The following is a 48,642-nucleotide window of genomic DNA, read 5'->3' as shown; positions in this document are numbered from 1 at the left end:
ATGCCGGATTACTGGCAGTTCCCGACCGTATCCATGGGTCTGGGGCCTATCCAGTCTATCTACCAGGCCCACGTAATGAAGTACCTGCACAGCCGTGAGCTGATCGACATGGACGGCCGCAAGGTGTGGGCATTTGTGGGCGATGGTGAGTGCGATGAGCCGGAAACCCTGGGTTCTATCTCCAAGGCCGGCCGCGAGAAGCTGGACAACCTGATCTGGGTGGTGAACTGCAACCTGCAGCGCCTGGACGGTCCGGTACGGGGCAACGGCAAGATTGTCCAGGAATTGGAAGGCGTGTTCCGTGGTGCCGGCTGGAATGTGATCAAGGTGGTCTGGGGCCGTATGTGGGATCCGCTGTTCGAGAAAGACGAAGACGGCGTGATGCAACGGGCCATGGACGAGATCTGTGATGGCGAGCTGCAGAACCTGACCTTCAAGGGCCCGGCTTACACCCGCAAGGAATTCTTCGGCAAACACCCGGAGCTGGCCAAGCTGGCGGAGGATATGTCGGATGAAGATATCCAGAAGCTGAACCGCGGCGGCCACGACCCGTACAAGGTATATGCGGCCTACCACAAGGCGGTGAACCACGCGAACGGCAAGCCCACCGTGATTCTGGCCCACACCATCAAGGGTTATGGTTTCGGTGCAGCGGGCGAAGCCCAGAACACCGCGCACTCCCTGAAGAAGCTGGATATCGATACCCTGAAATCCTTCCGGGATCGCTTCGGTGTGCCGCTGAAAGACGAAGAGCTTGAAGACGTACCTTACTACCGCCCGGCGCCGGACAGCCCGGAGCTGGTGTACATGAAGAAGCGCCGGCAGGAGCTGGGTGGCTTCTATCCCAAGCGCAACAAGGATTGCCAGCCACTGCAGATTCCGGAACTGGATATCTTCAAGCAGGTGCTGGAAGGCTCCGGTGGCCGTGAAATCTCCACCACCATGGCGTTCGTGCGCATCCTGACCGCGCTGGTAAAAGACAAGCGCATCGGCAAGCGTGTAGTACCCATCGTGCCGGACGAAGCCCGTACCTTCGGTATGGAAGGCATGTTCCGCCAGCTGGGTATCTACACCGCGGAAGGGCAGAAGTATGTGCCCCAGGACCGCGACCAGATCATGTACTACCGGGAAGACAAGAAGGGCCAGATCCTTCAGGAAGGCATCAACGAAGACGGTGCCATGTCTACCTGGATGGCAGCGGCTACGTCCTATAGCACCAACAGCTTCCCGCTGATTCCGTTCTACGTGTTCTATTCCATGTTCGGTTTCCAGCGCGTGGGTGACCTGGCCTGGGCTTCCGGCGACATGCAGGCCCGTGGCTTCCTGATCGGCGGTACCGCCGGCCGTACCACCCTGAACGGCGAAGGCCTGCAGCACCAGGACGGCCACAGCCACGTACTGGCGAACACCATTCCGAACTGTAAGGCCTACGACCCGGCCTACGGTTATGAAATGGCCGTGGTGATCCGTCACGGTATGAAGGAGATGTTCGAAGACAACCAGAACGTCTTCTACTACCTGACCATCGAGAACGAGAACTACGAACAGCCCGCCATGCCGAAAGACTGTGAAGACGGCATCATCAAAGGCATGTACAAGTTCGAGTCTGTAGAAACCAAGGGCCGTAAGAAGAGCCCGCGGGTTCAGCTGCTGGGCGCCGGCTCGATCATGAATGAAGTGCGCGCCGCCGCACAGATGCTGAAAGACGACTGGGGTGTGGCTTCCGATGTGTGGAGCGTGACCAGCTACAACGAACTGGCCCGTGATGGCCAGCACGTGGAGCGCTGGAACCACCTGCACCCGGACGACAAGCCCCGCAAGGCCTACGTGACCCAGTGCATGGAAGATGCGCAGGGCCCGGTGGTGTCGTCTACCGACTACATCAAGCTGCACTCCGAGCAGCTGCGGGCATTCATCCCGAAAACCTACATGACCCTGGGCACCGACGGTTTCGGCCGCAGTGACACCCGCGAGAAGCTGCGCAGCTTCTTCGAAGTGGATCGTTACTACGTGGCGGTAACCGCGCTGGCAGCCCTGGCCAAAGACGGTGAAATCAAGCAGGAGCAGGTTCTCGAAGCTATGCGCAAGTACGGAATCGATCGCAACAAACCGAACCCGGTGCTGAGCTAAGGAGACCGCTATGAGTGAACAGGAAATCAAGGTTCCCGATCTCGGCGGTGCAGATGAAGTCGAGATCATCGAAATCATCGTCAGCGAAGGGGACTCGGTTGCAGAAGAAGATCCGATTCTGACAGTTGAATCTGATAAAGCCTCGGTAGAACTGCCAGCCCCGGCGGCTGGCAAGATCACCAAGATCACCGTGAAGGTGGGTGACAAGGTGAAGGAAGGCGATGTTATCGGCATGTTGTCTGCCAGCGGAGACGCTGGTGGCTCTGACGATGCGGAAGCGGACAAGCCTGAAGAAAAGGCCGAGGAGAAATCCGAGGCCAGGTCTGAAGACAGCAAGCCTGCACCGAAGAAGAAAAAGTCTGGCGGCTCCCGCACCGAAGTGGTGAAGGTGCCTTCGCTGGATGGCTTCGACGACGTGCCGGTGATCGAAATCAACGTGGCCGAAGGCGACACCATTGGCGAGGATGATCCGCTGGTGACCGTGGAGTCCGACAAGGCCACCATGGAAATCCCGTCTCCTTATGCCGGCAAGGTTGGCAAGATCCTGGTAAAGGAAGGCGACAAGCTTTCTGAAGGTGTCGACCTGCTGGAAATGACCATCGAAGATGATGGTGATAATGAGGACGAAGCGGCAGATTCCGGTGACAGTGCCAAGGCCGAAAGCCAGGCCAGCAAGCCGGAGAAGAAAGAGAGCAAGCCTGAAGCGGCCCCTCAACCGCAAGGCTCTACCTACGAGCCGCCGGCACCGGGCACCAAGGTGCATGCCGGCCCCGCCGTGCGCAAACTGGCACGGGAACTGGGTGCAGACCTGACCCGAGTGAAAGGCTCTGGCCCGAAAGGCCGCATCATCAAGGATGATGTGCACGCCTACGTCAAGAGCCAGTTGCAGCAGGCCCAGCAGGGTGGCGGCGTGGCGGTCGGCTCGGGCATTCCGGGCGTGAAACTGCCGGACTTCAGTCAGTTTGGTGAGGTCGAGCGTGAAGGCATGTCCCGCATGATGGCGGCCACGGCCACCAACATGCAGCGCAGTTGGCTGAACGTGCCCCACGTAACCCAGTTCGACGATGCCGACATCACCGAAATGGAAGCCTTCCGCAAAGGCCAGAAAGCGGCCGGCGAAAAGCGTGGCGTGAAAATGACCCCGCTGCCGTTCCTGCTCAAGGCCTGCGCGGCGGCACTGGCGGAACTGCCTCAGTTCAACGTGTCCCTGGACATGGAGCGCAAAGAGGTGGTGCGCAAGAAGTACATCCACATCGGCATAGCGGTGGATACGCCTCATGGCCTGATGGTTCCGGTGATCCGGAATGTCGACCAGAAAGGCCTGTGGGAGCTGGCGGCAGAAAGCGCCGAGCTGGCCCAGAAGGCGAGGGACAAGCAGCTGAAGCCGGCAGAAATGCAGGGCGCCTGCTTTACCATCACCAGCCTGGGCGGTATTGGCGGCACCGCGTTCACCCCGATTGTGAACACGCCGGAAGTGGCGATCCTGGGTGTCTCCAAGGCTTCTATGAAGCCGGTGTGGGACGGCAAAGAGTTCCAGCCGCGGCTGATGCTGCCGCTGTCGCTGTCCTATGATCACCGTGCAGTGAACGGGGCAGATGCCGCCCGGTTTACCAACCTGCTGACGCAGCTGCTGGGGGATATTCGGACCTTGTTGCTGTAGTCCTGAGTCGAGGGCCGCTCCGTAGCTTTTTAGTTGCGGGGCGGCTTTCTCGTTCTGGCCTTGAATCTGGCCAAATCCCCACCAATTTGCTGCATCAGGCTCTTACTTTGGAGAGCGAGAAGGGTTTCCTGCTCTCGCTCCCAGTCCTCAGCACTCATCACCACGAAAGCTTCTCCGGCTCGGCGTGTAACCTTGACCGGTTCATGCTGGCTAATTACCTGCTCAACAACATTTTCCAGGTTATCTCTAAACTTGTTTACACTGATTGTGTCCATGAAGCACCTCTATGTGTGGATATTTCGTGCAACTATGCATCATCAGCCCTAACGCAGTCATCAGGCTCGTTCTGGCTTTCGGCCTCCGACGGATGCCCCTGTCGGGTCGCCGTTTATGGCTGGCCAGCGACATGCTCGGCGGCAATGGCATCAGTGACGAATTCGGTGTTGCCCGGCATTCAGGCTTTCTTTTGATAAAATCAGTCTCTTCGGCCAATGCCCGGTTCGCCGGGCAGATCCACTATCAGCCTCATGGAACCCGCAAACCACCTTGAGGCCCTTATGACTCCCGCAGAACTGCTTTCTCAGCCACTCAAGCTTCCTAACGGCTCTGTTATTCCCAATCGCTTTGCCAAGTCCGCCATGAGCGAGACCCTGGGAACCATTGATAACCACCCCACCAAAGCACTGGCGACCCTATATCAGGCCTGGGCCGAAGGTGGTTCAGGGCTGTCGATCACGGGTAATGTAATGATCGACCGCCGGCACATCGGGGAGCCACAGAACGTGGTTATTGAGGATGAAAGCGATCTCGAGCTTCTGACCGCCTGGGCCAAGGCCGGGCAAAAGGGAGGCAAACAGATCTGGATGCAATTGAACCATCCCGGCAAGCAAAGCCCCAAAATGCTGAACAAGGACCCGGTCTCGCCCAGCGCGATACCATTCAAAAAAGAGCTCCGCAGCATGTTTGCCACACCCCGCGCCCTGACCGGCCCGGAAATTAAAGACATCATCCAGCGCTTTGCCCGCAGTGCTGCCATTGCCCAGAAAGCCGGATTCGACGGCGTGCAAATCCACGGCGCCCACGGCTACCTGGTGAGCCAGTTCCTGTCGCCCCATCACAACCAGCGCACAGACGAGTGGGGTGGCTCTGCCGAGAAACGCCGCAGCTTTGTGCTGGCGGTGTACCTGGCTATCCGGAAAGTTTGCGGTGAAGCGTTCAATATCGGCATCAAACTGAACTCCGCAGACTTCCAGCGCGGCGGTTTTACCGAGGACGAATCGCTGGCGGTGATCAAGGCACTCGTCGCAGAGGGGATTGACCTGGTAGAAATCTCCGGCGGTAACTACGAGAACCCAGCCATGGCCAGGGGTGCGGAAGACGGCGAGGTAAAAGCCAGCACCCTGGCGCGGGAGGCTTACTTCCTGGAATTCGCAGAGAAAGTGCGCAAGCTCACTGACGTACCCTTGATGGTGACGGGCGGCTTCCGCACCGAGACCGGAATGGCCGACGCGTTGGCTTCCGGCGCCACGGACCTGGTGGGCCTGGCGAGGCCGTTGGTGGTGGAGCCGGATTTGCCGAACCGGATTATGAAAGGCGATCAGGTGACCAGCGCGGTTAGGCCCATCAAAACAGGGATTCGACTGATTGATGACATGGCCCTGATGGAAGTGAGCTGGTACACCCGGCAGATCGGCCGGATTGCCAGGGGCAAAGCACCGAAACAGCATGACCGGGGGATTCTGTCGTTGATGGAGGTTCTCGGCGTGATGACAACCCGAAGCGTCCGTAGCAGGCTCCGGGCGGGTGAGTAAGCAGTTTGCAGGGCGGGGCCTTTGGCCCCGCCCTGCATCGTCCCCTGGTTAGTTCGCGAAGTACATCCAGTCAAAGTAATCGTGTAGATCCTGCATGGCATAGGCTTCTGCGGCTTGGGTAAGTTCAAACAACAGGCTTTGGTCTTTGGCAAGTTTCATGGCATTACCTCACAGAGTTGCAGCGGTTGATGCGGTGAGTGGTTTTCACCGGCTTGCAATTTGGTATTTGCATGAGCTGTGCCAGATTGTTTGCTGGCTTGTAAGGTCTTGAATATTTGAGGGAAGAGCCCGAATCGAGCAGGTGTGGGACTTGGAGGTTGAGCCAGAATGGTGCGTGTGCACCAGCCAGAAACGAAAAACCCCGGCCGGGGCCGGGGTAATTCTGAGTTAACTTCTGATAGGAAGGATCAGAAGTTGTACTGTGCTGCGAACATGATGCGGTTGGCGTCTTTGCTGTCGCCATCCACATTTTCTGTGTCCCAGTAGCCGTATTCAACGCCCATCATGGTGTTCTTCACCGGAGTCCACTGGTAGTTCAGGAACACGTTCTGGTTGGTCTCTTGGGCATTGGCCACGCCAGCGATAAGTCCGAATTTCGTCGTTTGGGCCGGCCGTTCAGTGCGAAGGTTTTGTGCACGGTGCGCCTGTCCCGGGCGCTGTATCCTGAGCACAGCCGGCACAATATGGACGCCCTTATTACCCGTCACAATTTACCTGAGGTGGAGCGGCATCGGGCCATGGGTGATGTAGCCGCGATGCTCGCGTTCTTCGAGCATGCCCGGGCAGAGCACGGTTCGGATGCCATCAACAACGCTATTCGGAAGCTCTGGCAGCGCCAGAGCACGCCCTCAAACGTCCCTGCCGAATTATTCGCCGGCCTGCCCCATGGCCCGGGGGTTTACCGGTTTTACGGTGACAACGATGTGCTGTTGTACGTTGGCAAAAGCACCAACATAGCGCAGCGGGTGGCATCCCATTTCTCGGGAGACCATCAGTCCAGCCGCGGGCTACGGCTGTCTGAAAGCCTGCGCAGTGAAGAGGAACTGGAAGACTTTCAGCCTGGAAACGAACCGGTCACCTTCGACCTGGATTCCTACAAACTGCTGGCCAAGGCAGTTCTGGGGAAAGACAAAAACCATCACCGCATCATCGAGTTGCCCGCTGTGGCACAACCGGCTGTTCTTATGCCCTGAGTGGCGTATTATGGGCAGATTCACCCTGTCACTTAGCAATGAGTCACTGAGAGAAACCGATGAACAGAGAACCCGTGTCCCGCGAACTTTTCGATGAAGTTATGGTGCCCAACTACGCCCCCGGAAACATCATTCCGGTGCGAGGCGAGGGCTCCCGCGTTTGGGATCAGGACGGGCGAGAATACGTCGATCTCCAGGGCGGCATTGCGGTCACCAGCCTTGGCCATGCCCACCCGGGACTGGTTGGTGCATTGCAGGAACAGGCCGAGAAAATCTGGCACCTGTCCAACGTAATGACCAACGAACCGGCCCTGCGCCTGGCCAAAACCCTGTGCGACCACACCTTCGCCGAGCGGGTATTCTTCGCCAACTCCGGTGCCGAAGCCAACGAAGCCGCCTTCAAGCTGGCCCGTCGTTATTCGTGGGAACACTATGGCCCGGAGAAGCATGAAATCATCTCCTTCAAAAACGCCTTCCACGGCCGCACCCTGTTCACCGTCAGTGTGGGCGGGCAGCATAAATACGTGGAAGGCTTCGAACCGGCCCCGGGCGGCATCCATCACGCAGATTTCAACGACCTGGACTCGGTAAAAGCCCTGATCTCCAAGGAGCAAACCTGTGCCGTGGTGGTTGAGCCCATCCAGGGCGAAAGCGGCGTACTGCCGGCCGATCCCGAATTCCTCAAGGGCCTGCGCCAGCTGTGCGACGAAAACAACGCTCTGCTGGTGTTCGACGAAGTGCAAACCGGTGTCGGCCGCACCGGCCACCTGTACGCCTATGAAATGTACGGCGTAACCCCCGACATCCTGTCCAGCGCCAAAGGCCTGGGCGGCGGTTTCCCGGTCGCCGCCATGCTGACCACAGCCAAAGTCGCCGCAAGCCTCGGCGTCGGCACCCACGGCAGCACCTACGGCGGCAACGCCCTGGCCTGTGCCGTGGCCCAGAAGGTGATCGACACCGTCAGCCAGCCGGAAATTCTCAAAGGCGTCAACGCCCGCTCCGACAAGCTCCGCAAAGGTATGATGAACATCGGCGAGCGTTACGGTGTGTTCTCCGAAGTGCGCGGCGCTGGTTTACTGCTAGGCTGTGTATTGACCGAACAGTGGCAGGGCAAGGCCAAGGACTTCCTGAATGCCGGGCTGGAAGAAGGCGTGATGGTGCTGATGGCCGGCGCCAACGTGATTCGTCTTGCGCCGTCACTGATCATCCCGGAAGTCGACATTGAAGAAGCGCTGGAGCGTTTCGAGGCAGCGGTTAAAAAGCTGACGGCATAGCACACGGTAGCCCGTGGAGCAGGAATCCCTGTCCGGGAATTTCGAAGGCCATGGATGGCCTGAGAGAAGCGCACATGGATGTGCTCGTAGCGGTTCCCGGACAGGGATTCCTGCTCCATGGGCGGGCGTCATGCTCCGTCGTTTTACAGCAAGGGAGCGAGGATTATGTGGCGAGTCCGTCCAGCAAAACTGGATGACCTGCAACAAATACTGGACATAGCCGGAACCCAGGGCGCCAGGCTATCTTCTACGCTACCCAAAACCGAACAACGCCTGGCCGAACGCATCAGCCACGCCCAGGCGTCTCTCGCCGCCCAGGCTCCCAAAACCCCACGGCGCATCCTGCTGGTGCTGGAAAACACCGAAACCGGCCAGATAGCAGGTACCGCCGGCATAGACAGCCGGGCCGGCAACGGCGAACCCTTCTACAACTACCGCCGCGACCACCTGATCCACGCCTCCCACGAACTGGGCACCTCCCGGCGAGTCGAGGTGCTTTACCCCAGCCACGGACTAACCGACCACACCTTGCTGTGCGCCTTCAGCCTGCGCCCCGAACTGCGCGAGACGACCGCTTTCGAGCTGCTCTCCCGGGCCCGGATGCTGTTCATTGCCAGCCACCGGGACTGGTTCAGCTCGCGCATGGTGGTGGAAATTCAGGGCGTTCAGAACGAAGACGGCAGCGTACCCTTCTGGGACAGCCTGGGCCGGCACTTCTTCAACATGGATTTTGAAACCGCAGACCAGTACTCCGGCCAGCTCAGCAAAACCTTCATCGCCGAGCTGATGCCGCCTAACCCCATCTACGTCACCCTGCTGAGCGACTCCGCCCAGGCCGCCATCGGTCAGCCCCACCGCCAGACCCAGGCAAATTATGAGTTGCTTCAGCAGGAAGGCTTCCTGCCGGGTAATTACCTGGATATCTTTGATGGCGGGCCGGTTCTGGAGGCCCGCACGGATGGCCTGCGAACCCTGATCACCAGCCACCCGAAAACCCTGCATGGCAGCCACGACGAGCATGGTGAAAACTGCCTGGTTGCGGCCGGTGAAGGTGAGCATTTCCGGTGCCTGCTTACCCCGATGGCAGAAACCCTCACCGACGATGTGAAAGTGCCGGTCAGTGCCTGGATGGGGCTGGAAAAGAGTGCCGGCGACCGGGCAAGGATCTCTCCGCTATGACCACGAAAAAGGGGAGGGCACCAACATGCTTTTGATCCGGCCACTGCAGGAAAACGACCTGGATGCCCTGTATGCCATGGCGCAGAATGCCGGCAAAGGCCTGACCACACTGCCGGCAGACACGGGGCTGCTGCAACGCAAGATCGACCGTGCCCGGGACTCCTTCAGTCAGCGTTGTGCCCCGGAGGCGGGCCTTTACCTGTTTGCGCTGGAAGACACCGAAACCGGGCAGGCGGTGGGCATCAGCGGCATCGAAGCCCGTGTGGGGCTCGAGGAAGTATTCTACAACTATCGCCTAAGCCTGACAGTAAACGCCTCCCGCGAGCTGGGTGTGCACGTGCGGACGCCCACCCTGCACCTGTCCAACGACATGACCGACACCACCGAAATCTGCTCGTTGCTGCTGGCAGACAATTACAAGGGCGACGGCAACGGGTTGTTACTGTCCCGGTGCCGGTTCATGTTCCTGGACGAATTTCGCAAGCATTTCTCCGACAAGGTGTTCGCAGAAATGCGTGGCGTGTCGGACGCCAATGGCCAGAGCCCCCTGTGGGATGCCCTTGGCAGCAAGTTCTTCGACATGGAGTTCAGCCGGGCGGACCGGCTTTCCGGCCTGGGCAATAAGTCCTTCATTGCTGAACTGATGCCGAAATACCCCATTTACTTGCCCATGCTGCCCGACAGCGCCCGGGCGGTGATTGGCCGGGTGCACGACAACACCCTGCCGGCCCTGAAGATGCTGGAAGCCGAGGGCTTCAACTTTAACGGCATGGTCGATATCTTCGACGGCGGCCCGGTGGTGGAAGCCTTCATTCACAACATCCGCAGTATCCGCGAATCCGTCAACCGGCACGCCATGGTGGTGAGTAAACCGGTCGATCTCGATGTGCCGCCGGAGCAGCGGGTGATGATCTCCAACCGCTCGTTCCGGGATTTCCGGGTAACCACCATCCCCGTGGACTGCATCGAGCCGGATACCATCCGGTTGCCCCGGGATGTGGCAGATGCGCTTCGGGTAGAGTCCGGAGACCCGGTTCGGCTGGCGCCCCTGAAAGATCAATTACGAATTCCGCACCGAAGGTGAGAGAGATGGCAACACACGTAGTTGAAGTGAACTTCGACGGCCTGGTCGGCCCGACCCATAATTACGCCGGGTTATCCTGGGGTAACGTGGCGTCGAAGTCTAACGTGAACGCCGTGTCCAACCCCAAAGAGGCAGCCTTGCAGGGCCTTGCCAAAATGAAAAAGCTGGCAGACAGGGGCTATGTGCAGGCGGTTCTGCCGCCCCACGAGCGGCCCCATATGGCCACCTTACGGGCGCTGGGGTTTACTGGCAGCGACCGGCAGGTTCTGGACAAGGTGGCGCAAACCGATCCGGCGATTCTGGCGGCAGTCTCGTCTGCCTCCGCCATGTGGACAGCCAATGCCGCCACGGTATCGCCAAGCGCTGATACTTCAGACCACCGGGTGCACTTCACGCCGGCCAACCTGAGTGCCAAGTTCCATCGCTCCATCGAGCACAGGGTGACCGGGCGGGCACTGAAGGCGATCTTTACCGACGAAAGCTATTTTGCCCACCATCCGGCCCTGCCTTCGGTCAGCCATTTTGGCGATGAAGGTGCCGCCAACCACACCCGTCTGTGTGCCGGCTATGGTGAGCCGGGTGTTGAGCTGTTCGTGTATGGCCAGGTGGCGTTTAACGAGAACGCCCCGGCGCCGGTGAAATACCCGGCCCGGCAAACCCTGGAAGCATCGCAGGCCATTGCCCGCCTGCACGGGCTGGGTGACGGCCATGCCGTGTTTGCCCAGCAGAATCCTGCTGCGATTGACGCTGGTGTCTTCCACAATGACGTGATTGCCGTGGGTAATGGCAATTGCCTGTTCTACCACGAGCTGGCGTTTCTGGATGAGCAGAAGGTGCTTTCCGATATCCGGGCGCGGCTGGCCAGAACAGAGCTGCAGCCGGTCCGGGTGTCGGCATCGGAAGTGCCCATCGAGGACGCGGTCGCTTCTTACCTGTTCAACAGCCAGTTGCTGAATACCCCGGATGGCATGTTGCTGGCGGTGCCGGGCGAGTGCCGCGAGGTAACGTCGGTCAGCCGTTACCTGGACAGCCTGCTGCAACAGAATGGCCCCATTACCGCAGTGGAAGTGTTCGATGTAAAGCAGTCCATGCGCAACGGCGGCGGCCCGGCCTGCTTGCGGCTGCGAGTGGTGCTGAGCGATGAAGAGCGGCGTGCCATCAATCAGGGTGTGGTTCTGACCGATGCCCTGTACGAACGCCTGACCGCGTGGGTAAATGCCCACTACCGGGATGAGCTGAGCCAGCAGGACCTGGCAGACCCCATGCTGCTGGACGAAGTGCGCAAGGCCCTGGATGAACTGACCGGTATACTGGGGCTGGGCTCGATCTACGATTTCCAGCTGTGACAGGCTTCAGCTGGCAATCGAGCGAGTGAGCATGTCCATGGTGTGATGAATCAGGTTGTCGGCGGGAAAGTCCGGGTTTTCACCCGCTTCTGCCTGGCACAGCATGATCACCCCGTGCAGGGCACCGCGCAGATACAGCGCGGTCTGGGCCGGCGAGGCAATGCGCTCCCGGCTCATGGTGCCGTCTTCCAGGCCCTTGTGGATGGCCGCTTCCATCAGCTGCATCAGTTCGTTCTTCGAACACAGCATATCCAGGGCCTGGTCTTCCTCCGCCTCTGCCATGGCGGTTGAGGCCTTGGTCAGGGCTGAAAAGTAATCCGGCGCTTCCCGGTAAAAACGGTAATAGGCATCCCCCATGGCCCGGATCTGGGCCAGCCCGGTATCTGCCGTACTCAGGGCGTTCTCGAATCTTTCCACCAGGCTTTGCCCGGCCCTCAGCATGATGCCCCGCTGAATGGCGGCTTTGTCCTTGAAGTACACATACAGCAACGCGCGGCTCAGGCTGGCGGTGCGGGCGATGTCGTCCATGGAGGTGCGATCGTAGCCTTTCTCGGAAAACACCAGCTCGGCGGCGTCCAGAATGGCATCGTACCTTGCCTGTTTTTCCCGTTCCCTGCGTGTTTTCAACGGCTCGTTCATGGTGCTTCCGGTGTTGTGGTCATGGCCTGAATGATAACTGATAGAGGATAAAAGCCGATTATTGACAATTTGTCAAAGAGTGACATGATGTCGGGAAAACAACGGCGGCTTCTGACGGAAACAGGCGCCAACAAATCATCTATTCAGGGAACGGGGCTGACCAGTCATGTCTCTCTTCGCGCGTTCATTGCCAATAACTCTGGCCAGCATGCTGCTGGCTGTCGTGTCTTTATCCGGCTGCAACAGCAGTGCCTCCGAACAGGCTGCAGACCAGCCGGTATCGGTTCGGGTGGCCGAGGTAACCGGTGGCCAGGTGGTGGAAATTCCGCTGCGCTTCTCCGGTATTGTGCGGGCGGCCCAACGGGCCACCCTGACTTTTCAGGTGAGCGGTACGCTGAAAGAGCGACCGGTGGAACTGGGGCAGACAGTGAAAGCCGGAGATGTGCTGGCCAGTGTGTATAACCCGGCCCTGGAACCGGCAAGGGATTCTGCTGCGGCCCGGCTGGATGAACTGAAAACCCAGTACGACCAGGCCCAGCGGGAATGGGAGCGTTCCAGCCGCTTGCACCAGCGCGGTGTGGTCTCGGAACAGAGCCTGGAACAGATCGCCGCCCGGCGGGATTCCCTGCGGGCCAGCATGGCCACGGCCCGGGCCTCCCTGGCGGAAGCCACCCGGTTACTGGAAGAAAGCGTATTGAAAGCCCCGTTTGCCGGCCAGGTAGAAGCCTTGCTGGTAGAGCGGGACGAATTTGTCGCCGCCGGGCAGCCAGTGGTACGCCTGTCTTCGCCGCTGGGCCGGGAAGTGGAGGTGCGGGTGCCTGCGCATCTGTTGGGCCATGTGCGGCTCGGGCAGGAGCTGCCGGTCTGGCTGGTGCAGGACCGCAACCGGGAGCCGGCTACCGGCACGGTGGTGGAAATTGCCCAGGGCAGTTCCATCCGTGGCGAGCTGCATCCGGTATTGGTGAGCCTGCCACCGAATTCCCTTTCTGCCGGTGAACCGGTGGAGGTCGGCATTACCCCGGTTCAGGAATCTGCGGTCACCGTGCCCCTGCTGGCGGTGATGCGGGACAGCACGGGCACCAGCGTGTTTCGGGTTGAAAATTCCGTGGCCTACAAGGTGCCGGTGGAAGTGGACCGGGTGATCGGTGAACGGGTAATGATCCATGCCGGTGCCCTGAATCCGGGTGACCAGGTGGTCTATGCCGGTATGACCCGGCTGGTGGATGGCGACACCGTGGAGGTGCGCTGATGACCCGCCGCCTGCTGAATTACCAGCGCTTGCTGGGCATGGTGGTAACCATGCTCTGTGTGCTGGGCATTGCCGCCTACAGCACCATGCCACGCCAGGAAGACCCTACCTTTCCGTACCGGGCCGGCATGGTGACCGTGAGCTATCCGGGCGCCAGCGCCGAGGCGGTTGAGCGCCTGGTGCTGCGCCCGTTGACCGATGAACTGCGCCAGGTGGAAGAGCTGGACTGGAGCCAGGGCACAGCACGCACCGGCGTGGCGCTGGCCCGCCTGAAACTGCGTGATCACATCTACGACACCGACAGCGCCTGGGACCGGGTGCGCCAGGCCATGGAGCGGGCACGGCAGGATTTCCCGGACGATGTTGGCCTGATGACCCTGGATGACCGGTTGATCGATATTCCTGCGGTGGTGCTGGCGGTGGGTGGTTCGTCGTCCGTCACCGAACTCTCCGGTGTGGCGGAGAAACTGAAGCAGAACCTGCTGGATATTCCCGGCATCTCCCGTATCGACCTGGAAGGCGACGCCGACGAACAGATTACCCTGGCGCTGGACGACGCCGCGCTTTACCGCCTTGGCGTAGCGCCCAAACGCATCCTGGATACCCTGGCCCGGCGAAACCAGACCATCCCCGGGGGCTTTGTGGTGGTGGAAGGCAAGCGGTTGTCGGTTCTTCCCAATACCGAGTTTGCTGATATCGACGCCATTCGCGCTACGCCCATCGAGTTGCCGGATGGCTCCCAGGTGCCCCTGGCGGCAGCCGCGGAAGTCTGGCGCGGCCCGGCGGAGCCCCGGCAGCCGGAAACCTGGTTTGATGGTGAGCGGGTCGTGCTGCTTTCGGTGATCATGGAAGAAGGTTCCACCGACGCCATCCGTTTCGGTGAGCGCATTCGCGAGCGGCTGGAACGGGTGCGTGCTGATTTCGAGCCCTACGAAATCCGCGAAATGTTCTTCCAGCCCGGCAAGGTATCCGACCGGCTGGACGACCTGGCATGGAGCCTGGTGCTGTCGGTGCTGATTATCGTAGCGGTGGTGTTTACCGGCATGGGTATTCGCATGGGGTTGCTGGTGGCATCCATCCTGCCCATGGTGGCCCTGATCAGTGTGGGGCTGTACGACCTGGGCGGTGGTGTGCTGCACCAGATTGCCGTGATCGGCATGGTGATCTCGCTCGGTATCCTGATTGATAACGCCATCGTGATTGTGGAGAACATCCAGGGTCACCTGGACGAAGGCATGCGCCGGCTGGATGCCCTGCGCAAGGCCGTTGGCGAGCTGGCCGGGCCACTGGGTGCGTCTACCGGCACCACGCTGGCGGCCTTCGCGCCCCTGCTGATGGCCAAGGGTGGTGCGGCTGATTTCACCCGTGGCGTGCCGGTGATGATCATGCTCACGCTGTCGGTCAGTTACCTGCTGGCCATTTCCGCCGTGCCGCTGCTGGCAGCCCGGTTCCTCAAGCCGCGAAAGAATATCCACAAAGACCGGTTGATGGGCCTGGCCCGTTCGCTGGGTGGCCTGGTGTATCGCTATCCGGGCCGCTTGATTGTCGCGGGCACTTTGTTGGTGGCCATCAGCGTGGGCATGACGCCGTTCATGGCCCAGCAGTTTTTCCCCAACGCAGACCGGCCTCGGGTGATTGTGGAAGTGTATCTGCCCGAAGGCACCGACCAGGCACAAACCTCCGAGGCCGCTGCGGAGCTGGAGCGGGCCATTCGCGCCCGCCCGGAAACCCTGGAAGTGCACCGGTTTGTCGGTTTCACCGGCCCGGCGTTTTACTACAACCTGCAGCGAGCGCCCCAGGCACCTAACCGGGCCAGGCTGGTGGTGCGCACGCCGGCGCTCGAAGACACCACAGACCTCGTAGACTGGATTCGCCATGAGCTGGCGCCCACCGTGCCGGAGCTAGATATTTCTGCCGGTATCCTGGGGCAGGGGCCGCCGCGTACCGCGCCGGTTGAAGTGCGAATTTATCACCCCGATGACGCTACCCGTGCCCGTGCCACCGAGCAGGTGTTCAGTGTGCTGCGTGGCGTAACCGGCACCGTCGACGTACGGCACGACCTGGACATCGGTGTGCCCAGTATTGCCATCAACGTAGACGACGCCACCGCCGCCCGTTACGGCCTGACCCGTGCAGACGTAGCACAGAGCCTGTACGGCCAGAGCTATGGCGTGGTGGCCGAGCGTTACCGGCAGGAAGATGATCCTATCCCCATCATTCTGCGCTCCCGGGAAGGCACCGCGCTGTCGCTGTCACGTCTGTTGTCGGTGAACACCTACAACGACCAGGGGGATGCCATTCCGCTGTCGGCCGTGGCCACGGTTGAAACCACCTGGGAGCCGGCGGCCCGATACCTGAGAAATGGCGTGCGGGTGAATGCAGTAACGGCGAACCTGGAAGAAGGCTACAGCTTCAGCCAGGCCCTGGACGGCTTGTTCGCAGCACTGGACGAACAACCCCTGCCCGCCGGTACCCGGGTAGAGCTGGGCGGCGATGCCGAAGGCTCCAACAATGCCAACAGTGCCCTGCTGACCGCAGCGCCCATCGGCATCCTGTTGCTGCTGTTTTTCCTGCTACTGCAGTTCAACTCCTTCCGTCGGGTTGGCATCATCCTGCTGACGGTGCCGCTGGCCACCGTGGGAATCTTCCCGGGGCTGGTGCTGTCCGGCTCTCCGTTCGGCTTTCAGTCGTTGCTGGGGGTAATTGCGCTGGTGGGCATTGTGGTGAACAACGCGATCGTATTGCTGGATGTGATGGACAGGGAGCTGGAAAAGGGCCGGGCCATTGCCGATGCTGTGCGCACCGCGGTAGAACAACGCACCCGGCCCATCCTGCTGACCACAGCCACCACCGTGGCAGGCCTACTGCCGCTGGCGTTCTCCAGCTCCACGCTGTGGCCACCCATGGCCTGGGCCATTATCAGTGGCTTGCTGGCTTCTACGGTACTGACCTTGCTGGTGATTCCGTCGGTGTGCACCAAGGTGATCAAACTGCCGGTGGCGGAACCGGAAAACGCCCCGGCCTGAGACAACAGGGCCGGGTAATTACCCGGCCCTGAACTCGTTCTTCGCCCGAATCATCAAACCCACGCGCTGCCCAACCGGCACATGGGGATTGGGAAACACCACCGCCTCCGGCGCCGTACCCACCCGGTAGCTGGTTTTGTCATCTTCCCAGATCACCGTGCCGGGCTGGTACTGGGTAAAATTCGCCACCTCATCCGGTACATGAAACCGGAACGACGGCCCCGTGTTCAACACCTCATGCACCACCTCGAACACCGTTAACCGGTCAAACGGCGGCCGGGCCTGTGGTGCGGCCGCTCCAGAAAACCGACGACGCAATGCCCGCTCAATACCCCGAAACCGTCGCAAATCATTCCGCCCGAACGCTTCAACCTTACCCAGCTCCACCGTAAAACTCTCGGCCTTCAAAAGGCTGGATGTAAACGACGAAAACACCGTGGATTCCTGATGCTGAAGCAGCAATGTCTCAACCTCTGCCTCCAGCAAAAACTCACACTGAGCCGCCGGCACCGACCGCCCCGGCACAAACGGATACAAGGCAAACCGCTCCCGCTTCGACGGCCGAATCGCCGTATGCAAATCATAGTGACTCAACGCCAGCCCATGATGCGCCGTCGCAAACTGCCGGCACATCTCCTCCAGAAACTGCGCCCGCCGCGCCTCCGGCAACCCCTTATACTTCGCCTGCCCATGGGCCCCGTTAAACAGCCGGTTCATATTCACATCCACAAACCGCTGCCCCGCCACCATCGCGGGCGGATTACCCAGAATCAGCAACACCGGACACCCCAGCTGCCACTCCCCGGCAAACAACTCCGACACCAACCCGTTCAAAACCTCAATCGGCGCCGTCTCATTCCCATGAACCCCGGCCGACACAATCAGCGCTTCATTATTCACATTCTCCCGCCCGGCCGGCGGCGTCAGCCACAACACGCCGTTGGCCTTCCGTGAAACCTGTGTTCCGTCCGGCAGCTGTCGCTTGGTTTCGGGTAGGTCAGAGGAGGCAGAGGCCAGGGTGTGAGCCAGCCAGTCGGGGTGGAAGTCAAAGAGATGGTTTGAAGCGTTCATAGACTCTCCGCAGAGAAGAGGCGAAACAGGAAGCCCCGTCAGATGTTTGGGGACAGCCGGCAGGGAGCGCCTTCCGGGAATTTCGAAGGCCAAGGATGGCCTGAGAGAAGCGCACATGGATGTGCTCGTAGCGGTTCCCGGAAGGCGCTCCCTGCTGGCTGGCCTTGGCACCAATGCCGGCCGCCAGGAATCAGTAACCTGGACTCAGGAGTTCAAAGGCCGCTGATGCCGCAAAAGATGATTTTCCAATTTGCGGAAAACAAACACCAGAATAAACGTCAAAGCCATGTAGCAAAGCGCCACAAAAATAAACGCCTCAAAAGGAGCATAGAACCGCGAATAAATATTACGCGCCGCCCCCGTAAGATCCACAATCGTCACCACACTGGCAATCGCACTCGCATGAAGCATAAAAATCACCTCATTCGAGTATGCCTGAACCGCCCGCCGCGCCGCACTCGGCAGAATAATCCGCCGCATCCGCAGGAACCAGTTCATACCGTAAGCCTTCGCCGCCTCAATCTCGCCATTGGGCGTGGAAATAATCGCCCCCCGGATAATCTCCGTGGTATAGGCAGCGGTATTCAGGGTAAACGCCAGCAGGGCAGGGTACAGCGGTTCCTTGAAAATCTCCCACCAGAAAGTGTCCTGAATACCCGGAATCTGGGCCACACCATAGTAAATGATATACAGCTGGATCAGCAGCGGTGTGCCACGGAACAGATAGGTGTACAGCCAGATAGGGCCAGACACGAACGGATTCTTCACGGTGCGCAGGATCGCCAGTGGCACCGCCACAACCAGGCCAATCACCAGCGACAGGAACACCAGGTGTACCGTAGTGACCAGGCCATCCCAGTACTCCATGAGGGTCATGGCAGTAAAAATATCGTTCTGGTTCAGCCACTCGGCAATGAAATCAGGCATCACTTAATTCCCCCGAACCACGCCGACATTGGCCCGCTTGTCGAGCCACTTGATGAACAACTCCGAACCCGCCGTCAGCGCCAGGTAAACCGCCGCCACCGGAATGAAGAAGTGGAACGGCATGCGCTCGGCCTTGGCGGCTTCTTCCGCCACCCGCACCATATCGGTCAGGCCGATGATCGACACCAGCGCCGTGGTCTTCAGCAGCACCTGCCAGTTATTGCCGATGCCGGGCAGGGCATGGCGCAGCATCTGCGGAATCATCACTCGGCGGAAGGTGTGCCAGGTGGAAAAACCATAGGCCCTGGCGGCCTCAATCTGGCCCTTTTCTACGGCCAGGAACGCGCCCCGGAAGGTTTCCGTCATATAGGCGCCGAAAATCAGCCCGATGGTCACCACGCCAGAGATGAACGGATCGAACTGGAAAAAGAAGTCGATTTCACGGGTTTCCCACAAATAGTCCGACAGGGCATTCACCGCCACCTGGCCGCCGTAATAGAACAGCAGCATCATCACCAGGTCTGGCACGCCACGAATCAGCGTGGTGTAGGCCGTGGCGACACCGGTCAGCACCCGGCTACCAGAGAGCTTCGCCGAGGCGCCAAGCAGGCCCAGGGTAAGGGCGAGCGCCAATGAGAGGAAGGCCAGTTCAATGGTCACCACGGCGCCTTCGGCAAGGGCCGGGCCATAGCCTTTCAGATCAAGCATGGGAATGTCCGGAAAGCAGGGGAGCAGCCATCAGGCTGCTCCCGGGGTCAGGTTAAATCTTGATGTCGTAGTTGAAGTATTTCTGCATGATGGTGTCGTAGGTACCATCTTCTTTCAGCTTCTTCAGGGCCGCGTTCACGTCGTCAGCCAGCTTGGCATCACGCTTGCGCATGGCAACGCCCACACCTTCGCCCAGCTTAACCGGCTCGCCCACTTCCTTGTAGCCTTCCTTGTTCAGAACGGTCTGCTCACCCACCGGGTAGTCTACGAAAACCACGTCCAGACGCTGGCCTTCCAGGTCCAGGACCATGTCTTCAGCGGTGGTGTAGCGCTTGATGTTCACCACGCCACCCATGTTCTCGGTTACGTAGGTGTCCATGGTGGTGCCGCGCTGCACGCCCACGGTCTTGTCTTTCATGGCGTCCATATCGGTGACGTCAGTGTTGAAAGACTCAGGGCCGAACCAGCCGCCCGGGGTGATGTAGTACGGCTCGGAGAACAGTACCCGCTCGGCGCGCTCCGGAGTGATCGACATGGAAGACATGATCAGGTCGAATTTACGGGCCAGCAGGCCGGGAATCATGCCGTCCCACGCCTGGATAACGAACTCGCAGTTGGCCTGCAGTTCTTCGCACATGGCGGTTGCCAGCTCCACTTCGAAACCGGTCAGTTCGCCGTTGTCATCACGGTACTCGAACGGCTCGTAGGGAACATCAAAGGCGATCCGCAGATCCTGGGCCTGGGCGGTGCCGGTCATCATGGCCAGGGCACAGCTTGCTGCAACAATCAGTTTTTTCATGTGTCACTTCTCCAGTAATTTGCCGTTAAGGCTTTATTCCTTGTGGAAGTTTCAGTTTCATTACCGGTTTCAAGATAGCACCGGGATTCAGAACTTGGGAGCAAGAAATTGCTTCATGCGCTCGGATTCCGGGTGATCGAACACCTTGTCCGGTGATCCCTGCTCCTCAATCACGCCCTGATGCAAGAACAGGACCTGAGTAGACACATCCCTTGCAAAAGCCATCTCGTGGGTAACGACAATCATGGTGCGGCCTTCCTCGGCCAGACTTTGCATAACTTTCAATACTTCGCCCACCAGCTCCGGGTCCAGGGCCGAGGTGGGTTCGTCAAACAGCATCACTTCCGGCTCCATGGCCAGGGCACGGGCAATGGCCGCACGCTGCTGCTGGCCGCCGGACATTTGGGCCGGGTAGTAATCCTTGCGCTCATAGATGCCGACTTTGTTCAGATACGCCTCGGCCCGCTCGATGGCTTCCTTTTTAGGAATTTTCAGGACATTTACCGGGGCTTCTATAATGTTTTCCAGAACGGTCATGTGGGACCACAGGTTAAAACCCTGGAAGACCATGGAAAGCCGGGCGCGAATCAGTTCTACCTGCCGGTTATCGGCCGGAATGCGCTCGCCCTTGCGGTTGTTTTTGAACCGGATTGGGTCACCGTGCACGATAATGTCGCCGGAGGTGGGTGTTTCCAGCAGGTTAATGCAGCGCAGAAAGGTACTTTTACCTGAACCGGAGCTGCCGATCAGGGAAACCACATCGCCCTTGCGGGTTTCCAGAGAGATGCCCTTGAGGACTTCAAGCTGATCAAAGGTCTTGTGGACGTCCCTGCAAATCAGAGGCGCGGGTTCCGCCATGGGGTGACTCCTGGGGGCTGTCATTCAAAGGCGCATGTTTTACGGACTGTAGCCGTGGAAATCAATACCGCTTTGTAGGGTTTTGGTGAAAATAGCAGCAGTTTCCTGAAGGTCATTCTGGCGTAATCATTGATCAATGCAAGTATTTTGCGGCTTCAGGCATCCGTCGATTCTGTCATCAGGGCTTCCAGTTCTTCCGGTGCGGGAATGCGCAGCAGTTTGTCCCCTTCTTTCTCCATCTCCTTCATGGTGTGCCGTACAAAGCGCACATGGGCAGTCGCAACCTTGCGGGCCTGGTCTGGCTTTGAGGCCATGATGGCCTCATACAGTTGCCGGTGCTGGCGCATGATAGTACGGCGCATATCCTCTCTCGGATTGAGATTAGACACCGACGCCTGGACGGTCAGCAGCATCATGTTCTTAAGGCCATCCAGGATGTGCACAAGAATCGGATTGTGGGACGCCTCTACGATGGCATGGTGAAAGCGATGATCCGGTCGCGCATTGCTGAGCGGGTCGGTGGCTTCCAGTGCGCGGAAGGCCTGGGTCAGTCGGTGCCGGTCCTGGTTGGTGGCGCGCTGGGCGGCCAGAAAAGCAGCCTGGCCTTCCAGCTGTTCGCGCACTTCCAGCAGGTCGTAAAGGGTGCGGGTGTGGCCCTGATAAAGGTACATCAGCGGGCTGTTGCTGCCGGAGGTGCCGGATTCCGGAACGATACTGGCCACGAATGATCCCTTGCCGTGGCGGGTTTCAATGACACCCCGGGCCTGCAATTCGTGCAGGGCCTCCCGTACGACCGAGCGTGATACGCCAAGCCGGGCCACCAGCTGGCGCTCAGAAGGAATCTTCTGGCCCGGGGCCAGCCCGCCTTCCAGAATCAGGTGTTCGAGTTTGTAGGAGATTTCTCTGGATATGCCCATGACTTTTCTGCTGGTCTGACCAGTTTCGGGTTATGCGGAGCAGTTTACGCCAAGTTTGCCAATGCCGACAAACCCCATGAATCATGCAGGGTTAGCCGGTTTCCCAAAAATCTGCGTGCAACAAACTGGTCGGACCAGTAATGAAAAAGATAGACGTGTTGCCACGGTGCGGTGAGTATTTCCGGTTATCCGAGACAACAAGTAACGTATAGAGGTGATGACCATGATGACCATCAAACGCCTGGACATCAGTGATGCCCGCCTGCTGATCAAAGGCGCCGCAGACAAGGCCCGGGATATTGGCGTACCCATGTGCATTGCCGTCGTGGACGAATCCGGCAACCTGGTCGCCTTCGAGCGAATGGATGGCGGCAAGACCACCAGCGTGATCATCGCCCAGGACAAAGCCTTTACCGCCGCAGCCGCACGTAAAGCGACCCATGACTACAATGCCGCCAACGTGCCCGGCAATCTGGCCTTTGGGATTCACACCGAAGTGGGCGGTCGGCTCAGCACCGTGGGCGGCGGCTTGCCGGTGATCGTGGATGGCGAGGTGGTCGGCGGAATTGGCCTGAGCTCCGGTACGCCCCGGCAGGATATGGATTGTGCTCAGGCCGGTATTGACTACTTTCTTAGCAATCGCTAACCAACATTCGAGAATGCTATGACTACCAGAGCGAAGGTCAGCAAGTCGGCATTGGCTGAGCAGTTCCGGGCCTTTATCGACCCGGATTTCGTGATCACGGATGACGAAACCCTCAGGCCCTATGAGTGCGACGGCCTTGCCATGTACCGGGAAATGCCCATGCTGGTTGTTCTGCCGGAAACGGTAGAACAGGTGCAGCGGGTGATGCGCATCTGCCACGAACACGGCGTGCCGGTGGTGGCCCGCGGCGCCGGTACCGGACTGTGCGCCGGCGCCATGCCCCATAAAGAGGGGGTGGTGCTGTCGCTGGCCAAGTTCAACCGGATTCTGAACATCGACCCGGTGGGGCGTACCGCACGCCTGCAGCCTGGTGTCCGCAACCTGGCCATCAGTGAAGAAGCGGCCCAATACGGCCTTTATTACGGCCCGGATCCATCCTCCCAGATTGCCTGTACCATCGGCGGCAACGTGGCGGAGAATTCCGGCGGTGTGCACTGTCTTAAGTACGGCCTGACCGTACACAACATCCTGAGTGTGGAAATGATCACTGCCGAGGGTGACCGGGTGACGGTGGGCAGTGATGGCCTGGACAGTTGCGGCATGGACCTGCTGGCCTTACTGACCGGTTCTGAAGGTTTGCTGGGTGTCGTCACCGAGGTGAAGGTAAAGCTGCTGCCCAAGCCGGAAGTGGCCCAGGTGATCATGGCGGGTTTTGACAGTATCGAAAAAGCCGGCGATGCGGTGGGTGGCGTGATTTCCCACGGCATTATTCCCGGCGGCCTGGAAATGATGGATGGCCACGCCATTATCGCCGCCGACGATTTCTGTGGCGCCGGTTACCCAAGGGACGCCAAAGCCCTGCTGCTGTGTGAAGTGGACGGCACGAAAGAGGAAGTGCACGAGCACATCGCAGAGGCCGAAGCCCTGTTCCGCAAGCTTGGAGCCACGTCTATCCGAACCTCTCAAAGTGAAGAGGAGCGGGCGCTGCTGTGGAAAGGCCGCAAATCGGCATTCCCGGCGGTGGGTCGGATTTCGCCGGATTACTACTGTATGGATGGCACCATTCCGCGCCGGCACCTGGCGAGGGTATTGCTGGAAATGGAAAAGATGTCTGAAGAGTTCGGCCTGCGTGTGGCCAACGTGTTTCACGCCGGCGATGGCAACCTGCACCCGCTGATTCTCTTTGATGCCAACGTACCCGGCGAATTCGACAAGGCAGAAGCCTTCGGCAGCGCCATTCTGGAGCTGTGTGTGGAAGTGGGTGGTTGCATTACCGGTGAACACGGCGTGGGTGTGGAGAAGATCCGCCAGATGGCCGTGCAGTTCAATGATGAAGAGCTGCAGCAGTTCCACGAGGTGAAAGCGGCCTTCGATGCCACCGGCATTCTGAACCCGGGCAAGGGGGTGCCCACCCTGAAATTCTGCCAGGAATACCGATCCATCGAGCACAAGCAACACAAGCACCAACAGGCGGATGCTGCCCATGGCTGATCAGATTCAAACGTTACAGGAGCAGGTGCTCCAGGCCCGCAGTAACGGGCAGAAACTCAACATTGTAGGTGGTGGAACGAAATCGTTCATGGGGCGCCAGGGCAGCGCTGAAGCAGGCACGCTCAGTCTGGCCGAACACACCGGCGTGGTGGAATACCATCCGGTGGAGCTGGTACTGACGGTACGCGCAGGCACCCCCCTGAAAGAGATCGAAGCGGTGCTGGCGGAGCAGGGCCAGTGTCTGCACTTTGAACCACCGCATTTCGGGGATGCCTCCACCATTGGTGGCACCCTGGCCTGTAACCTGTCCGGCCCTGCCAGGCCCTGGGCTGGCTCGGTCAGGGATCAGGTACTGGGTATTCGCCTGTTGAACGGCAAGGGCGAGCACCTGCGGTTTGGTGGCCAGGTAATGAAGAACGTGGCGGGCTACGATGTTTCCCGCTTGCAGGCCGGTGCCATGGGAACCGTTGGCGTCATCACCGAGATCAGTCTGAAAGTCATGCCCAAGCCGGCCGCTACCACAACCCTGGTGCGTGAGATGACCATGGACGAGGTGGTGGAATACATGAACCGCCGCGCCGGTGAACCCAAACCGATTACCGGTGCCTGCTGGGTGGATGGCAAGGTCTACCTGCGTCTGGCCGGTGCAAAGTCTGCCGTTGAGGCGACCGCGGAGCAATGGGGTGGCCAGGTTCTGGCGGACGGCGAGCAGTTCTGGCGGCAGGTGCAGGACATGCAGCACCCCTTCTTTGATGACCCGGAACTGCCCCTGTGGCGTTTCTCCGTGGACTCTACCGCGAAAACGCCTGAGTTGGACGGCCCCTGGATGATCGACTGGGCTGGCTCCCAGCGCTGGTATCGTGGCCAGGCTTCCCTTGATCAGCTGGAGCCCCTGGCCCGGGCTGCAGGCGGCCAGGTCAGCCTGTTCCGGGGTGGAGATCGCACCGGCGAGGTGATGCACGGCCAGCCCCAGGCCCTGAAAACCATACAGCAGCGCGTGAAAAAATCGTTCGACCCCGACGCTATCTTCAACCCCGGTCGCCTCTACAGCTGGTTGTAATTATGCAAACGAATCTGGTTCAACACTTCGCCAACACCCCGGAAGGCCAGGAAGCCGAAGAGATTCTGCGGGCCTGTGTGCATTGCGGCTTCTGCACCGCAACCTGTCCGACTTACCAGGAACTGAACGACGAGCGAGACGGCCCCCGTGGCCGCATCTATCTGATGAAGATGTTCCTGGAAGGCGGTGAGGTTACCGAGAAAACCCGCGAGCACCTCGACCGTTGCCTGACCTGCAGAAGCTGCGAAACCACCTGTCCGTCGGGTGTGAAGTATGGCCGACTGGTGGATATCAGCCGCGGCCTGATCGACAAGGAGTTACCCCGAAAACCCCGGGAGAAATGGCTGCGCTGGGCACTGACCCGCCTCCTGCCTGACCGCCGGCTGTTCGGACTCATGCTGCGAGTGGGCCAGGCGTTCCGGCCGGTGTTGCCGGAAAAGCTGCGTACCAAGGTGCCGCCACGCCGGCAGGCCAGTCCGTGGCCAGCCTCCAGTCACAGCCGTGTAGTGCTGGCCCTGGCTGGTTGTGTTCAGCCGTCGGCTGCACCCAACACCAACGCCGCCGCTGCCCGGGTGCTGGACAAGCTTGGCATCACCATGGTGGAAGCCCCGGAGGCCGGTTGCTGTGGCGCGGTGAACTATCATTTGTCCGAGCATGAGCGTGGCCTGGAGCAGATGCGCCGCAACATTGATGCCTGGTGGCCAGCCATTGAAGCCGGGGCGGAAGCCATCATCATGACAGCTTCTGGCTGTGGTGCCATGGTCCAGGATTATGGTCATTTGCTGCGGGATGACCCGGTCTATGCCAATAAGGCCCGAAAGGTGAGTGAACTCTGCACAGATCTGGGTGCTTTCCTGTTGAAAGAGGACCTTGAACCGCTGAAGGCCAGTGCCCATGCCGGTAAGGTGGCGTTCCACTGTCCGTGCACACTGCAGCACGCGATGAAGCAAAGCGGGGTAGTGGAGCAGGTGCTCGCCAGGGCTGGCGTTGAGCTTGCTGCCACCAGGGACAAGCACCTGTGCTGCGGCTCGGCCGGCACCTATTCCATCACCCAGCCGGAAATGAGCCAGAGGCTGCTGGACAACAAGCTGAAAGCACTAACGATGGATAACCCGGTGCGGATTGTAACGGCCAACATTGGTTGCCAGTTGCACCTGGAGAGCAAGGCGGAAGTGCCGGTTAACCACTGGATCGAGTTGCTGGACCGTTAACGGCGCCCCTGAACCTGCCTGCATTTTAGGGTATAGTCCCTGCGCTCCGGCCCCGCCGTTCCCATCGGCGGGGCGCTTTACTGACCAATTCACAGGATGTGAACCCATGCCAAGGACCCTGGCCCTGAGCCTGCTATGTGTGGCGCTGGCAACACCCGCGACCGCTGAGATCTACCGCTGGACGGATGCCAACGGCGCCATCCACTTCTCCGATACGCCTCCCAAACAGCAGCGGCATGCCAGTGTGACGGTACAGCCGCCGGTGACCGTGCCCATGAGTGAGAACATCCGCCAGGCCGACAAGGTGCGCCGGAGCCGGGCGGAAGTGGACCGCTTGCTGGTGCCCGGTTCCAGGGACCGATATGCCCGGGCCCGGGAAACCGAAAAGCTGGCCAGACAGTGTGAGAAATACCGAAAGCAGCTGGACCGGATTCAGGGCCAGCTCAGGGCCGGATACGGCAATGACCGGGGCAACAGGCTGCGGCAAAAACGGCGCCAGGTCAGTCAGTTATACAGCCGGGAGTGTATGCTCAATTAGTCGGGTTTGCGGAAAACTCTGATTGCTGTTTGATAATAATTACTGTTAGCTATCTACCTTGCACAGGAGGTAGATTTTGTCCCACTTTCAGCTCGCACTGTTACTCGGCATGACCGTTGCGCTGGGGCCGTTGGCCCTGGATGCGTATTTGCCGGCGTTTCCCAGCATCGCCGATGGCTTCGGCATTCCCCATGCCGATGTTGGCCTTACCCTGAGTGCCTATGTGGCGACGCTGGGGCTTGCGCAGCTGGTGGGCGGGCCGCTGTCGGACCGTTACGGGCGCCGGAACATCCTGTTTGCGGGGCTTGCGGTGTTTGCTATAGCCAGCCTGATGGTCGCGCTGGCCGACAACCTCACCAGTATGATCGCCTGGCGGGTGGTGCAGGGCATTGGTGGTGCCTTCTGTGCGGTATCGGTACCGGCCATTGTGCGGGACCAGGTTGGCGGTCAGGAAGCCGCCCGACTGTTCGGGCTGATCGGCTTGATCATGTTTATTGCCCCGGCGGCGGCACCGTCCCTTGGTGCCCTTATGCTGGCGCTGGGCGACTGGCACCTGATCTATGTATTCCTGGCCGGCTACGCCTTCTTCCTGGCCGTGGTGCTTCAGCTGGCTTTGTTTCCCCGTCTCAAGCCCCGGCCCCGGGCAACAACTCCCGTCAAAACCCTGGTGACCAACTACATGCTGGTGCTCAGGCACCGCACCACCATGCGATTTATCGGCATCCAGGTAATGAGCTTCAGCAGCATGATGCTGTTTATCACCCATTCGTCATTCATCTACCAGGAGTGGTTCGGGCTGTCGAACAGCACCTTCTCCATGCTGTTTGCTGCCAACATTGGCTTGATGGCGGTGTTGAACCTGGTCAACCGGCCACTGCTGCGCGCCTTCTCATCGGTGGTTTTGCTGCGGGTGCAGGTGGTTATCCAGTTCGTGATGCTGCTTGGCCTGGTTGCGGTGGTTATGATGGACGGACCCTTGTGGGCGGTGGCCGGATTTATTATCGCCGCGGTGGGCTGTCAGGGCGGTATTGTGCCCAATAACATGGCGAATGCCCTGGAGTTCTTCCCGCATATGGGCGGCACTGCGGCGGCTATGCTGGGGGCGTCCCAGTTTACCCTGGCCGGTGCCATCAGCGCCCTGTCTGCAGCATTCGGGGGTGAAGCGTTGCTGCCGATTGCCCTGAGTATGCTTGCCTGCTCAGTGGGAGCAGTGTTGCTGTCACTGGGCGCCCCGGCGGCAGTGGCCCGGGAGAAAGCCGCAGAAGCGGCGGCGGAGGCTGCGGTCTGAGGTTCAGGCCGCGCTGAAGTTGCTGTTGCGCCGCACATTCACCAGCAGCGGGCTGCCGGTGGCGGGGTCCTGAATCAGGTCGCAGCTTACCCCGTAAAGGTCCTGCACAAGCTCCGGCGAGACAATCTCCGCGGGAGTGCCTTCCTCAATAATCTTCCCGGCTTTCATGGCCACCATGTGATCCGCATAGCGGCAGGCGCTGGCCAGGTCGTGCACCACCATGGCGATGGTCTTGCCTTGCCCGCTCAGGGTACGAATCAGTTCAAACACTTCAATCTGGTGGCCCAGGTCTAAAGCCGAGGTGGGTTCGTCCAGCAGCAGCAACGGCGTTTGCTGGGCTACCGCCATGGCAATCCAGGCCCGCTGGCGCTGTCCGCCCGAGAGGGTATCCAGCGCACGCTCCGCCAGGCCGGCAACGTCTGCCGCCTGTACTGCATGATCAAACGCCTGCTGATCGTCGTTTGACCACTGCTTCATCCAGCCCTGATGGGGCTGGCGGCCGAAACGTACCAGGTCGGCCACGGTCAGGCCTTCCGGGGCGGTGTTGTCCTGGGGGAGCAGCGCCAGTTTGCGGGCTACGTCTTTGGACGGCAGGCGGTGAATGTCCTTGCCGTCCAGCAGCACCGAGCCCTTTGCCGGTGCGTGGATGCGGGCCAGGCCGTTCAGCAGGGTGGATTTGCCGCAACCGTTGGGGCCGACAATGGCGGTCACCTTGCCGGTGGGCAGGGTCACGCTCAGGTTTTCGGCCACGGTGAACTGGCGATGGGCCAGGGTAATGCTGTCTGCCGCCAGGGTCGCGGTTTGTGCAGGGCTCATGTCAGGCTCCTTCGGGAAGGTTTCAGCAGAATCCACAGCAGGTAGGGGCTGCCAACAATGGCGGTAATGATGCCCACCGGAATTTCCAGTGGCGAAAACAGGGTGCGCCCTAGCAGGTCTGCTGCCACCATAAAAGTGGCTCCGGCCAGCGCCGAGGCCGTCAACGGAACCTTGCCGGGCCGGCAGATGGTTCGGGCCAGCTCCGGTGCCAGCAGGGCAATGAGCCCCACTGGGCCACACACCGAAACCGCGAGGCCGGTGAGCAACACCGACAGCGCCAGCCCCAGAATACGGGTGGCTTTCAGGCGGGTGCCCAGGGCGATCGCTACAGCATCGGAAAACTGCAGGGTATTCAGGGCCCGGCTGATCAACATCAGGATGGCATAGCCGGCGGCCAGGCCGATAGCCAGTACCAGCACGCTGTTGCCGGAGCGGGCATTCAGGCTGCCCACGGTCCACGGATAGGCGGCGTTGGCAGCGTCGATGGCCACCCGGCTGAGCATCACCTGGGTGACCGCGCCAGCGATGGCGCCAATGCCGATGCCGGCCACAATAAACCGGTAGCCCCGGGTGCCGTTGGCGCCGGCCAGGCCAAAGGCGATGGCAGTAGCGCAGGCGGCACCGGCCAGGGCCATGGCAGAGGGGGCCAGCGACAGGCCCACACCCACCACGGATGCTACGGCAAAGGCAGTGGCGGCGTTATCGATACCGATTATGCCCGGCGTGGCCAGGCGGTTCCGGGCCAGGGTCTGCATCAGGCAGCCGGCCATGGCCAGGGCTGCGCCGCTGAGCAGGCCGGCAACAACCCGGCTAAGACGCAGTTCATTGACGACAAAGGCGGTCATTGGGTCTGCGTTGCCCATGAGGGCCTGCAGAACATCCGGTGGTGGGACCTGAACGGTGCCCATCGATAGCGATGTGATCACCGCCAGTAGCAGCAAAACCAGCAGGCTGCTGTTGGCAAGGGTGGTGCGTTTATCCGGCATGATTAATCAGTAAACCTCAGGGTTACAGCGACGGCATACGGCCGGCACGAACAATGGCCAGCAGCACCGGGGCGCCGATCAGTGCGGTGACTACACCAAGGGGCAATTCCGCCGGGGCGGCTATCAGGCGTGAGACCACGTCTGCGGCCAGCACCACCGCCGGGCCCACCGGCACACACAGCCACAGGGTTTTGCGGATATCCGGCCCGGCAAAGGCCCGGGCAATAAAGGGCACCACCAGCCCGACAAAGATCAGCGGCCCGGCCAGGGCGGTGGCTGAACCCACCAGCAAAGCGACCGTGAGCACGATCAGGAACCGGATGCGCCCCGGATGATGCCCCAGGCCTACGGCCGCTTTTTCGCCCAGCGCCATGGCGGCGAGAGGCCGGGCAACGATAACGATAAGAATCAGTGCAGCCAGGATCGAGGGCAGGGTGGCTTGCAGCATGCTGAGCGGTTTGCCGGCGATGCTGCCGGTAATCCAGAAACGGATTTCATCAGCGGCACGTTGGTCCATCAGCATCAGCATGGAGGTAAGGGCCAGCAGCAGGCCGGTTAGAGTGGCACCGGCCAGAATCAGCCGGACCGGGTCGTTACCCAGCCCCTGTACACGAGTGGCCGCGATAACCAGTGCACAACCGGCCAGGGCGCCCAGCTGGGCAACGAAGCTGGTCAGGGTGGCGGTGCTGGCGCCAAACAGGATGGCCAGGGCCACGGCAAAGCCACTGCCGGCACTTACGCCCAACAGGCCCGGCTCGGCCAGAGGGTTGCGGGTCATCGACTGCAACAGTGCGCCGGCCAGGCCAAGCGCAAGGCCAGTCACCAGGCCGATGATGGTGCGTGGCAGCCGTAATTCGCTCACCACAAACCGGGCTTCTTCGCTGCCACTGCCGGCGAGCACCATAAAAGCTTTGCTGGCTGAGACCGGGCCCGCCCCGTAGAGCAGGCTGGCGATGATGATCAGAAACAACAAAAGCCCCGCCGCAATAAGCGGCAGGGAAAGAGCGCGAGACGCAACTGCGCTGGTTGGGGATAAAGCGTTCAAGGGCTCGGCCTTCAGGGCTGGATTGCGTTCACGGCAGCTTCGATATCATCCAGGATCGCAAGCGCGGCAAGGGGGCCAGTGGCGCTGGTCCAGAGCTGGCCGCTGACACCGATAACCTGGTCATTCTGCACCGCATTCAGCCGGGCAAAGGCCGGAGACTTGCGGGCGGCGTCCAGCGCCTTGTCGCCGTCTTCGTTCAGCGTGGCCAGGAACACCCAGCTCTGGTCCATGCTGGACAGGTTTTCCAGGCTCAGAGGCTCGCTGTGCGGGCGTCCTTCTTTCACCAGATCCTTGTCGGTCAGTTCAAAACCCACGGCCTGCAGCAGCGATGCGGAAAACAGGCCCTCAGCCATCACCAGCGGCCCCTGGGGCATCCAGCGTACCAGGGCGGCATCACGCTGACCGGCAGGGATCTTTGCAGAGACCACTTGCGCCACCTCGCTAATTCGCTCCTTCACCTGCCCGATTACCTTTTCAGCCTCGGCTTCGCGGCCCATGGCCTTTGCGAACAGCCGGGTTTCCCGTTCCCAGCTGTCTGGCTGGAACATGGGCACGTTGGAGGCAACCACCGGGGCAATACGGGACAGCAACGCCACCTGCTGCTGGTTAATGCGGGGCGGAGCCAGGATCAGGTCTGGCTGTGCGGCAATCACCGCTTCGATATTGGTTTCCGCCGGTGCGCCAACAATCGCGATGTCGCCGGCTTCAGATTTGATGTACTCGGCCACGTCGCTGCCGCCACGGGTAATGACTGCCCCCACGGCATTGGCATCAACCGCCAGCGCTGCATCCAGTGCGCCTTCGTACAGGGTGACCACCCGTTCCGGTTGGCCGCTGATCTGCACCGGGCCGTATGCGGATTCAACCGTACGGGTTTCGGCCATGGCCTGGCCGAGGCCGACAGAAGCCACGGTTACAGCGGCTAGGGTTTGAAATAGTGTGCTGCGAAGACGGTTTGATAAAGAGGACATACCGGAAATGCTCCGTGCCGGGGCGTTAGATAGTTTGCAATATAAAGTGGAAAAGAATGATAATGGTTCGCATTAATAATTTAAAGCCCTAAACCGGAACGGTCTGTTGCAAAATATGGAACGCGCTATGTACGACCTTGAAGAGCTGGAAGCCTTTGTCTCGGTAGTTCGCACCGGCAGCCTGACCGCCAGTACCCGGGATCTCGGTTGCCCGAAATCTACCCTCAGCCGCCGGATTCGCCAACTGGAAGAGGCAGTGGGTCAGCCGTTGCTGCTGCGCCAGTCCAGAAAGGTTGTACCGAACGACGCGGGGCGGGTGTTCTATCGATACAGCAACGACATTCTTGAGCTGGCCGCCCGGGGGCGGGAAGCCCTGGATGAACTGAAAGAGGAGGTCAGCGGCCGGCTGGAGCTGTGCTGCCATGAATCCTTGGTGCGCGGCTGGTTTGCCGGCGTGGTGGAAGCCTTCATGGACGAATACCCGGACATGCGGGTGGCGCTGCATACCCAGCAGCGGGTGCCGGAAAAACTGGATAACGGCATCTGCCTCTGGCTGGGCGCCGCGCCCGAATGCCCGTTGCGACAGGAGCGCCTGGGCCTGCTTGCCCAGAGTGTGTATGCCAGCCCCGGCTACCTGGAGCAGGCCGGTTTACCTGCAACGCCGGGAGAGCTCGGCCGGTATGCCTGGGTGGATATGCTAAACCGCCATGGCGGGGGAACGGTGCTGCACAATTCTGCCCAGGGGACCTATCCGCTATCCGCCCCGGAGCGACAGTTTACGGTTGACCAGTTCTGTGTTCAGGGCGATGCCATCGCCGCTGGCCGGGGCCTGGGGCTGATGCCGGACTGGCTGGTAGAACAGCGTATGCGCGCCCATCCCGGCAGTTTCCGCCGCTGCCTGCCAGATTGGCGTGGCCCGGACTTGCCGGTAACCCTGCTTTACCCCCACGGCCATCTGCCGCGCCGGGTGCGGGCTTTTATTGCCCATTTGAGAAGCTCGGTACCCATGGCCTGGCTGGCCGGCCCCTGCTTAGCGGAGGGCATTGTTCCGGATACTGGAACAGATCATATCAACAACTGAACCCTTGCCTTGTGTTAATGTAGTCGCAACTAATAATGATTCGCATCTGCATGGCGAGTATTTCGGTGATCTCCAGTGATGAACTGGCCAAGAAATCCTACAAAAGCATTGTCGATGCGGTGAATAACATTCCGGGTGTGTACGTTACCGGTGGTGGTGGGGCACAGGACATCAGCATCCGGGGCATGGAGGATAGCTACACGCTGTACCTGGTGGACGGTCGGCCGGTGTCTGCCGGCCGCTCGGTAAACACCAACGGCCAGGACGGTGGCAAGCAGATTGCCCTGCCGCCGATTTCAATGATCGAACGGGTGGAAGTGATCCGCGGGCCTATGTCTTCGCTCTATGGCTCTGAGGCCATGGGTGGCGTCATCAACATCATCACCCGTAAAAACCGGGGTGAGTGGGCTGGCACTGTTTCCTCCGAATACACCAAGTCCTTTAACGATGTGAGCAACGACAGCAAGCAAACCAGCCTGTTTGCCGGTGGTGCGTTGGTGGAAGGTTTGTTGAGTGCCGAGGTTAATGCGTCCTGGGCGGGTGACGATGAAAGCGATTTCGCCGGCGCCGACGATTCCGCCAGAAGTACCCCGGAAAGTAAGCGCACGATGGGCGGAGCCAAGCTGATTTTCACTCCGGATAACCAAAACGAATTTGCCCTAAGCTATGACAGCTCCCGCCTGGAAGAAACCAGCACCCCGGGCAAAAGCGTGGCCCTGGATGAAACCGGGTCAACCTACATCTACGACAAAGACGTTTATGTGCTCTCTCACGCCGGTAACTACGGTAACTGGATGACCAGGAGCTTTGTTCAGCACGATCTTTCCGAACGGGTGCAGGACCAGACCAAGAAAGAGCAGGTGTCGATGCTGGATACCCAGGCAACACGGTTCTGGGGTGATCACGTGGTTACCGTGGGTGGCCAGTACAAGCAGGAGAAGCTGACGGATGAAACCAACGGTTTGCTCACCTCCAATATCCCGGGTGCCGTGCGCAGTGTTGACCGCTGGATTGCCGCTGTTTACTCGGAAGTGGAGTGGGGCCTGACCGACGACTTCTCGGTGACCACCGGCCTGCGTTACAACGACGACGAACTGTTTGGCGGCGAGTTTTCGCCCCGGGTCTATGCGCTTTACGACCTGACGCCTGAGCTGACCCTGAAAGGCGGTGTGTCGACCGGCTATCGCCAGCCCGGACTGGCGGATGTCACGGAAGGGTTTGGCCGTGGCACCGGTGGCGCTGGCTCGCCTGCACCTCACCCCCGAGCGCTGATCATCGGCAACCCGGATCTCGACCCCGAGTTCAGCATCAGTTATGAAGCCGGCCTGGTCTTCGACAGCCGGGCCATGGGCCTGAATGCGAGCATGATGCTGTTCCAGACCGATTTCAAAGACAAGATTGCGGAAGATCGCTTCTGCGAATCCCCGAACGGTGACGGGGATGATCCGGGCACCTGGACCTGTAGTTTTCAGGGTAATGACTATCTGTTCCTGAGTACCCGGGCCAACATCGACGAAGCCGAAATGCGCGGTATCGAGCTGACGCTCGACTACGACCTGACCGATGCGGTAACCCTCAGTTCCAGCTACACCTACACCGATTCCGAGCAGAAAACCGGTGAGTTCAAGGGTGAGCCCCTGAACAAGGTTCCCGAACACATGGCCAACGCCAACCTGGACTGGCAGGCCAGCGGCCGCCTGAACCTGTGGTTCCAGACTAACTATCGTGGCGAAACCAGTGACTTCCTTGGCCGCAGAGATATGGAGAGCGGAACGCCGGGTTACACGCTGATGGATGTGGGCTTGTTGTACAGGCTGACGGATACCGCCCGGGTAACAGCGGGCCTGTACAACCTCGCCGATAAAGAAATTACCAACGATGACTATGGCGTGGTGCTGGATGGCCGCCGCCTGAACCTTGGCCTTGCGGTCGACTTCTAAGGAGAATTGCATGAACTCACTGAAACTCACCCTGGCCGGAGCCCTGGCAGGCCTTACACTCGCGGGCTGTGCAACCACCGCTTCGGTTACCGGCCCGACCGTGGTCAGCTACGACCACGGTGCCCTGGACACGCTGCTGGAGCTGGGGCTGGAAGATAAGGTCCTGGCCATTCCTCAGCAGGGGCTGCCGGACTACCTGGCTGATCTTGGGGCCAAACTGCCAGACGCCGGCAGCCTGAAAGAACCTGACCAGAAGCTGCTGGCAGACCTGCAACCGGGGCTGGTACTGATGACCGGTCGTCAGGGCGCCGATGCCCAGATTTCGGCAGCAAAGGTTGCCCCTGTGCGCGATGTAACCCTGGCCACAGGCGACTTCCGGGAGGCGGTAAACGCCAATGTAATCAACCTGGCGAGTTACTATGGCCTTAAAGAAACCGCAGGCCTCAAGCTGGGCGAGCTCTGGCAGCATGTGGGTGAACAGAAAGCGGAGCTGGCTGATGCCGGCACAGTTACCGTGGTTACCCACAACGATGGCAACTTTTCTTTGCGCAGCGAGCCCGCTGTTTATGAGCTGCTGGCGCTGACGCCGGCAATCGTTCCGGACTCTGTAGCGCCGGTTACGCGCGGCGAGCGCACCTTCTATCCGGTGAACGTCGAGACCCTGGCAGAGATGGCTCCGGATACCCTGCTGGTAGTGGATCGCAGCGCCGCGATCGGTGCTGAGCCGCTGCCGCAACAGGCACTGCAATCAGCCTTGAATGATGCCGGCGCCTCCACCCACGTTGTAGTGCTCAATCCCGGCCTTTGGTACCTCTCCGGCGGTGGCTTGCAGAGCGTACGCCTGCAGGTGGATGAGGTGGTTAACGCGGTGCGTTAACGTCTGTGCATTGAAAGCAAAAGGCTCGCTGGAGAGAACCAGCGGGCCTTTTTGTTCGAGGAAGTGCGGCCTTCAGGCCCGCTTAAAGCTCGCCAGCGCTACTGCAGCTGTCACGAACAGGCTACCGAATACGCGGTTCATCTGCCGCTGGCGTTTCGGTGTAGTCATAAACCGGAACAGCTGGCTTGCGAGCAGGGCGTAGCCCACCATCACCAGAATATCGACCAGGATGAGGGTTGCCCCCATGGTGGCCAACTGCTGCCCATGGGCCGCGCCGGCCACCAGGAATTGCGGGAACAGGGCGATTAGGAAAATCGTGGCTTTCGGGTTGGTTAGGTTCACCAGTGCGCCATTCCAGAACTGCTGGCGGGGGCTGAATCCGGACAGGTCTGCGCGGGTGGCCTCCACCGGTTGCTCCCGCCATTTCTGGATACCCAGCCAGATCAGATAGGCCACGCCAATCCACTTGATGACCATCAGGGCCGTGTTGGACGAAGCCACAATGGCACCCAGGCCTGCGCCCACCAGCACAATCTGTACGCCATATCCGAACTGCTGGCCGGCAATGGTGGGTAAGGACTTACGTACACCATAACGCAGGCCGCTGCTCATGGAGTTGACCGCGCCGGCACCGGGAGAAACACTGATCAGAAGGGCTGCGACCAGAAATGTGAGCCACACAGTGAGTGTCATTGCTTACGCTCGCGAAATTCAGGGGAGTGATATAATACGCGCCGTTAGAACCGAGCCAAACGAGGAGATACCGAGATGGCCAGAAAAAAGGCGAAAGCCACACAGCACAGTGCCGTGCAGCGGGAACTGAGAACCCCAAAATACCAGATGCGCGTGGTTGAAGACAAAACCAGGTACAAGCGCAGCCGGGACAAGGCTGTGCGGATGGAGGGCTTCCGCAAAGCCGCGTGAGCGTGGTTTTACGAAAGCCTTCCTTCTGCCTGCCGGCTCCCGGGATAACTGTCATAAAAGCTTCACAGTTGCTGTCATGGCGCCTGTTACCCTGTAATGTTTGGTAACAACGGATACAGCAGGAGCTCCCGTCCATGAGAATCATCGCCTTCTACAGCCCCAAAGGTGGCGTAGGCAAAACCGCCGCAGCCGTGAATACCGCTTATCTCGCCAGCCGCGCTAACATCAGCACACTGCTTTGGGATCTCGACCCGCAAGGGGCTGCCAGTTTTTACCTGGCCGGGGCGGAGATGGTCAAAGGCCGTAAGCTGTCTAAACTGCTGGAAGGCAAATCTCCCATTGCCCGGTTTATCCACGAAGATGTTTACCCCAACCTCGACTTCATTCCTGCCCACAGCAGCTTTCGCAACTTCGATATCAAGCTTGAGCATGAAGAAGGGCACAACGTACTGAAAGACCTGCTGGCTCCGCTGTCCGAAGACACCAGCCTGGTGGTTCTGGACTGCCCGCCCACACTCTCGCGCCTGACCGAACAGGTTCTGGAAATGGCCGATAAGGTTTACGTACCGGTGGTCCCTACCTGGTTGTCCCTCAACAGCTGGAATCAGTTACGGGAGTTTGTGAAAGACAAAAAGCTGGGTAACAAGAAACTCCGGCCATTTTTCTCCATGGTCGACCGTCGCAAGAACCTGCACCGGGAGATACTGGGTCAGTCTGCGGAGTTGCTTGGCACGCCGGTCAATGTGGCTGTTCCCTACGCAAGTGTTGTCGAGCGAATGGGAGAAGAGGGCAAGCCGCTGGAGCTTCTGGCATCGAATACGCCAGCGGCGGCGGAGTTTCGAAAGCTTTGGGAGAGTGTTCGAAAGGATCTTTGGGCTCGCTGACGCGGAAAATGTTAAAGTCGCCGGTCTTTCCCTGATATCCGGAGGCCCGATGACCGCCCTGAACACCCTGCAAATCGACACCGGCGACAATCCCGAAACCACCATCATCTGGTTGCACGGCCTGGGCGCCAGCGGCCACGATTTTGAGCCGGTGGTTCCGGAGTTCCGGTTCTCCCGCGAGAAGCCAGTCCGCTTTATTTTCCCCCACGCCCCCGAGTTGCCGGTAACCATCAACGGTGGTTACGTGATGCCAGCCTGGTACGACATCCTCGCCATGGACGTAGACCGAAAGGTGGATGCCGAACAACTGCGGGCCTCGGCGGCGATGGTGGCAGAGCTGATCCGGCAGGAGCGGGAGCGTGGCATTGCCAGCGAGAACATCATCCTTGGCGGCTTCTCGCAGGGCGGTGCGGTGGCCTATGAGCTGGCACTGAGCTATCCCGAGCGACTGGGTGGTCTGTTCGCCCTCTCCACCTATTTTGCCACCGCTGATTCTATCGGGCTGAGCGAGGCCAATCGCCAGCTTCCCATATTTATTGCCCACGGCCGGTTTGACCAGGTTGTTGCGGAACATCTTGGCCAGGCGGCTGCGCAGAAACTGCAGGAGCTGGGGTACGAGCCGGAGTATCACGCCTATGGGATGGAGCACAGCCTTTGCCTGGAAGAGGTTCGGGATCTGGATGTGTTTCTGGCCAAGCGGGTGGCGGGCGCAAAGTGACAGACCAGCCGGTTTCCAGACGATCTCCTTCACTCATCGGCGGCGCCAGCATCATCGCCAGCGTCTGCGTGGGCGCGGGTATGCTTGGCCTGCCAAGTTCCGGCGCCGGTGCATGGACGCTGTGGTCCAGCTTTGCCCTGATTCTCACCATGGTGGTGATGACGCTGTCCGGCTGGATGCTGCTGGAAGCCCTGAAGCATTATGACCTGAGGGCGTCGTTCAATACGGTCACCAAGTCCATGCTGGGGCCGCGGGTGAATATCTTCAGTAACCTGATGGTCTATTTTGTCGGCGGCATTCTGCTCTATGCCTACATTACATCGTCCGGGCTGATCATCCAGGGCGTGACTGGAGTCAGCAGCAAGCTGGCATCTGTGGCCTTTGTGGCGGTGTTTTCACTGGTGGTGTGGCACTCCACCCGGGCCGTGGACCGGCTTTCGGTGGTGCTGGTTACCTTCATGCTGCTGAGCTTTGTGTTGGGCGTATCCGGCCTCGCATCACGGATTGATTTCAGTGTGCTGTTCGACACCGTCAACCAGCATGGCCAGTACGCACCCTACGCGCTGGCCATGTTGCCGGTGGCTCTCACCTCTTTCGGTTACCACCACTCGGTTGCTTCCCTGCGAGCCTATTATGGGGAGGAGCGGAAGGCGCAGAAGGCTATTCTCGGCGGCACCTCCATTGCCTTGCTGTTTTACATCGCCTGGCTGGTGAGCATCTTCGGCAATCTGCCAAGGGCCGACTTCGGACCCGTTGTCGCCCGGGGCGGCGATGTCGACGTGCTGCTGGCGGCCTTGGGGTTTGCCATAGACTCCGAGCGGGTGGCCAATACCATCAGCGCCTTCTCTGCGGCGGCGATTCTGTCGTCCTTTGTGGGCGTGGGGCTGGGGACATTCGATTTCATGGCCGACCTCTTCGGTTTCGAAAACGACCGAAAGGGCCGCACCAAAACCTGGGCAATCACCTTCATCCCGCCGCTGCTGCTCTCTCTGATGGCACCCTTCGGCTTTGTCCTGGCCATCGGCTATGCCGGCGCAGCCGCTGCTGTCTGGGCCTGTATCATCCCGGCCCTGCTGGCCTGGAAATCAAGAGCACTTCAAGGTGGTAAAACGGGCTTTATGGCTCCGGGCGGGAAGGCGGCGATTGTGCTGGTTCTGTTGTTCGGAGTGGTGACGGTGCTGTTCCACTTTATGGGGCTGGCGGGGTGGTTGCCGGTGGCGCAGTTGGGGTGAGGGGCGTAGCCTTCAATACTTTTCGGGGTGCCAGGAGCTTTCACTCCGGGTTGTACAGCAACCCACCTGCCTGGAGCTGGATCTGACTGAGCGTGGATTGGGCGTGCGCAGCAAGCGCTACGCGATGATCGTCAACGACGGCAAGGTCGAGCTGCTCAATATCGATACCACGGGTATTGATACCAGCAGTGCGGAAACCATTCTGGCCGCCCTTTGACCTTCAATATCAAACCGCTGGAAGTTGGCTGCCAATAGGTTGGCCTATAGGGCTCGCTGTGCCAGAGCGTCGGCTTGTTGTTCCCTTGTCAAGATCCTCTCGCGCTTGCGGCTTCGTGAGAGGGCCTCTGAACCAAGATGTCCGTTGGTATGCCCAGCCCATGGTTCAGCCTGCGAATCATATTCAGGCTTAGAGGCCGAACGCCATTCAGCACTTCGCTCACTTTGGAAGCCGAACCGAAAAAGGGCACGAGATCCTTGTTCTTAAGCCCTTGTTGCTCCATACGGAAGCGGATAGCTGATACGGGGTCGGGAAGGTCAATGGGGAACTGGCGCTGTTCATACTGTTCGATCAGCATCGCCAGAACTTCCAGCTCGTCGGCTTCCCGGGAGCCCTCTTGTGGATCAGCCTCCATCAGTGCCATAAGGCGCTCCAGAGCAGCCTCGTGCTCCTCTGGAGTTTTGATGATTTTCAGATGGTCCATGATGCCGTTCCCTCAGAATGTTTTCTTGCTGTACTCAGCGTGTGTTCCAACCCACTCCACCACGACGATCCCGTTTTGATAGCGCACTTTGACCACCAGCCGAAAATGGTTGCCTTTGATATTGAAAATGACCCGGTTGTCCGCGAGAAAATCGGCGCTTGAGAATCGTTCCTTGATGTCTTTTGGCGTTTGCCAATCACCTCTTTCCGCTTCGGCAAACCAGGCTTCAAGGGCCTTGCGTGAGGAAGCGTGTTTGCGCATAAAGTCTGTCAGCTTGTTCCTGGCTAAGACCTTCATGGGATGAGAAAGTTCCTTTTTCGGGAATGCTACGTTATTTTCCCGAAATGGGAAAATAACGTCTGATTATAAAAAGCAAAGCGATTGGTCGTAATGCCTTCCCTTGCCACGGTAGATCATTCGCGCAACGCCCCTTCGACGATAGCTTCTGCAGACTGGCAGCGGGTGTCGCTGGCCAGGCTCAGAAGGATGTCTTCCTGACAGCTGTGTGAGAGTTTCGGGTAGAAAGTGCTGCGGGTTGTTGCTTGGTTTTGTGGAGAAGTGTCCCGTGAGTCCCCCATGGGGTGCCCCAGAAACGACAAAGCCCGCACAAGGCGGGCTAAGTCATTGAATTCATGGTGCCCGGAGGCGGAATCGAACCACCGACACGGGGATTTTCAATCCCCTGCTCTACCAACTGAGCTATCCGGGCGTGTTCAGCTATGTGCTGCAACGGGGCGCTATTAAACCGGTTTAGGGTTGGGGAGTCAAGGCCACTCCGCAAAAATTTTCTGAAACTTTTCCGGGTTGTTCAGGCCTTGATCAGTTCGTTCATTTTTCCGGCGGAACGAACCCTTCGGCCTGGTCGAACGGCTCGTTGTTGAAGAAGCGTTCCATCTGGGCCTGCAGGTATTTCCGGTTGTTCGGGTCCATCATGCTCAGGTGTTTTTCGTTGATCAGCATGGTTTGCTGGTTCTGCCATTCTTCCCAGGCGACTTTCGACACATTGTCGAAGATTTCCTGGCCTTTGGGCCCGGGCATGGGAGGCATGGCAAGGCCTTCCATTTCTTTCTGATACTTACGGCAGAAAACAGTGCGGCTCATGTCGGCTCCTGTGTTGGTGGACTGGGCGAATGATAACAGATCAGGGTGGGCTCAGAGCAGGGTAGCCTGTTCAGGCTCAGTCAGCAGGGTGCGAATGGGGGCGGGCAGGCCGAGGGTTAAGGCCTGGTCTCGGTGCACCCAGCGCTGGCTGTCGGCATCGGCCACTTTGGTGCTGCCGGTTACCGGCAGCTTTGCTGGCTGTATGTGCAGGTGATAGTGGCTGAAGGTGTGCCGGAAGCCGCCGATCAGTTGCGGGTCGCTGCAGGCCAGCCCCAGCTTCGTTTCACAGGCTTCCTGCAGTTCCTCTGCGCCATAGGCGGGGTCCAGTTCCGGCAGGCTCCACAGGCCGCCCCAGATGCCGCTGGGCGGGCGTCGTTCCAGCAGGATGCGGCCTTCGTTATCTTCCAGGATCAGCATCCAGGTGGTCTTTTCCGGTTTCTCTTTTTTCGGGTTGGAGCCTGGGTAGAGCTTGGTTTCGTTTCGGGCATAGGCCAGGCAGCCGTTGTTCACCGGGCAACTTTCACAGGCCGGCTTGCTGCGGGTGCATACCATGGCGCCCAGGTCCATGATGCCCTGGGTGTAGTCACGCACGCGCTCATTTGGAGTGTGTTGCTCGGCATGCTGCCAGAGCTGTTTCAGTACCGGGGTTTGCCCCGGCCAGCCGGGCACGGCGTGGTAACGGGCCAGAACGCGCTTTACGTTGCCGTCCAGGATAGCGGCGCGCTTGCCGAACGCCTGGGCAATAATGGCCGCAGCGGTGGAGCGGCCGATGCCGGTCAGGGTTTCCAGTGTTTCCTGGTCCTGCGGGAACTCGCCGCCATGCTCGTCCACCACTTGTTTGGCAGCCTTGTGCAGGTTACGGGCGCGGGCGTAGTAACCCAGGCCAGACCAGTGGCTGAGCACGTCGTCTACCGGTGCCGCAGCCAGTGTCTGCACATCCGGAAAACTGGCCATGAAGGCCTCGAAGTAGGGGATAACAGTAGCTACCTGGGTCTGCTGGAGCATGATCTCCGACACCCAGACCCGGTAAGCGTTGCGGTTATGGTGCCACGGCAGGTTGTGCCTGCCGTGGTTGTCGTACCAGTTCAGTAGCCGGTCGGCGAAGCTGTCGGTCATTGGCCAAACAGGCCTTTGAGGGCATCTTTCACTTTGCCGCCTTCTTCACCGAGTTTCTCCTGAAGCTTTTCGTTTACCTTGTCTTCGGCTTTCTGCTTGGCTTCGTCTACTTTTTCGGTCGCCTTGGCCTTGGCCCGGTCGATTTCTTCCTGGGCCTTGGCGCGGGCTGCGTTGGCTGCGATGTCCTTGATGGTGTCGCGGAAGCGGGAACCGTCGAACGAACACAGGCCGGCCGGGTCTTCGCTGAAGTTGCCGCGGCACTCCACGGGGATAACCACGTTCTCAACGTACTCGGTCACCCGGCAGGCTTCGTCGCGGTGGATTTCGCCGACGATGCGCAGGCCCAGTTCGTAGTCCAGGTTGGTCTGCTCAAGGTCAACCGTGCCGTTGCCTTCAAGGCGCATGCCGGCCAGGGCCGCAACCAGGTCGGTGTTGTTCAGGGTGTTGCCGTCAATCTTCAGGGTGCCACGCATGTCGTTGAACGGAGTGGTGGTGCCCCAGTCTGTGGTGGTCAGGGAGTCCTGGTTCACCAGGGCAATGCCCTGACAGGCCATGCGGGTCAGGTTCATTTTGCGGAACTGCCCTTCGGCCAGATTGAAGCTGATGTCGCCCTTGGCATTGTTGCGCAGGGCAGAGATGCGGTTGCCGTTGGTGTTTACTGCCAGTTTCAGGTTGGCGCCGCCAGAGAGCATGTCGACCTCGGCCAGCTGGGTCAGTAGTGGTAGCGTCTGCACCTTGCTGACGTCGGAGCGAATGTTCCACTTGGGATTGTCGCTGCGGGCGTCGATGGTCACGTTGGCGCCGAAGCTGCCCTCGTAAAGCTTGCCGCTGAACTCATCCACTTTCAGCAGGCCGTCTTTGGCGGTGGTGCTGGCTTTGATTTCGTTGATGGTCAGGTTGCTGACAATCAGTTCGCCCAGGCCGAAGTCGATGTCCAGCAGCAGGGTGCGCAGGGTTTCCAGTGGCAGCAGGTCAGTTTCCGGTTGGCTGGCTGCGGCGGTTTGCTGTGCAGGGCTATCAGATTCAGCGGCTGTCTCACTGGAGGCGGCTTCACCTTCTTCCGGCGTGGGTGGCAGGTAGCGGTCGGCATTGAGTTTGTCGCCGTTCAGGTCAAACACCAGCCCACCGGTGCCGAGGTTGTAGCTGCCGCCACCGTTGAAGGTGGTGTCGTCCAGGGTGATTTTCAGGTTGCTCAGGGCAACGGTGCCCGGCTCGCCGCCCAGGTTGGTGGACAGCGCGATGGCCTTCAGTACGTCCGGGTCTTCGGTTTCAATCGCGGGCTGGCCGAGGTTGCTCAGTAGTTGTTTCAGGGAAAACTCGGAAATGGCCAGCTTGCCATCAAGGGCAGGCATATCGCCGAAGCCTTTCACGTTCAGGTCCGTGCTCAGGCTCAGGTTGGCCAGGCTGGCGGTGAAGCCGCTCAGGGTGGCGGTTTCGTTCTCCAGGTTGGCGGCCAGTGAGCCACCAAGCTCGGCAGTGACCGATTTGCCCCCGAACGGTTCACCGTTCATGTCAAAAACGGCTTTAAGGCCGGACATGGCAAATTCGTTGAGGGCCTGGTTGGCTTTCAGTTGTGCGCTGATGCTGCCGTCTACCGCGAACTTCGGCTGGCTGGTTTCCACCTTGAAGCGGATATCCAGTGGGAACTCGGAGCCCAGGGTAATGTTGCTGGCGGTTACCGTGAAGTCTTCCAGGGTAACGGACTGGCCGGTGCTCTTGTCGTTGTAGTGAACGCTGGCGTTGCTGATTTCCACGTTCTCTACGTTGAAGTTCAGGGCTTCGCCGCGGGTTTCTTGTGCGGTGTCAGCGGTTTCTGTCGGCGCCGGTTCGGCGCTGGCACCGTCAGTTGCAGGCGCTTCCGAGCCATCTGCGCTCTTCTCCGGCATAATCCGCGCCCAGTTGCCTTCGCCTTGCTCGTTCACTTCCAGCCGCGCGTCCAGGCCGTTGAGCAGGAAGGTGTTCACCTGCGGCGACATGGCAATCAACGACCAGAAATCGATCTTGGCAATCAGCTGTTCCAGTGCCACGAAGCGTTCGCCTTCCAGTGTTGCCTCAACCTGGTTCAGCTCCAGCCCCAGCGGAATGAAAGACCAGCCGATGTCACCTTCAAGCTGTAACTGAAGGTTGGTGTTCTTCTCCACTGCGGCTTCAATCTGGGGCTTGTAATCGTTCGGGTTGATCACGGCGACGGCAATGGCGACCGCTGCAACCGCCAGTACAACCAGGGCGACAACAGCATAGAGCACATAGCGAACAGCTTTCATGGCGAGTTCCTTTTCTTTCCGGCAGGTTGGGTTGCTGCCGTATTACGAATGAATTACCCAAAGGATAACGCAGGGTTAGCAAATTAACAGTGCAGGAATATGACAATGCGTTAGTCTTGGGTCAAAATACACCCCGTTAAAAACCGGGGTTGTCCCGGTGTGCGCAAACAAGCATACGCAAATAAGCATAAAAAGGAGTCGGCTGTGGCCATTACTGTATCGATTGAGCTGAACCGGGAACTCGAGATTCCGGCAGGCTATGATGACGTTTTCGATCTTCTGGCAGACGTTCCCCGTTCTGTCAGCCACTTCCCGAAAGTCGACAAGCTGGTTGATCTTGGTGGCAATGCCTACCGCTGGGAAATGGAAAAGGTGGGTGTTGATAAGCACGCCATCCAGACCGTATACGCCTGCACCTACCACCCGGATAAAGAGGCCGGAAAAATCACCTGGGATCCGGTAAAAGGCGAGGGCAATGCCGAAGTCAGCGGCGCCTGGACCATCACCGCCAATGGCGACAACGCCACCAAGGTGCGCTTCCAGACCAGTGCCCAGCTGACCGTCCCCCTGCCCAGCCTGCTCAAGCTGGCGATAAGCCCGGTGATCAAGCACGAGTTCAACAGCCTGGTAGACACCTACATGGCTAACCTGAAGAAAGCGTTCTGAGCTATCAGGGCGATTGATCCGGTTGCGGGACTCCGGCTGTGTTAACGGGTATAATCTGCGAATCTGATTTTTACAGTAGCAAGCCTGTTTTCTAGACGGAGTCTCCATGGCTGAACGCAAGGCTCGGGTAGAGCGAAATACCCTTGAAACCCAGATTACCGTCGAGATCAATCTCGATGGCACCGGCAAAGCCTGCTTTGACACCGGTGTGCCCTTCCTTGACCACATGATGGACCAGATTGCCCGCCACGGCCTGGTAGACCTGGACATCACCTGTAAGGGCGACCTCCACATCGACGACCACCACACCGTGGAAGACATCGGCATCACCCTCGGCCAGGCGTTCAAGCAGGCGGTGGGCGACAAGAAAGGCATCCGCCGTTACGGCCACGCCTACGTGCCCCTGGATGAAGCCCTGTCCCGCGTGGTGATCGACCTCTCCGGCCGTCCGGGCCTGAGCATGGACGTACCCTACACCCGCGCCAGCGTCGGCGGGTTTGATGTCGACCTGTTCGAAGAATTCTTCCACGGCTTCGTCAACCACTCCATGGTGACCCTGCACATCGACAACCTGAAGGGCAAGAACACCCATCACCAGATCGAAACCGTGTTCAAAGCCTTCGGCCGCGCACTGCGCATGGCGATTGAAATGGACGAGCGCATGGCGGGTATCACCCCGTCCACCAAAGGCGCCCTGTAACCGGTCACCGATAGGAACAGAACCACCATGAAGACCGTCGCCATCATCGACTACGGCATGGGGAACCTGCACTCCGCCCGCAAAGCCGTAGAGCACGTGGCCCCGGACTGCACCGTACTGGTCACAGACGATGCCGCCAAAATCCGCGAAGCCGACCGGGTAATCCTGCCCGGCGTCGGCGCCATCCGCGATTGCATGGCCGAAATGCACCGCCTGGGTGTGGTTGAACTTGTTAAAGAAGTCTCCCAGGACCGCCCGTTTCTCGGCATCTGCGTTGGCATGCAGGCCCTGATGGCCCGCAGCGAAGAAAACGGCGGCGTGGAAGGTATCGGCCTGTTCCCGTCCGAAGTCCGTTACTTCGGCGACAACCTCAACGAAAACGGCGAACGCCTGAAAGTGCCCCACATGGGTTGGAACCAGGTGTACCAAACCGCAGACCACCCGCTCTGGCACAACATCCCGGACGGCGACCGTTTCTACTTCGTGCACAGCTACTACGCCGAAGCCGACGGCAACGCCGACATGGCCGGCCGCACCCGTTATGGTGTCGACCTGGCGGCAGCGGTGGCTCGCGACAACATCTTTGCAGTGCAGTTCCACCCGGAAAAAAGCGCCCGGGCGGGCCTGCAGTTGCTGGAAAACTTTACGAACTGGACTGGAAAGTAAGCGGGCAAGCACTTAATAGCGCTCTGGGGTAGGGAGGCCTTTCAGGGACTGTCTGCAGCAGGGATGCTGCAGTCAAGCGTACAGGGATGTATTCACAGCGTGTCCCTGATAGGCCTCCCTGCTCCAGAGTGCGAGCGCCAAACTCCTTGCCCGACTTTCTGAATAGGAAGAGCAAAATGCTGATTATCCCCGCTATCGACCTGAAAGACGGCAAATGCGTAAGACTGCGCCAGGGCCGCATGGAAGACTCCACCGTATTCGGTGACGACCCGGTGGACATGGCCACCAAGTGGGTCAACGCCGGCGCCCGCCGCCTGCACCTGGTCGACCTCAATGGCGCCTTCGCCGGCGAACCGGTAAACGGTGAAATCGTAAAGGCGATTGCAGTCAAATACCCGAACCTGCCCATCCAGATCGGCGGCGGCATCCGCTCCGCGGAAACCATCGAAGCCTACCTCAAGGCCGGCGTGCAGTGGGTCATCATCGGCACCAAAGCCGTTAAAGAGCCGGAATTCGTCACGCAAATGTGCCAAGAATTCCCCGGCCACATCATCGTCGGCCTGGACGCCAAAGACGGCCGCGTAGCCACCGACGGCTGGGCTGAAGTCTCTGAAGTCATGGCCGTAGACCTAGCCAAGCGCTTCGCCAACGACGGCGTATCCTCCATTGTGTACACCGACATCGCCCGCGATGGCATGATGCAGGGCGTTAACGTGGAAGCCACCGCCAAACTGGCAGAAGAGGGCGGTATCCCCGTAATTGCCTCCGGCGGCGTCACCAACATGGACGACCTCAAGCGCCTGGCCACCGTCGCCGACAAAGGCGTCATCGGTGCCATCACCGGCCGTGCCATCTACGAAGGCACCCTGGATGTAGCCGAAGCGCAAGCCTACTGCGACAGCCTGCAAAACTGAGGACAGATCATGGCACTGGCAAAACGCATCATCCCCTGCCTGGACGTCGACAAAGGCCGCGTGGTCAAGGGCGTCAACTTCGTGGACATCCGCGATGCCGGCGATCCGGTGGAAGTGGCGCGCCGCTACAACGAACAGGGCGCAGACGAAATCACCTTCCTGGACATCACTGCCAGCAGTGAAAGCCGCGACACTACCTACGAAACCGTCGAGCGTATGGCGGCGGAAGTGTTTATCCCGCTAACCGTGGGCGGTGGCGTGCGCACCGTAGATGACATCCGCAAGCTGCTGAATGCCGGCGCAGATAAGGTGTCGATCAACACCGCGGCGGTCTTCAACCCGGAATTCGTGAAAGAAGCAGCGGAACGATTCGGTCGCCAGTGCATTGTGGTTGCTATCGATGCCAAGCAGGTAAGCGCAGAAGGCGAAGAGCCCCGCTGGGAAATCTTCACCCACGGCGGCCGCAAGCCTACCGGTCTGGATGCCGTGGAATGGGCGAAGAAGATGGTGGACATGGGCGCCGGCGAACTGCTGCTGACCAGCATGGACCGCGACGGCACCAAGATCGGCTTCGACCTGGGCCTGACCCGCGCCATCAGCGATGCGGTGGCGGTTCCGGTAATTGCTTCAGGCGGGGTGGGCGAGCTGCAGCACCTGGCGGATGGCGTAACCAAAGGCGGCGCCGATGCGGTGCTGGCCGCCTCCATCTTCCACTTCGGCCAGCATACCATTCCCGAAGCCAAGGCGTTTATGAAGGCGCAGGGCATCGAAGTTCGGGACTGAAAAGATTTTTTTGCCACGAAATCCACGAAAAAACACGAACAAAGATTAACGACTGAATAACTAGAATTTCTTTGTCTTTAATTTCGTGTTCTTTCGTGGATTTCGTGGCCAAAGAGTCCTTATCTTTTGCTTTTTTCCGTGTCCTTCCGAGA

At 59.8% G+C, this 48,642-nt stretch carries 48 protein-coding genes and 1 tRNA gene; 28 read left to right on the top strand and 21 right to left on the bottom strand.

Annotated elements, in window-relative coordinates; genetic code table 11:
- On the top strand, positions 1-2,130 hold a 2,130-nt coding region (aceE, locus tag B2589_RS08030), incomplete at its 5' end, for a pyruvate dehydrogenase (acetyl-transferring), homodimeric type (RefSeq protein WP_286816197.1).
- Between the two features lie 10 nt (positions 2,131-2,140).
- Positions 2,141-3,790 (top strand): dihydrolipoyllysine-residue acetyltransferase, encoded by a 1,650-nt coding sequence (gene aceF / locus B2589_RS08025; RefSeq protein ID WP_286816196.1) that lies wholly within the window; start codon positions 2,141-2,143, stop codon positions 3,788-3,790.
- A 29-nt stretch (positions 3,791-3,819) separates the two neighbouring features.
- Here aceF and B2589_RS08020 read toward each other — a convergent pair whose 3' ends face one another.
- The gene (locus B2589_RS08020; protein ID WP_286816195.1) at positions 3,820-4,065 is read right to left on the bottom strand and encodes a type II toxin-antitoxin system Phd/YefM family antitoxin; all 246 of its coding nucleotides are present in this window, start codon (positions 4,063-4,065) and stop codon (positions 3,820-3,822) included.
- Positions 4,066-4,347: 282 nt separating this feature from the next.
- On the opposite strand from B2589_RS08020, the gene B2589_RS08015 reads away from it, so the two are divergent.
- Positions 4,348-5,601 (top strand): NADH:flavin oxidoreductase/NADH oxidase family protein, encoded by a 1,254-nt coding sequence (locus tag B2589_RS08015; RefSeq protein WP_286816194.1) that lies wholly within the window; start codon positions 4,348-4,350, stop codon positions 5,599-5,601.
- 407 nt (positions 5,602-6,008) lie between these two features.
- On the opposite strand, the gene B2589_RS08010 is transcribed toward B2589_RS08015, so the two are convergent.
- Complete coding sequence (locus tag B2589_RS08010) at positions 6,009-6,176, bottom strand: hypothetical protein (RefSeq protein WP_286816193.1); 168 nt, start codon at positions 6,174-6,176, stop codon at positions 6,009-6,011.
- On the opposite strand from B2589_RS08010, the gene B2589_RS08005 reads away from it, so the two are divergent.
- The 5 genes from B2589_RS08005 (at position 6,162) to astB (ending at position 11,677) form a co-directional block, all read left to right on the top strand.
- Complete coding sequence (locus tag B2589_RS08005; protein WP_339649593.1) at positions 6,162-6,794, top strand: exonuclease domain-containing protein; 633 nt, start codon at positions 6,162-6,164, stop codon at positions 6,792-6,794. The two genes, B2589_RS08010 and B2589_RS08005, sit on opposite strands and share 15 nt — an antisense overlap.
- A 59-nt stretch (positions 6,795-6,853) precedes the next feature.
- On the top strand, positions 6,854-8,068 hold the full coding sequence (locus tag B2589_RS08000; protein WP_286816192.1) for an aspartate aminotransferase family protein: 1,215 nt from the start codon (positions 6,854-6,856) through the stop codon (positions 8,066-8,068).
- Between the two features lie 165 nt (positions 8,069-8,233).
- Positions 8,234-9,247 (top strand): arginine N-succinyltransferase, encoded by a 1,014-nt coding sequence (locus B2589_RS07995; RefSeq protein WP_286816191.1) that lies wholly within the window; start codon positions 8,234-8,236, stop codon positions 9,245-9,247.
- A 25-nt stretch (positions 9,248-9,272) separates the two neighbouring features.
- Positions 9,273-10,331, top strand: coding sequence for an arginine N-succinyltransferase (astA, locus tag B2589_RS07990; protein WP_286816190.1), 1,059 nt, complete (start codon positions 9,273-9,275; stop codon positions 10,329-10,331).
- A 5-nt stretch (positions 10,332-10,336) separates the two neighbouring features.
- Positions 10,337-11,677 (top strand): N-succinylarginine dihydrolase, encoded by a 1,341-nt coding sequence (gene astB / locus B2589_RS07985; RefSeq protein ID WP_286816189.1) that lies wholly within the window; start codon positions 10,337-10,339, stop codon positions 11,675-11,677.
- Between the two features lie 6 nt (positions 11,678-11,683).
- Here the strand turns inward: astB and B2589_RS07980 are convergent, their stop codons facing one another.
- Positions 11,684-12,316, bottom strand: coding sequence for a TetR/AcrR family transcriptional regulator (locus B2589_RS07980; protein ID WP_199457067.1), 633 nt, complete (start codon positions 12,314-12,316; stop codon positions 11,684-11,686).
- Positions 12,317-12,482: 166 nt separating this feature from the next.
- Between B2589_RS07980 and B2589_RS07975 the strand changes: the two genes are divergently transcribed.
- Together B2589_RS07975 and B2589_RS07970 are read left to right on the top strand one after the other, a co-directional pair.
- The gene (locus B2589_RS07975; protein WP_286816188.1) at positions 12,483-13,565 is read left to right on the top strand and encodes an efflux RND transporter periplasmic adaptor subunit; all 1,083 of its coding nucleotides are present in this window, start codon (positions 12,483-12,485) and stop codon (positions 13,563-13,565) included.
- Entirely contained in the window at positions 13,565-16,591 is a 3,027-nt protein-coding gene (locus B2589_RS07970) for an efflux RND transporter permease subunit (RefSeq protein WP_286816187.1), read from the top strand. Before B2589_RS07975 ends, B2589_RS07970 begins: the two co-directional genes overlap by 1 nt.
- Before the next feature lie 18 nt (positions 16,592-16,609).
- On the opposite strand, the gene B2589_RS07965 is transcribed toward B2589_RS07970, so the two are convergent.
- From B2589_RS07965 to B2589_RS07940, 6 genes are all read right to left on the bottom strand, one after another.
- Positions 16,610-17,662 carry a succinylglutamate desuccinylase gene (locus B2589_RS07965; RefSeq protein ID WP_286816186.1) on the bottom strand — a complete coding sequence of 351 codons (1,053 nt, stop codon included), beginning with the start codon at positions 17,660-17,662 and terminating at the stop codon, positions 16,610-16,612.
- Between the two features lie 204 nt (positions 17,663-17,866).
- The gene (locus B2589_RS07960; RefSeq protein WP_011786722.1) at positions 17,867-18,589 is read right to left on the bottom strand and encodes an ABC transporter permease; all 723 of its coding nucleotides are present in this window, start codon (positions 18,587-18,589) and stop codon (positions 17,867-17,869) included.
- 3 nt (positions 18,590-18,592) lie between these two features.
- Complete coding sequence (locus B2589_RS07955) at positions 18,593-19,297, bottom strand: ABC transporter permease (protein ID WP_273133702.1); 705 nt, start codon at positions 19,295-19,297, stop codon at positions 18,593-18,595.
- A gap of 52 nt (positions 19,298-19,349) precedes the next feature.
- On the bottom strand, positions 19,350-20,096 hold the full coding sequence (locus B2589_RS07950; RefSeq protein WP_273133703.1) for a transporter substrate-binding domain-containing protein: 747 nt from the start codon (positions 20,094-20,096) through the stop codon (positions 19,350-19,352).
- An 87-nt stretch (positions 20,097-20,183) separates the two neighbouring features.
- Positions 20,184-20,954 (bottom strand): ABC transporter ATP-binding protein, encoded by a 771-nt coding sequence (locus B2589_RS07945; RefSeq protein WP_286816185.1) that lies wholly within the window; start codon positions 20,952-20,954, stop codon positions 20,184-20,186.
- A 155-nt stretch (positions 20,955-21,109) separates the two neighbouring features.
- On the bottom strand, positions 21,110-21,871 hold the full coding sequence (locus B2589_RS07940) for an FCD domain-containing protein (protein ID WP_199457060.1): 762 nt from the start codon (positions 21,869-21,871) through the stop codon (positions 21,110-21,112).
- A 223-nt stretch (positions 21,872-22,094) separates the two neighbouring features.
- Between B2589_RS07940 and B2589_RS07935 the strand changes: the two genes are divergently transcribed.
- The 6 genes from B2589_RS07935 to B2589_RS07910 all read left to right on the top strand — a co-directional run bounded on the left by B2589_RS07935 (position 22,095) and on the right by B2589_RS07910 (position 28,105).
- On the top strand, positions 22,095-22,517 hold the full coding sequence (locus tag B2589_RS07935; protein WP_011786717.1) for a GlcG/HbpS family heme-binding protein: 423 nt from the start codon (positions 22,095-22,097) through the stop codon (positions 22,515-22,517).
- Between the two features lie 18 nt (positions 22,518-22,535).
- Positions 22,536-24,008 carry an FAD-linked oxidase C-terminal domain-containing protein gene (locus B2589_RS07930; protein WP_199457059.1) on the top strand — a complete coding sequence of 491 codons (1,473 nt, stop codon included), beginning with the start codon at positions 22,536-22,538 and terminating at the stop codon, positions 24,006-24,008.
- Complete coding sequence (gene glcE / locus B2589_RS07925; RefSeq protein WP_199457058.1) at positions 24,001-25,068, top strand: glycolate oxidase subunit GlcE; 1,068 nt, start codon at positions 24,001-24,003, stop codon at positions 25,066-25,068. Before B2589_RS07930 ends, glcE begins: the two co-directional genes overlap by 8 nt.
- 2 nt (positions 25,069-25,070) lie before the next feature.
- Positions 25,071-26,279, top strand: a complete 1,209-nt coding sequence (gene glcF / locus B2589_RS07920; RefSeq protein ID WP_199457057.1) for a glycolate oxidase subunit GlcF — start codon at positions 25,071-25,073, stop codon at positions 26,277-26,279.
- A 106-nt stretch (positions 26,280-26,385) separates the two neighbouring features.
- Complete coding sequence (locus B2589_RS07915; protein ID WP_199457056.1) at positions 26,386-26,817, top strand: DUF4124 domain-containing protein; 432 nt, start codon at positions 26,386-26,388, stop codon at positions 26,815-26,817.
- A gap of 76 nt (positions 26,818-26,893) precedes the next feature.
- Positions 26,894-28,105, top strand: coding sequence for a multidrug effflux MFS transporter (locus tag B2589_RS07910; RefSeq protein ID WP_286816184.1), 1,212 nt, complete (start codon positions 26,894-26,896; stop codon positions 28,103-28,105).
- A 3-nt stretch (positions 28,106-28,108) separates the two neighbouring features.
- Here B2589_RS07910 and B2589_RS07905 read toward each other — a convergent pair whose 3' ends face one another.
- The 4 genes from B2589_RS07905 to B2589_RS07890 all read right to left on the bottom strand — a co-directional run bounded on the left by B2589_RS07905 (position 28,109) and on the right by B2589_RS07890 (position 31,923).
- Positions 28,109-28,921 (bottom strand): ABC transporter ATP-binding protein, encoded by an 813-nt coding sequence (locus B2589_RS07905; protein WP_199457054.1) that lies wholly within the window; start codon positions 28,919-28,921, stop codon positions 28,109-28,111.
- Positions 28,918-29,907: a FecCD family ABC transporter permease gene (locus B2589_RS07900; protein WP_058341762.1), complete on the bottom strand. Its 990-nt coding sequence runs from the start codon at positions 29,905-29,907 to the stop codon at positions 28,918-28,920. Before B2589_RS07900 ends, B2589_RS07905 begins: the two co-directional genes overlap by 4 nt.
- Before the next feature lie 22 nt (positions 29,908-29,929).
- Positions 29,930-30,880 carry a FecCD family ABC transporter permease gene (locus B2589_RS07895; protein WP_286816183.1) on the bottom strand — a complete coding sequence of 317 codons (951 nt, stop codon included), beginning with the start codon at positions 30,878-30,880 and terminating at the stop codon, positions 29,930-29,932.
- An 83-nt stretch (positions 30,881-30,963) separates the two neighbouring features.
- Entirely contained in the window at positions 30,964-31,923 is a 960-nt protein-coding gene (locus B2589_RS07890; protein WP_199457053.1) for an ABC transporter substrate-binding protein, read from the bottom strand.
- A gap of 127 nt (positions 31,924-32,050) precedes the next feature.
- On the opposite strand from B2589_RS07890, the gene B2589_RS07885 reads away from it, so the two are divergent.
- From B2589_RS07885 to B2589_RS07875, 3 genes are read left to right on the top strand one after another with little or no spacing between them, the layout of a single operon-like run.
- Positions 32,051-33,004: a LysR family transcriptional regulator gene (locus tag B2589_RS07885; protein ID WP_199457052.1), complete on the top strand. Its 954-nt coding sequence runs from the start codon at positions 32,051-32,053 to the stop codon at positions 33,002-33,004.
- Positions 33,005-33,054: 50 nt separating this feature from the next.
- A complete protein-coding gene (locus tag B2589_RS07880; protein WP_286816182.1) occupies positions 33,055-34,944 on the top strand; it encodes a TonB-dependent receptor domain-containing protein in 1,890 nt (629 codons plus the stop codon).
- Positions 34,945-34,954: 10 nt separating this feature from the next.
- Positions 34,955-35,821: an ABC transporter substrate-binding protein gene (locus tag B2589_RS07875; RefSeq protein WP_199457051.1), complete on the top strand. Its 867-nt coding sequence runs from the start codon at positions 34,955-34,957 to the stop codon at positions 35,819-35,821.
- A gap of 72 nt (positions 35,822-35,893) precedes the next feature.
- Here B2589_RS07875 and rhtB read toward each other — a convergent pair whose 3' ends face one another.
- Complete coding sequence (gene rhtB, locus B2589_RS07870; RefSeq protein ID WP_036219039.1) at positions 35,894-36,514, bottom strand: homoserine/homoserine lactone efflux protein; 621 nt, start codon at positions 36,512-36,514, stop codon at positions 35,894-35,896.
- A gap of 75 nt (positions 36,515-36,589) precedes the next feature.
- Between rhtB and B2589_RS07865 the strand changes: the two genes are divergently transcribed.
- From B2589_RS07865 to B2589_RS07850, 4 genes are all read left to right on the top strand, one after another.
- Positions 36,590-36,745 (top strand): hypothetical protein, encoded by a 156-nt coding sequence (locus B2589_RS07865; protein ID WP_286816181.1) that lies wholly within the window; start codon positions 36,590-36,592, stop codon positions 36,743-36,745.
- Between the two features lie 134 nt (positions 36,746-36,879).
- On the top strand, positions 36,880-37,629 hold the full coding sequence (locus tag B2589_RS07860; RefSeq protein WP_199457049.1) for a ParA family protein: 750 nt from the start codon (positions 36,880-36,882) through the stop codon (positions 37,627-37,629).
- 49 nt (positions 37,630-37,678) lie between these two features.
- Complete coding sequence (locus B2589_RS07855) at positions 37,679-38,347, top strand: alpha/beta hydrolase (protein ID WP_286816180.1); 669 nt, start codon at positions 37,679-37,681, stop codon at positions 38,345-38,347.
- Positions 38,344-39,579 (top strand): aromatic amino acid transporter, encoded by a 1,236-nt coding sequence (locus B2589_RS07850; protein ID WP_286816179.1) that lies wholly within the window; start codon positions 38,344-38,346, stop codon positions 39,577-39,579. The genes B2589_RS07855 and B2589_RS07850 overlap by 4 nt, the downstream gene beginning before the upstream one ends.
- Before the next feature lie 305 nt (positions 39,580-39,884).
- Here B2589_RS07850 and B2589_RS07845 read toward each other — a convergent pair whose 3' ends face one another.
- From B2589_RS07845 to B2589_RS07815, 7 genes are all read right to left on the bottom strand, one after another.
- Entirely contained in the window at positions 39,885-40,280 is a 396-nt protein-coding gene (locus tag B2589_RS07845; protein ID WP_286816178.1) for a helix-turn-helix domain-containing protein, read from the bottom strand.
- Positions 40,281-40,292: 12 nt separating this feature from the next.
- On the bottom strand, positions 40,293-40,577 hold the full coding sequence (locus B2589_RS07840) for a type II toxin-antitoxin system HigB family toxin (RefSeq protein ID WP_022988141.1): 285 nt from the start codon (positions 40,575-40,577) through the stop codon (positions 40,293-40,295).
- A 116-nt stretch (positions 40,578-40,693) separates the two neighbouring features.
- Positions 40,694-40,858, bottom strand: coding sequence for a hypothetical protein (locus tag B2589_RS07835; protein WP_286816177.1), 165 nt, complete (start codon positions 40,856-40,858; stop codon positions 40,694-40,696).
- Between the two features lie 55 nt (positions 40,859-40,913).
- A tRNA-Phe gene (locus tag B2589_RS07830) sits at positions 40,914-40,989 on the bottom strand.
- A gap of 119 nt (positions 40,990-41,108) precedes the next feature.
- Positions 41,109-41,381: an oxidative damage protection protein gene (locus tag B2589_RS07825; RefSeq protein WP_022989269.1), complete on the bottom strand. Its 273-nt coding sequence runs from the start codon at positions 41,379-41,381 to the stop codon at positions 41,109-41,111.
- 51 nt (positions 41,382-41,432) lie between these two features.
- On the bottom strand, positions 41,433-42,497 hold the full coding sequence (mutY, locus tag B2589_RS07820) for an A/G-specific adenine glycosylase (RefSeq protein WP_286816176.1): 1,065 nt from the start codon (positions 42,495-42,497) through the stop codon (positions 41,433-41,435).
- A complete protein-coding gene (locus tag B2589_RS07815) occupies positions 42,494-44,761 on the bottom strand; it encodes an AsmA family protein (protein WP_286816175.1) in 2,268 nt (755 codons plus the stop codon). The genes mutY and B2589_RS07815 overlap by 4 nt, the downstream gene beginning before the upstream one ends.
- Before the next feature lie 204 nt (positions 44,762-44,965).
- On the opposite strand from B2589_RS07815, the gene B2589_RS07810 reads away from it, so the two are divergent.
- From B2589_RS07810 to hisF, 5 genes are all read left to right on the top strand, one after another.
- Positions 44,966-45,427 (top strand): SRPBCC family protein, encoded by a 462-nt coding sequence (locus B2589_RS07810; protein WP_022989272.1) that lies wholly within the window; start codon positions 44,966-44,968, stop codon positions 45,425-45,427.
- Positions 45,428-45,533: 106 nt separating this feature from the next.
- The gene (gene hisB, locus B2589_RS07805) at positions 45,534-46,127 is read left to right on the top strand and encodes an imidazoleglycerol-phosphate dehydratase HisB (protein WP_273132850.1); all 594 of its coding nucleotides are present in this window, start codon (positions 45,534-45,536) and stop codon (positions 46,125-46,127) included.
- Positions 46,128-46,154: 27 nt separating this feature from the next.
- Positions 46,155-46,793: an imidazole glycerol phosphate synthase subunit HisH gene (hisH, locus tag B2589_RS07800; RefSeq protein ID WP_286816174.1), complete on the top strand. Its 639-nt coding sequence runs from the start codon at positions 46,155-46,157 to the stop codon at positions 46,791-46,793.
- 176 nt (positions 46,794-46,969) lie between these two features.
- The gene (hisA, locus tag B2589_RS07795) at positions 46,970-47,707 is read left to right on the top strand and encodes a 1-(5-phosphoribosyl)-5-[(5-phosphoribosylamino)methylideneamino]imidazole-4-carboxamide isomerase (RefSeq protein WP_199456523.1); all 738 of its coding nucleotides are present in this window, start codon (positions 46,970-46,972) and stop codon (positions 47,705-47,707) included.
- Positions 47,708-47,716: 9 nt separating this feature from the next.
- Positions 47,717-48,490, top strand: coding sequence for an imidazole glycerol phosphate synthase subunit HisF (hisF, locus tag B2589_RS07790; protein ID WP_022989276.1), 774 nt, complete (start codon positions 47,717-47,719; stop codon positions 48,488-48,490).
- Positions 48,491-48,642: the final 152 nt, after the last annotated feature.

The sequence above is a fragment of the Marinobacter sp. UBA3607 genome (assembly GCF_002375525.1).
Taxonomy (GTDB): Bacteria; Pseudomonadota; Gammaproteobacteria; order Pseudomonadales; family Oleiphilaceae; genus Marinobacter; species Marinobacter vinifirmus.
This window is presented reverse-complemented; position numbering and strand designations above follow the sequence as displayed.

What these genes read in the sequence shown, in the direction of transcription:
- B2589_RS07860 (WP_199457049.1), top strand. Translation starts at nt 36,880, where the DNA reads ATGAGAATCATCGCCTTCTACAGCCCCAAAGGTGGCGTAGGCAAAACC.
- B2589_RS07940 (WP_199457060.1), bottom strand. Translation starts at nt 21,871, where the DNA reads ATGGGCATATCCAGAGAAATCTCCTACAAACTCGAACACCTGATTCTG.
- B2589_RS07980 (WP_199457067.1), bottom strand. Translation starts at nt 12,316, where the DNA reads ATGAACGAGCCGTTGAAAACACGCAGGGAACGGGAAAAACAGGCAAGG.
- B2589_RS07965 (WP_286816186.1), bottom strand. Translation starts at nt 17,662, where the DNA reads ATGAACGCTTCAAACCATCTCTTTGACTTCCACCCCGACTGGCTGGCT.
- glcF (WP_199457057.1), top strand. Translation starts at nt 25,071, where the DNA reads ATGCAAACGAATCTGGTTCAACACTTCGCCAACACCCCGGAAGGCCAG.
- B2589_RS07875 (WP_199457051.1), top strand. Translation starts at nt 34,955, where the DNA reads ATGAACTCACTGAAACTCACCCTGGCCGGAGCCCTGGCAGGCCTTACA.
- hisH (WP_286816174.1), top strand. Translation starts at nt 46,155, where the DNA reads ATGAAGACCGTCGCCATCATCGACTACGGCATGGGGAACCTGCACTCC.
- B2589_RS07865 (WP_286816181.1), top strand. Translation starts at nt 36,590, where the DNA reads ATGGCCAGAAAAAAGGCGAAAGCCACACAGCACAGTGCCGTGCAGCGG.
- B2589_RS07975 (WP_286816188.1), top strand. Translation starts at nt 12,483, where the DNA reads ATGTCTCTCTTCGCGCGTTCATTGCCAATAACTCTGGCCAGCATGCTG.
- B2589_RS07960 (WP_011786722.1), bottom strand. Translation starts at nt 18,589, where the DNA reads ATGCCTGATTTCATTGCCGAGTGGCTGAACCAGAACGATATTTTTACT.
- aceF (WP_286816196.1), top strand. Translation starts at nt 2,141, where the DNA reads ATGAGTGAACAGGAAATCAAGGTTCCCGATCTCGGCGGTGCAGATGAA.
- B2589_RS07935 (WP_011786717.1), top strand. Translation starts at nt 22,095, where the DNA reads ATGATGACCATCAAACGCCTGGACATCAGTGATGCCCGCCTGCTGATC.
- B2589_RS07950 (WP_273133703.1), bottom strand. Translation starts at nt 20,096, where the DNA reads ATGAAAAAACTGATTGTTGCAGCAAGCTGTGCCCTGGCCATGATGACC.
- B2589_RS07855 (WP_286816180.1), top strand. Translation starts at nt 37,679, where the DNA reads ATGACCGCCCTGAACACCCTGCAAATCGACACCGGCGACAATCCCGAA.
- B2589_RS07970 (WP_286816187.1), top strand. Translation starts at nt 13,565, where the DNA reads ATGACCCGCCGCCTGCTGAATTACCAGCGCTTGCTGGGCATGGTGGTA.
- B2589_RS07995 (WP_286816191.1), top strand. Translation starts at nt 8,234, where the DNA reads ATGTGGCGAGTCCGTCCAGCAAAACTGGATGACCTGCAACAAATACTG.
- B2589_RS08015 (WP_286816194.1), top strand. Translation starts at nt 4,348, where the DNA reads ATGACTCCCGCAGAACTGCTTTCTCAGCCACTCAAGCTTCCTAACGGC.
- B2589_RS07930 (WP_199457059.1), top strand. Translation starts at nt 22,536, where the DNA reads ATGACTACCAGAGCGAAGGTCAGCAAGTCGGCATTGGCTGAGCAGTTC.
- B2589_RS07840 (WP_022988141.1), bottom strand. Translation starts at nt 40,577, where the DNA reads ATGAAGGTCTTAGCCAGGAACAAGCTGACAGACTTTATGCGCAAACAC.
- B2589_RS07815 (WP_286816175.1), bottom strand. Translation starts at nt 44,761, where the DNA reads ATGAAAGCTGTTCGCTATGTGCTCTATGCTGTTGTCGCCCTGGTTGTA.
- B2589_RS07905 (WP_199457054.1), bottom strand. Translation starts at nt 28,921, where the DNA reads ATGAGCCCTGCACAAACCGCGACCCTGGCGGCAGACAGCATTACCCTG.
- glcE (WP_199457058.1), top strand. Translation starts at nt 24,001, where the DNA reads ATGGCTGATCAGATTCAAACGTTACAGGAGCAGGTGCTCCAGGCCCGC.
- B2589_RS07890 (WP_199457053.1), bottom strand. Translation starts at nt 31,923, where the DNA reads ATGTCCTCTTTATCAAACCGTCTTCGCAGCACACTATTTCAAACCCTA.
- B2589_RS07900 (WP_058341762.1), bottom strand. Translation starts at nt 29,907, where the DNA reads ATGCCGGATAAACGCACCACCCTTGCCAACAGCAGCCTGCTGGTTTTG.
- rhtB (WP_036219039.1), bottom strand. Translation starts at nt 36,514, where the DNA reads ATGACACTCACTGTGTGGCTCACATTTCTGGTCGCAGCCCTTCTGATC.
- hisA (WP_199456523.1), top strand. Translation starts at nt 46,970, where the DNA reads ATGCTGATTATCCCCGCTATCGACCTGAAAGACGGCAAATGCGTAAGA.
- B2589_RS07825 (WP_022989269.1), bottom strand. Translation starts at nt 41,381, where the DNA reads ATGAGCCGCACTGTTTTCTGCCGTAAGTATCAGAAAGAAATGGAAGGC.
- B2589_RS07885 (WP_199457052.1), top strand. Translation starts at nt 32,051, where the DNA reads ATGTACGACCTTGAAGAGCTGGAAGCCTTTGTCTCGGTAGTTCGCACC.
- B2589_RS07835 (WP_286816177.1), bottom strand. Translation starts at nt 40,858, where the DNA reads ATGGGGGACTCACGGGACACTTCTCCACAAAACCAAGCAACAACCCGC.
- mutY (WP_286816176.1), bottom strand. Translation starts at nt 42,497, where the DNA reads ATGACCGACAGCTTCGCCGACCGGCTACTGAACTGGTACGACAACCAC.
- hisB (WP_273132850.1), top strand. Translation starts at nt 45,534, where the DNA reads ATGGCTGAACGCAAGGCTCGGGTAGAGCGAAATACCCTTGAAACCCAG.
- astB (WP_286816189.1), top strand. Translation starts at nt 10,337, where the DNA reads ATGGCAACACACGTAGTTGAAGTGAACTTCGACGGCCTGGTCGGCCCG.
- hisF (WP_022989276.1), top strand. Translation starts at nt 47,717, where the DNA reads ATGGCACTGGCAAAACGCATCATCCCCTGCCTGGACGTCGACAAAGGC.
- B2589_RS07915 (WP_199457056.1), top strand. Translation starts at nt 26,386, where the DNA reads ATGCCAAGGACCCTGGCCCTGAGCCTGCTATGTGTGGCGCTGGCAACA.
- B2589_RS08000 (WP_286816192.1), top strand. Translation starts at nt 6,854, where the DNA reads ATGAACAGAGAACCCGTGTCCCGCGAACTTTTCGATGAAGTTATGGTG.
- B2589_RS07880 (WP_286816182.1), top strand. Translation starts at nt 33,055, where the DNA reads ATGGCGAGTATTTCGGTGATCTCCAGTGATGAACTGGCCAAGAAATCC.
- B2589_RS08020 (WP_286816195.1), bottom strand. Translation starts at nt 4,065, where the DNA reads ATGGACACAATCAGTGTAAACAAGTTTAGAGATAACCTGGAAAATGTT.
- B2589_RS07845 (WP_286816178.1), bottom strand. Translation starts at nt 40,280, where the DNA reads ATGGACCATCTGAAAATCATCAAAACTCCAGAGGAGCACGAGGCTGCT.
- B2589_RS07955 (WP_273133702.1), bottom strand. Translation starts at nt 19,297, where the DNA reads ATGCTTGATCTGAAAGGCTATGGCCCGGCCCTTGCCGAAGGCGCCGTG.
- B2589_RS07945 (WP_286816185.1), bottom strand. Translation starts at nt 20,954, where the DNA reads ATGGCGGAACCCGCGCCTCTGATTTGCAGGGACGTCCACAAGACCTTT.
- astA (WP_286816190.1), top strand. Translation starts at nt 9,273, where the DNA reads ATGCTTTTGATCCGGCCACTGCAGGAAAACGACCTGGATGCCCTGTAT.